Origin of the sequence: Comamonas guangdongensis (assembly GCF_041079535.1) — a bacterium.
GTDB classification, from domain to species: domain Bacteria; phylum Pseudomonadota; class Gammaproteobacteria; order Burkholderiales; family Burkholderiaceae_C; genus Comamonas; species Comamonas guangdongensis.
The window spans coordinates 57672-105934 of record NZ_JBFYGN010000015.1 but is presented as its reverse complement, the minus strand read 5'-3'; the positions used below and the strand labels follow the sequence as shown (position 1 = coordinate 105934).

Annotated in this window: 43 protein-coding genes and 1 tRNA gene (1 of these 44 only partly in view); 11 read left to right on the top strand and 33 right to left on the bottom strand. The window is 63.0% G+C overall.

Translation table 11 applies throughout. The features are described 5' to 3' along the window. Nucleotides 1-258: 258 nt before the first annotated feature. The 5 genes from AB6724_RS13995 to AB6724_RS13975 all read right to left on the bottom strand — a co-directional run bounded on the left by AB6724_RS13995 (nt 259) and on the right by AB6724_RS13975 (nt 7231). Nucleotides 259-1662: an RtcB family protein gene (locus AB6724_RS13995; RefSeq protein ID WP_369339139.1), complete on the bottom strand. Its 1404-nt coding sequence runs from the start codon at nt 1660-1662 to the stop codon at nt 259-261. A gap of 236 nt (nt 1663-1898) precedes the next feature. Beyond that, complete coding sequence (locus AB6724_RS13990) at nt 1899-3236, bottom strand: sigma-54-dependent transcriptional regulator (RefSeq protein ID WP_369339138.1); 1338 nt, start codon at nt 3234-3236, stop codon at nt 1899-1901. Between the two features lie 13 nt (nt 3237-3249). After that, nucleotides 3250-5127 carry a sensor histidine kinase gene (locus AB6724_RS13985; RefSeq protein WP_369339137.1) on the bottom strand — a complete coding sequence of 626 codons (1878 nt, stop codon included), beginning with the start codon at nt 5125-5127 and terminating at the stop codon, nt 3250-3252. Nucleotides 5128-5210: 83 nt separating this feature from the next. Next, nucleotides 5211-6506, bottom strand: a complete 1296-nt coding sequence (locus AB6724_RS13980; RefSeq protein WP_369339136.1) for a dicarboxylate/amino acid:cation symporter — start codon at nt 6504-6506, stop codon at nt 5211-5213. A gap of 302 nt (nt 6507-6808) precedes the next feature. Beyond that, complete coding sequence (locus AB6724_RS13975; protein WP_369339135.1) at nt 6809-7231, bottom strand: acyl-CoA thioesterase; 423 nt, start codon at nt 7229-7231, stop codon at nt 6809-6811. 261 nt (nt 7232-7492) lie between these two features. Between AB6724_RS13975 and AB6724_RS13970 the strand changes: the two genes are divergently transcribed. From AB6724_RS13970 to AB6724_RS13945, 6 genes are all read left to right on the top strand, one after another. Next, nucleotides 7493-9196: an electron transfer flavoprotein-ubiquinone oxidoreductase gene (locus AB6724_RS13970; protein ID WP_369339134.1), complete on the top strand. Its 1704-nt coding sequence runs from the start codon at nt 7493-7495 to the stop codon at nt 9194-9196. A gap of 514 nt (nt 9197-9710) precedes the next feature. Then, a complete protein-coding gene (locus tag AB6724_RS13965; protein ID WP_369339133.1) occupies nt 9711-10679 on the top strand; it encodes an ABC transporter substrate-binding protein in 969 nt (322 codons plus the stop codon). Between the two features lie 117 nt (nt 10680-10796). Then, entirely contained in the window at nt 10797-11681 is an 885-nt protein-coding gene (locus AB6724_RS13960) for an ABC transporter permease (RefSeq protein ID WP_369339132.1), read from the top strand. Nucleotides 11682-11702: 21 nt separating this feature from the next. Further along, nucleotides 11703-12497 carry an ABC transporter ATP-binding protein gene (locus AB6724_RS13955; RefSeq protein ID WP_369339131.1) on the top strand — a complete coding sequence of 265 codons (795 nt, stop codon included), beginning with the start codon at nt 11703-11705 and terminating at the stop codon, nt 12495-12497. 595 nt (nt 12498-13092) lie between these two features. After that, the gene (locus tag AB6724_RS13950) at nt 13093-14505 is read left to right on the top strand and encodes an amino acid permease (RefSeq protein WP_439329872.1); all 1413 of its coding nucleotides are present in this window, start codon (nt 13093-13095) and stop codon (nt 14503-14505) included. 168 nt (nt 14506-14673) lie between these two features. Beyond that, nucleotides 14674-16044, top strand: coding sequence for a DUF1329 domain-containing protein (locus AB6724_RS13945; protein WP_369339129.1), 1371 nt, complete (start codon nt 14674-14676; stop codon nt 16042-16044). A 147-nt stretch (nt 16045-16191) separates the two neighbouring features. Here AB6724_RS13945 and AB6724_RS13940 read toward each other — a convergent pair whose 3' ends face one another. The 10 genes from AB6724_RS13940 to uvrB form a co-directional block, all read right to left on the bottom strand. Then, complete coding sequence (locus AB6724_RS13940) at nt 16192-16647, bottom strand: Lrp/AsnC family transcriptional regulator (protein WP_369339128.1); 456 nt, start codon at nt 16645-16647, stop codon at nt 16192-16194. 333 nt (nt 16648-16980) lie between these two features. After that, complete coding sequence (gene dnaQ, locus AB6724_RS13935; protein ID WP_369339127.1) at nt 16981-17712, bottom strand: DNA polymerase III subunit epsilon; 732 nt, start codon at nt 17710-17712, stop codon at nt 16981-16983. Between the two features lie 156 nt (nt 17713-17868). Then, nucleotides 17869-18207, bottom strand: coding sequence for an ISC system 2Fe-2S type ferredoxin (gene fdx, locus AB6724_RS13930; RefSeq protein ID WP_369339126.1), 339 nt, complete (start codon nt 18205-18207; stop codon nt 17869-17871). Between the two features lie 163 nt (nt 18208-18370). Further along, on the bottom strand, nt 18371-20233 hold the full coding sequence (gene hscA, locus AB6724_RS13925) for a Fe-S protein assembly chaperone HscA (RefSeq protein ID WP_369339125.1): 1863 nt from the start codon (nt 20231-20233) through the stop codon (nt 18371-18373). A 97-nt stretch (nt 20234-20330) separates the two neighbouring features. Continuing rightward, complete coding sequence (gene hscB, locus AB6724_RS13920; protein WP_369339124.1) at nt 20331-20849, bottom strand: Fe-S protein assembly co-chaperone HscB; 519 nt, start codon at nt 20847-20849, stop codon at nt 20331-20333. 147 nt (nt 20850-20996) lie between these two features. Beyond that, nucleotides 20997-21320 carry an iron-sulfur cluster assembly protein IscA gene (gene iscA / locus AB6724_RS13915; RefSeq protein ID WP_369339123.1) on the bottom strand — a complete coding sequence of 108 codons (324 nt, stop codon included), beginning with the start codon at nt 21318-21320 and terminating at the stop codon, nt 20997-20999. A 4-nt stretch (nt 21321-21324) separates the two neighbouring features. After that, the gene (gene iscU / locus AB6724_RS13910; protein ID WP_369339122.1) at nt 21325-21720 is read right to left on the bottom strand and encodes a Fe-S cluster assembly scaffold IscU; all 396 of its coding nucleotides are present in this window, start codon (nt 21718-21720) and stop codon (nt 21325-21327) included. A 33-nt stretch (nt 21721-21753) separates the two neighbouring features. Further along, nucleotides 21754-22974, bottom strand: a complete 1221-nt coding sequence (locus AB6724_RS13905) for an IscS subfamily cysteine desulfurase (protein WP_369339121.1) — start codon at nt 22972-22974, stop codon at nt 21754-21756. Between the two features lie 164 nt (nt 22975-23138). Next, the gene (gene iscR / locus AB6724_RS13900; RefSeq protein ID WP_066481443.1) at nt 23139-23675 is read right to left on the bottom strand and encodes a Fe-S cluster assembly transcriptional regulator IscR; all 537 of its coding nucleotides are present in this window, start codon (nt 23673-23675) and stop codon (nt 23139-23141) included. Between the two features lie 231 nt (nt 23676-23906). Then, entirely contained in the window at nt 23907-25973 is a 2067-nt protein-coding gene (gene uvrB, locus AB6724_RS13895; RefSeq protein ID WP_369339120.1) for an excinuclease ABC subunit UvrB, read from the bottom strand. 126 nt (nt 25974-26099) lie between these two features. On the opposite strand from uvrB, the gene AB6724_RS13890 reads away from it, so the two are divergent. Then, nucleotides 26100-27296: an amino acid aminotransferase gene (locus AB6724_RS13890; protein WP_369339119.1), complete on the top strand. Its 1197-nt coding sequence runs from the start codon at nt 26100-26102 to the stop codon at nt 27294-27296. 188 nt (nt 27297-27484) lie between these two features. On the opposite strand, the gene ygiD is transcribed toward AB6724_RS13890, so the two are convergent. Then, entirely contained in the window at nt 27485-28408 is a 924-nt protein-coding gene (ygiD, locus tag AB6724_RS13885) for a 4,5-DOPA-extradiol-dioxygenase (RefSeq protein WP_369339141.1), read from the bottom strand. Between the two features lie 191 nt (nt 28409-28599). On the opposite strand from ygiD, the gene AB6724_RS13880 reads away from it, so the two are divergent. Then, nucleotides 28600-29487, top strand: coding sequence for a CoA transferase (locus tag AB6724_RS13880; RefSeq protein WP_369339118.1), 888 nt, complete (start codon nt 28600-28602; stop codon nt 29485-29487). 25 nt (nt 29488-29512) lie between these two features. On the opposite strand, the gene AB6724_RS13875 is transcribed toward AB6724_RS13880, so the two are convergent. The 11 genes from AB6724_RS13875 to AB6724_RS13825 all read right to left on the bottom strand — a co-directional run bounded on the left by AB6724_RS13875 (nt 29513) and on the right by AB6724_RS13825 (nt 41079). Further along, nucleotides 29513-30535 carry an aldo/keto reductase gene (locus tag AB6724_RS13875; RefSeq protein ID WP_369339117.1) on the bottom strand — a complete coding sequence of 341 codons (1023 nt, stop codon included), beginning with the start codon at nt 30533-30535 and terminating at the stop codon, nt 29513-29515. Nucleotides 30536-30696: 161 nt separating this feature from the next. Further along, complete coding sequence (locus tag AB6724_RS13870; RefSeq protein ID WP_369339116.1) at nt 30697-31656, bottom strand: Gfo/Idh/MocA family oxidoreductase; 960 nt, start codon at nt 31654-31656, stop codon at nt 30697-30699. A gap of 87 nt (nt 31657-31743) precedes the next feature. After that, nucleotides 31744-32613: a class III extradiol dioxygenase subunit beta gene (locus tag AB6724_RS13865; RefSeq protein WP_369339115.1), complete on the bottom strand. Its 870-nt coding sequence runs from the start codon at nt 32611-32613 to the stop codon at nt 31744-31746. Nucleotides 32614-32616: 3 nt separating this feature from the next. After that, nucleotides 32617-33075, bottom strand: a complete 459-nt coding sequence (gene ligA / locus AB6724_RS13860; RefSeq protein WP_369339114.1) for a protocatechuate 4,5-dioxygenase subunit alpha — start codon at nt 33073-33075, stop codon at nt 32617-32619. Nucleotides 33076-33156: 81 nt separating this feature from the next. After that, nucleotides 33157-34074, bottom strand: coding sequence for an amidohydrolase family protein (locus tag AB6724_RS13855; RefSeq protein ID WP_369339113.1), 918 nt, complete (start codon nt 34072-34074; stop codon nt 33157-33159). Nucleotides 34075-34131: 57 nt separating this feature from the next. Further along, nucleotides 34132-34815 (bottom strand): 4-carboxy-4-hydroxy-2-oxoadipate aldolase/oxaloacetate decarboxylase, encoded by a 684-nt coding sequence (gene ligK, locus AB6724_RS13850; protein WP_369339112.1) that lies wholly within the window; start codon nt 34813-34815, stop codon nt 34132-34134. 140 nt (nt 34816-34955) lie between these two features. Beyond that, nucleotides 34956-35984, bottom strand: a complete 1029-nt coding sequence (locus tag AB6724_RS13845) for an amidohydrolase family protein (RefSeq protein ID WP_369339111.1) — start codon at nt 35982-35984, stop codon at nt 34956-34958. 48 nt (nt 35985-36032) lie between these two features. Next, nucleotides 36033-37433 (bottom strand): MFS transporter, encoded by a 1401-nt coding sequence (locus AB6724_RS13840; protein ID WP_369339110.1) that lies wholly within the window; start codon nt 37431-37433, stop codon nt 36033-36035. Between the two features lie 130 nt (nt 37434-37563). Beyond that, nucleotides 37564-38256 (bottom strand): substrate-binding domain-containing protein, encoded by a 693-nt coding sequence (locus AB6724_RS13835; protein ID WP_369339109.1) that lies wholly within the window; start codon nt 38254-38256, stop codon nt 37564-37566. A 439-nt stretch (nt 38257-38695) separates the two neighbouring features. Then, nucleotides 38696-39217, bottom strand: coding sequence for a hypothetical protein (locus tag AB6724_RS13830; protein WP_369339108.1), 522 nt, complete (start codon nt 39215-39217; stop codon nt 38696-38698). 176 nt (nt 39218-39393) lie between these two features. Then, a complete protein-coding gene (locus tag AB6724_RS13825) occupies nt 39394-41079 on the bottom strand; it encodes a long-chain fatty acid--CoA ligase (RefSeq protein WP_369339107.1) in 1686 nt (561 codons plus the stop codon). A 175-nt stretch (nt 41080-41254) separates the two neighbouring features. Between AB6724_RS13825 and AB6724_RS13820 the strand changes: the two genes are divergently transcribed. Further along, complete coding sequence (locus AB6724_RS13820; protein ID WP_369339106.1) at nt 41255-41761, top strand: pyridoxamine 5'-phosphate oxidase; 507 nt, start codon at nt 41255-41257, stop codon at nt 41759-41761. Between the two features lie 49 nt (nt 41762-41810). Here the strand turns inward: AB6724_RS13820 and AB6724_RS13815 are convergent, their stop codons facing one another. Continuing rightward, on the bottom strand, nt 41811-42731 hold the full coding sequence (locus tag AB6724_RS13815; RefSeq protein WP_369339105.1) for a Dyp-type peroxidase: 921 nt from the start codon (nt 42729-42731) through the stop codon (nt 41811-41813). A 172-nt stretch (nt 42732-42903) separates the two neighbouring features. Here AB6724_RS13815 and AB6724_RS13810 point away from each other — a divergent pair. Next, nucleotides 42904-42980, top strand: a tRNA-Val gene (locus tag AB6724_RS13810). Between the two features lie 293 nt (nt 42981-43273). Here AB6724_RS13810 and AB6724_RS13805 read toward each other — a convergent pair. The 5 genes from AB6724_RS13805 to AB6724_RS13785 form a co-directional block, all read right to left on the bottom strand. Next, a complete protein-coding gene (locus AB6724_RS13805) occupies nt 43274-43486 on the bottom strand; it encodes a benzoate/H(+) symporter BenE family transporter (RefSeq protein ID WP_439329871.1) in 213 nt (70 codons plus the stop codon). 246 nt (nt 43487-43732) lie between these two features. Further along, on the bottom strand, nt 43733-44713 hold the full coding sequence (locus tag AB6724_RS13800) for a Bug family tripartite tricarboxylate transporter substrate binding protein (protein WP_369339104.1): 981 nt from the start codon (nt 44711-44713) through the stop codon (nt 43733-43735). A gap of 11 nt (nt 44714-44724) precedes the next feature. Further along, nucleotides 44725-45003, bottom strand: coding sequence for a muconolactone Delta-isomerase (gene catC / locus AB6724_RS13795; RefSeq protein ID WP_369339103.1), 279 nt, complete (start codon nt 45001-45003; stop codon nt 44725-44727). A gap of 32 nt (nt 45004-45035) precedes the next feature. Then, a complete protein-coding gene (pcaD, locus tag AB6724_RS13790; RefSeq protein ID WP_369339140.1) occupies nt 45036-45848 on the bottom strand; it encodes a 3-oxoadipate enol-lactonase in 813 nt (270 codons plus the stop codon). Nucleotides 45849-45945: 97 nt separating this feature from the next. Then, nucleotides 45946-47142 (bottom strand): muconate/chloromuconate family cycloisomerase, encoded by a 1197-nt coding sequence (locus tag AB6724_RS13785; RefSeq protein WP_369339102.1) that lies wholly within the window; start codon nt 47140-47142, stop codon nt 45946-45948. A gap of 143 nt (nt 47143-47285) precedes the next feature. Between AB6724_RS13785 and AB6724_RS13780 the strand changes: the two genes are divergently transcribed. Next, nucleotides 47286-48263, top strand: partial view of a LysR substrate-binding domain-containing protein gene (locus tag AB6724_RS13780; RefSeq protein WP_369339101.1) — the 5' portion only. Its footprint extends 6 nt past the window's final position; the window shows 978 of its 984 coding nt (coding positions 1-978); the start codon lies at nt 47286-47288; its stop codon lies off the right edge, out of view.

Here is a 48263-nt window from a genome sequence, read left to right as displayed (position 1 = left end):
TGGTAACTGGTAACTGGTAACTGGTAACTGGTAACTGGTAACTGGTAACTGGTAACTGGTAACTGGTAACTGGTAACTGGTAACGCACGATTTTCACGATGGCGCGCGCATTCTGGAGGCCATGGCCGCAGAGGCTCCGGAAATTCCTCTATAGCTTGCGCAGCGGCAGAGACCGGCCCTCATCGCTGGGTTCGGTTGCCAAAACATGGCAGCTGGCGCCTGAGCATCCAGTGCCAGCTGCCTGTTTGACGTCCAAATTCAGGCCTTGAACGTCAGCCAGGGCTTGAGCCGCACGCTGGCGCGGATCAGCCCGGCTTCTTCCTGCGCCTGCAGCACCGGCCCTACGGGCTTGTAAGCGCTGGGGGCCTCTTCGATCAGGCGCTCCTCACGCAGGGTGATGCATTGCCAGACGGATTCGACCAGCGGCTGCCTCATGCGGCGCGTGTCCTGTCTGCGCACCTGGCGGCCCGCGCCGTGGCTGCAGGATTGCAGCCAGTCCTCGTTGCCCAGGCCCTTGACGAGAAACGAGTAGTCGCCCATGGAGCCGGGAATCAGCGCCCACTGGCCGGCATGCGCGGGCGTTGAGCCTTTGCGGTGCACATTGAACTCGCCCTCGCCCATCACCACGTTGTGCGGCACATCCACGATCAGACGGGACGCATCGTGCGGCGCAATATCGGCAAGCTGCTGACGCACCAGTTCGGCCAGGGCCATGCGGTTGAACCAGGCGTAGCGTGCTGCCACGCCCATGGCCTGCAGATAGTCCCGCGCCAACGCACCGCTCAGCCCATACAGGCCATGCTGCGGGTGCTTGAGGCCTTGCGGCCATTGCTGCCTGGCCAGATCCATCCAGCGGCGGCCCACGTAAAAGCCCACATCGCGCGAGCCGGTGTGGATCATCACCGTCACATCGCCTTTCTTGAGGCCTGCGGCATAGGCTGCGTGGCGGTCATAGACCTCGTCGACCACGCAGAACTCCAGAAAGTGATTGCCGCTGCCCAGGTCGGCAGCCGAGGGCGGACGCACGATCTCGCGCTCCTGCAGCAAGGCTTCAGGGGCGTAGCGGCTGCGGCCGCCAAAATCCTGCAGCCCTACGCAGGCAGCCAGTTCCGCCTGCAGGCGATCCCTGTCCACGCCTTGCCACAGTCCCAGATCGGGCAACTGCTCGATAAAAGCCGATGGTCCCTCGTCGAACAGCGCTTTGAAGCCGGCAGTGCGCACGGGCACATCGCGGCCGTTTTTCAAGATAGCCTGGGTCAGCCGCTGCACAATGCGGCTTTTATGGAACTCGGCCTGGGCCAGATTCAGGCCCGTGCTCATCAGGCGTATGCCGCAGTTGATGTCCGTGCCGATGGCTGCGGGAATCACAAAGTCCGGCGAGGTCGCCACCACCGCGCCCACGGGTGCGATGCTGCCGGGGTGAAAGTCCGGCGTGGCGCAGGCCTTGCAGACGGCACCGCGGCCATGGGGATCGGCCACGGAAGCGAAATCCAGCAGCTGGCTCACGGCCTTGTGCTCCAGCGGCAAGCTGGCGGGCAGCAGGATGGTGGCGGCCGCCTGCTCGTTATGGATTTGATAGATGTTGTCCCGAAACGAGACCTGGATGCCCTGACGCGACAGGGCTTTTTGCAGTCGGGAAAGCTTCCCGGAAGAAGGGGACATGATGCTGAGAAATCAGGTACGCAAAAACAGCGCCCCAAACTAGCGGGGGGGCGCGACGCACCTTCGAGCAGCAGCATCAAGAAGGATGAACAGGCTGCGGATTCTATACGGCCGGCACGCAGACGGCCAGAATCGCGTTGCGCATATGCTGCTGCGAATATCCGTCCGGTCCGTTTGCCTTGCACCACGCCGCCGAATGAACCGGCACCCCGCAGCAATGCGCAGAGCCTGCGCCTTCACTGCAATCCGTATTTGCGGATCTTGTCGTGCAGCGTGGTCTTGGGCGTGTTCAGCGCCTGCGCGGTGCGCGTCAGATTGCCCGCGTTCTGGCGCAGCGCATCGGCGATCAGCGCGCGCTCTATGGACTCCATGGTGCCGGACAGCGAGCGCGTCGGCACCGACGACGGGTCCGGCTCGGCGCCAAGCGGCGGCAAGCCCGCCTCTATGCCCAGCAGCATGCGTTCGGCCACATTGCGCAGCTCGCGCACATTGCCGGGCCAGTCATGGGCCATCAGCGTCTGCAGCCTTGCGGGCGTCAGCTCGGGCACGGGCCTCTGGTGGCGCGCCGCGGCCTGCAGCACGAAATGCTCGAACAGCAGAGGAATGTCTTCGCGGCGCTCGCGCAGAGGCGGCAGGCTTACGGTGACCACGTTCAGGCGGTAATACAGATCGGCGCGGAACAGCCCCTGGCGGCTGAGCTCCAGCAGGTCCACCTTGGTGGCCGCAACCACGCGGCAGTCGACGGGGATCAGGGTATTGGAGCCCAGGCGCTCCAGCACCCTCTCCTGCAGCACACGCAGCAGCTTGATCTGCATGGCCATGGGCATGCTCTCGATCTCGTCGAGGAACAGGGTGCCGCCGCTCGCATGTTCGATCTTGCCTATGCGCTTCTTGCCCGCGCCCGTGAACGCGCCGGCCTCGCTGCCGAACATTTCGCTGTCGAACAGGGTCTCGGGCAGACCGCCGCAGTTGACGGCCACAAAATTGCCCTCGCGGCGGCGGCTGGCCTCGTGCAGGCAGCGCGCCACCCTCTCCTTGCCGGTGCCGGTCTCGCCCCAGAGCAGCACATCGGCCTCACTGCTAGCCAGGCTTTGCACCGTGCGCCGCAGCTGCTGCATGGCCTGCGACTGCCCCAGCAGCTGGTGCTGCAGCGTGTCGCGGTTCTGCAGCTGCGCGCGCAGGCTGCGTACCTCCAGCACCAGGCGGCGGCGCTCCAGCGCGCGGCGCACGGCCTCGACCAGACGCTCGGGCGCAAACGGCTTTTCCAGGAAATCCGCGGCCCCGGCCTTCATGGCCTGCACGGCCATGGAAATATCGCCATGGCCGGTGATCAGAATCACGGGAAGCTCGGCGTCCATGGCATGGATGGCGCTCTGCAGCTCCAGCCCGCTCATGCGCGGCAAGCGGATATCGCTGACCACCACGCCCGCAAAATCGTAGGACAGCTGCTTTTGCGCGAGCTCGGCGCTGCTCACGCTCAGGCATGCGATACCTTCGAGCTGCAAAGCCTGTGCGCAGGCCATGGCGACATCGGCGTCGTCTTCGACAATCAGGGCTTGGACGGGGGAATTCATGGACAGCGCTCAATCAGCATAGCGGCTGAGTATCCGCTAACGGCAGACTCAGCGTGAAGATGGCCCCGCCCTGCGGATGGTTGCCGCCTTGCAGGCGGCCGCCGCCGGTGCGCGCGATATCAGCCGACAGCGAAAGGCCCAGACCCAGGCCCTGGCCCTCGGGTTTGGTGGTGAAGAAGGGCTCGAACAGATGGGCCGCGGCCTGCTCGCTCAGCCCGGGACCGTGGTCGCGCACGCTGATCTGCGCCCATGACTCCGATTGCAGGCACTCGATCTCGATGCACGGCCGGCTGCTCTCGCGCATGGAATCCAGAGCATTGCCCAGCAGATTGATCAGCACCTGCTGCACGCGGTTGGCATCGCACCAGGCTTTCAGGTCGGGCTGATGCAGCTTGCAACTGACCAGCGCTGCGCTCTGGGAAATGCGCGGCTCCAGCACGGCCAGCGCGCCCTCGACCACCTGGGCCAGCTCCACCCGCTGAGGCTGCCCCGCGGATTTGCGCGCGAAGTTGCGCAACTGCCCGGTAATATGCCCCATGCGGTCGGCCAGCTCGGCCATGCGCTGCAGATTGCTGTGCGCCATCTCGGGCTGGCCGCGCTCCAGAAAGCGCTGGCTATTGCCCGCCAGGGCCCGCAAGGCCGCAAGCGGCTGGTTGAGCTCGTGCGCGACCTCGGTCGAGAGCTGCCCGATCACGGCCAGCTTGCCGGCCTGCACCAGCTCGTCCTGGGCCGCGCGCAGCGTGGCCTCGGCCTGCACGCGCTCGGCCACCTCCTGCTGCAGGGCCTGGTTGGCGAGCGACAGATCCTCGGTGCGCTGCTCCACCTTGCGCTCCAGCGCGTCGTTCGCGGCCTGCAGCGCGGCCTGCGCGGCCAGCTGCTCGCGCAGATGCTGGCGGCGCTGGTACAGCAGGGCCGCCAGCAGCAGCACCAGGGCCGTCAGCGCCGCAGCCACCCAGGCGCGGCTCAGCGCCAGCTGGTTGACAGGCCGCAGCGATGACAGCACCGTCATGCGCCAGGGCGTGCCCACCAGCGGGCGCGACTGGGCCAGGAACGGGCCGGCCGCAGATGCTGCGCCGGCCTCGGGCTGCAACCGCACCAGGGCCGTGTTGGCGTCGAGTGCGCGCAGCACCTGCCAGCCCAGTGGCTGCAGGACACGCCGGTTGTATTTCTGGGAATTTGCAAGCTGCTGGCGCGTGGCCTCGTCCAGCGGCTGCAAGGTGGTGAACTTCCACTCGGGCCGATTGCTGAGAATCAGCACGCCGTTCTCGTCGCTGACCAGCACCGGAGACTCCACCGCGGCCCAGGACTGCTCCAGCTGCGCCAGCCCCACTTTGACCACGGCCACGCCCTGCACCTGGCCCGGCGTGGGCCCCAGAGTGCTGGTGAGGTAGTAACCGGGCTCGCCACGCGTGGTGCCGATGCCGAAGTAGCGGCCGCCGCCCGCACGCAGGGCCTCGCGGTAATAGGGCCGGAAACTCAGGTCCTCGCCGACGAAGCTGTCGGGGCGCCGCCAGTTGCTGGCGACCTTGACCTTGCCGTGGCTGTCCACCACATAGACACTGAGCGTGCCCGCGCGGTCACTGAGCTGCTCAAGATACCGGTTCACACGCTGCTGCAGCGCTGCATCGTCGGGCCGGCTCAGCAGGGTCTGGACCTCTTGCTCCAGCGCCACGATGGCGGGCAGGAACGCGTATTTGTCCACCTCCCGCTCCAGGCTGGCCGCATACAGATCCATGCGGTGCTCGCCCGAGGCGCGCAGATCCGCAATGCCGGCCTGCTGCGCCAGCCAATGCACGCCCCAGCCGCCCAGCCCGCTCAGCAGCAGCCACAGGCAGGCAAGCGACAGCAGGACGGACAGGCGCGGCGGCCGGGCAAGGGATAGAGCGGACATGGGGTCCGCCATGGTAGCAGTGCCGACCGCCGCGCCCTGGGCGGCCGGTTTTAGACGCAGATCAGGCAATCAGGGTCTGGCCGTCAGGCGGCCAGGCGCTCCGCCTCGGGCAGAGCCACCAAGGCCGCATCGGCCTGCGGCTCGGCCTCGTCGTCGCTGTTGCCTTCCCACTTGGCCACCACGGCCGTGGCGATGGCATTGCCCAGCACATTGGTCAGCGTGCGGCCCATGTCCAGGAAGTGGTCGATGCCCAGGATCAGCAAAATGCCGGCTTCCGGCAAACCGAACATGGGCAGCACGGCGGCCACCACCACCAGCGATGCACGCGGCACGCCGGCGATGCCCTTGCTCGAGACCATGAGCACCAGCAGCATGGTGATCTGCGCCGTCAGCGACATCTCGATGCCATAGGCCTGCGAGATGAAGATGGCCAGGAAGGTGGTGTAGATCATCGAGCCATCCAGATTGAAGGAATAGCCCAGGGGCAGCACAAAGCCCGTGATGCGCGGCTTGATGCCGAACTCTTCCAGCTGCTCCATCAGCTTGGGCAGCGTCGATTCGCTGCTGGCCGTGAAGAAGCCCACCAGCAGCGAGCCGCGGATCAGCCCCAGCAGGCGGAACACGTCGCGGCCCAGCACCAGATAGCCGGCCAGCGTCAGCAGCACCCACAGCGTGGCCAGCGCGATATAGAAGCAGATCATGAACTTGCCGAACACGGACAGCATGCCCAGGCCATGGGTGGCGATGGTGTCGGCCACGGCGCCAAACACGCCCACGGGCGCAAAGCGCATCACATAGCCGGTGACGCGCAGCATCACATGGGAGACCTCATCCATCAGGTCCACCAGCATGTGCTTCTTCTGGTGGTGCAGATAGCCGAGCGCCAGGCCGAAGAACAGCGCGAACACCAGGATCTGCAGCACCTCGTTGGTCGCCATCGCCTCGAAGATATTCTTGGGGAAGACGTGGGTGATGAAGTCCTTGAGGTTCAGCGCCGAGGTCTTCAGGCCCAGGCCGTCGGCGCTGCTGGGCAGATCCACCCTCAGACCGTGGCCGGGCTGCAGCAGATTGGCGTAGAACAGGCCCAGGAACAGCGAGCAAAACGATGCTGCGATGAACCAGCCCAGAGCGCGGCCGCCGACGCGGCCCACGGACTTGGCGTCGCCCATATTGGCTAGGCCCGCCACCAGGGTGGTAAACACCAGGGGCGCAATGATCATCTTGATCATGCGCAGGAACACATCCGTGAGGATGCCGAAATAGCTGGCGATCTCCTTGGCTGCTTCAGGCGTGGCGGCAGAGGTGTGCACCACGTAGCCCACAAGCACCCCCAGTGCCATGGCCAGCAAGACCATTATGGTCAGGCGATTGGATTTCATTGTCGAATTCTTGGTATGCGTTGTCCAAGCCGCCTCCAGGACCTCCGCCATGTCTGGCCGAGGTCCTGGAGGCGGCAACAAAACTGGGGCGCCGCCGGACTGGAGCTAAATCCATTCCGTCGGGCAAGCCCCAGCTTTAGCGGACCGCGCTGGCGCGGCCCTGCACGATCAAAGCACATACCGTGCCAACATAAACCCCGGGCCTAAGCCCATGATTTACTTATAAGCACCATACTTTTTTGCATGAAAGACACCGAATTTCCGAACTCTTCAAGCTGTAGAAATTCGGTTTTCCGAACAACTCAGGTCCTCGCCATGGAGCGTATCCAGCCCGGCAGGTCCGCGGCCTTCTGCCGGGGAAAGTCCACCCAGATCACCGTGCCGCCGCCGGCGGCGCAGATCACGCCGGGCTGGGCCACCCGCTCCATGGTGGCCCAGGTCTCGAAGGTCGTGCGGGCGGGGTCGCTGACGAACATCTTGAGCAGCACCTCGTCGGGATAGCTGAGCTGCTGATAGAAATTGCAGAAGGCATTGACGATGACCGGCCCCTGGCCGCTCGGGTCGGGATTCAGGCCTATGCTGCGCATCCAGTCGATACGGGCCGTTTCCAGATAGCGGAAGTACTGGGCGTTGTTCACATGGCCCATGGCATCCATATCGCCCCAGCGCACGGGGAAACGCGTTTCATAGACCTGCTTCTTTTGCTCGGGCAACTCAATTTTCATAGCACTTTGTCTCCTGTCTGGTTGGACTTTCCCGGCCCTGCATACTCAAGCCGCTCTAGTTGCTTTGAGGGATGGCGCTCCCTGGCACGGGCTCTAGCCTATGGACTTTGCCGCAAGCCGCTGCGAGACGCTGTCGCCAAATCTGCACGGTCGTGCCGAAAGGCCAGCATAGAATCGCCCGCATCGCGGTTTTTTCCAGCAGCTAGCTGCCAGGCCGCGCACGCCGGTTTTCCAATTCATTATTCAAGCGAGACTCTCCCGATGACAAACGAAGAAATCCTGGCCCAATACGGCCCGCGCGAGGCCATGGAATATGACGTGGTGGTGGTGGGTGGGGGCCCCGGTGGCCTGGCCACGGCCATCCGCCTCAAGCAGCTGGCTGCGGAAAAAGGTCAGGATGTCTCCGTCGTCGTGCTGGAGAAAGGCTCGGAGCCCGGCGCCCATACGCTGTCGGGCGCCATCATGGACCCGCGTGCGCTCAATGAGCTGATCCCCGACTGGAAGGAAAAGGGCGCGCCCCTGAACCAGCCCGTGACCGACGACGCCATGGTGTTCCTGGGCGAGAAGAACTCGCTGCGCACTCCCAACTGGCTGCTGCCCAAGTGCTTCCACAACGAGGGCAACTACATCGTGCGCCTGGGCTTCTTCACCAAGTGGTTGGCCGAGCAGGCCGAAGCCCTGGGCGTGGAAATCTTCCCCGGCTTTGCGGCCGCCGAAGTGCTGTACAACGAGGACGGCTCGGTCAAGGGCGTGGCCACGGGCAATATGGGCGTGGGCAAGGATGGCGAGCCCACGGGCGACTTCCAGCTGGGCATGGAGCTGCATGCCAAGTACACCATCTTCTCCGAAGGCGCTCGCGGCCACCTGGGCAAGCAGGTGATCGCCAAGTTCAGCCTGGACGCCAACCGCGACCCGCAAACCTATGGCCTCGGCGTCAAGGAACTCTGGGAAATCGACCCCAAGCGCCACAAGCCCGGCATGGTGCTGCACACCGCCGGCTGGCCCATGAAGAGCGACACCTATGGCGGCGCCTTCCTCTATCACCTCGAAGACAATCTGGTGACGCTGGGCTTCATCACCGGCCTGGACTATTCCAACCCCTATCTGTCTCCGTTCGAGGAGATGCAGCGCTGGAAGACCCATCCCAACATCCGCTACTACCTCGAAGGCGACGAATCCCAGGGCATCAAGCCCGCCAAGCGCATCTCCTACGGCGCGCGCGCCATCACGGCCGGCGGCATCTCCAGCCTGCCGCGCTTTGTCTTCCCGGGCGGCGCTCTGGTGGGCTGCGACGCAGGTTTCCTCAATGTCAGCCGCATCAAGGGCAGCCATGCCGCCATCAAGACCGGCATGCTGGCCGCCGAGGCCGCCTACGACGCCCTCGTCGCCGGTCGCCAGCACGATGAACTCAGCGCCTATACCTACAGCTTCGAGAACAGCTGGCTGTACGACGAACTGTGGAAGGCCCGCAACTTCAAGGCCTGGTTCAAGAAGGGCCTGACCACGGCCACGCTGATGAACGGCCTCGAGCAATTCGTGCTGCGCGGTAACATCCCCTGGACGCTGCACCGCAACAAGCCCGATCACGCCTACCTCAAGCCCGCGGCCGAATGCACACCCATCGAGTACCCCAAGCCCGACGGCAAGCTGACCTTTGACCGCCTCTCCAGCGTCTTCATCAGCAACACCAACCACGCCGAGAACCAGCCCGCGCACCTGACGCTCAAGGACGCCGGCGTTCCCGTCAATGTGAACCTGACCAAGTTCGCGGGCCCCGAGCAGCGCTACTGCCCGGCCGGGGTGTACGAGTTTGTGGAAGACGAGGCCGATGCCGGCAAGCAGCGCCTGCAGATCAACGCGCAGAACTGCGTGCACTGCAAGACCTGCGACATCAAGGACCCGATGCAGAACATCGTCTGGGTCACGCCTGAAGGCGGCGGCGGCCCCAACTATTCGGGCATGTAAGCAAAGCTGCCCTGCCCCACAAAAAGCCTGCGCCGGTCCTGCCCGCGCAGGCTTTTTTTATAGGCCGCGCTGTCATCAAGGACATACCCGCCGAAGACGGCCGGATGGCGCTCGCCGCCCAGGCCTGGGCGGTGCAGAAAAGTGCTCCGAATACCGCTTGCAAACGCTATAGCGCCGGCTTCTGCAGCCGATCAAAAACCAAGCAATTAGCAAAAACTCCCGCAGCAAATCCGGCACAACGCAGGAAAAGTGCAGCCAGAGCCATGAATAAAGACCTGCACGACGCAAAATTGCGGATGATTTCCATACATTAATGCAGGCTTGACCCGGTAAATCTCAGCTTTTTGCAGCTTTCATGCCATTTTTTGGCGATTGCCATATAGGGATAAACAGGGTTATCTGAAGCGACGAGACAAGCAGATCGGTGCAGTAGACTTTGCCGCGAGGCGCTGTGGATTCAAGTGCAGCCGTCTTAAACACCATCTGAAACACACAACAAACGCTGGAGATACACATGAAACAGCTGTCCTGGGCCCGCATGGGCACACTGGCTTTGGCCATTTCCGCCATTTCGGGTGCCTATGCCGCGGAGACCAAGTCCGTGGCCGTGACCGCCATTGTCGAGCACCCTGCTCTGGACGCTGTGCGCGATGGCGTCAAGGATGCCCTGAAGGCCGCCGGCTACGAAGAAGGCAAGAGCCTGAAGTGGCAATACCAGAGCGCCCAGGGCAACACCGGCACCGCAGCCCAGATCGCGCGCAAGTTCGTGGGCGACAAGCCCGATGCCATCGTGGCCATCGCCACGCCCTCGGCCCAGGCCGTGATCGCCGCCACCAAGACGGTGCCCGTGGTGTTCTCCGCCGTGACCGACCCCGTGGCCGCCAAGCTGGTCGCCAGCTGGGAACCCTCCAAGAACAATGTGACCGGCGTGTCCGATCTGCTGGCCCTGGACAAGCAGATGGATCTGGTCAAGCAGGTCGTGCCCAATGCCAAGCGCATCGGCATGGTCTACAACCCCGGCGAAGCCAACTCCGCCGTGGTCGTCAAGGAACTGCAGGCCCTGCTGCCAAAGATGGGCTGGACCCTGGTGACCGCCGCCGCCCCCCGCTCGGTGGACGTGAGCAGCGCCGCGCGCTCCCTGGTGGGCAAGGTGGACGTGATCTACACCAACACCGACAACAACGTGGTGTCGGCCTATGAATCCCTGGTCAAGGTCGGCCAGGACGCCAAGATTCCCCTGGTGGCTTCGGACACCGACTCCGTCAAGCGTGGCGCCGTAGCCGCCTACGGCATCAACTACCGCGACCTGGGCGAACAGACCGGCCGCATGGTGGTGCGCATCCTCAAGGGCGAGAAGCCCGGCGACATCAAGCCCGAAGTCAGCACCAAGATGGAGCTGTTCGTGAACCCCGGCGCCGCCGAAAAGCAAGGCGTGAAGCTGTCCGACACCCTGATCAAGTCTGCTGCTCAGGTCGTGAAGTAAGTCCCGGGCTGCGCTGCGGCCACAAGCCCCGGCAGCGCGGCAACAGCGGCAGGAGCCTTGACAACACACAGGGCCCTGCCTTTTTTAATACGTTTTTCGCGCACAGCCGCTTACCGTATGTCTCTCTTTTCCCTGCTCGGTGCCGTTGAAATCGGCCTGATCTTCAGCCTGGTAGCGCTGGGTGTCTTCATCTCCTTTCGCCTGCTGCGTTTTCCCGACCTCACGGTGGACGGCAGCTTTCCGCTCGGCGGCGCCATCTGCGCCATCCTGATTTCCCACGGCACCAACCCCTGGCTGGCCACGCTGGCCGGTACCGCTGCCGGTGCCGTGGCAGGCTTCATCACCGGCTGGCTCAATGTGCGCCTGAAGATCATGGACCTGCTGGCCTCGATCCTGATGATGATCGGCCTGTACTCGGTCAATCTGCGCATCATGGGCGGCCCCAACGTGCCGCTGATCAACGATCCCACGCTGTTCACCATGCTGCAGCCCGACAGCATCCCCGACTATGTGATGCGTCCCATCATCCTGACGGGCTTCGTGCTCGCGGCCAAGCTGGCGCTGGACTGGTTCTTCGCCACCGAGCGCGGCCTGGCGATTCGCTCCACGGGCTCCAACGCGCGCATGGCCCGCTCCCAGGGCGTGAACACCGGCGCCATGATTCTGCTGGGCATGGCGATTTCCAACGCCCTGGTCGGCCTGGCCGGCGCACTGTTCGTGCAGACCCAGGGCGGCTCCGACATTTCCATGGGCATTGGCACCATCGTCATCGGCCTGGCTGCCGTGATCGTGGGCGAGAGCATCCTGCCCTCGCGCAAGATCATCTGGGCCACGCTGGCCGTGGTCATCGGCGCCATCGTCTACCGCTTCTTCATCGCCGCAGCCCTGAACATCGATGCCATCGGCCTCAAGGCCCAGGATCTGAACCTGGTCACGGCCGTGCTGGTGACCGTGGCCCTGGTGATACCGCAGCTCAAGAAAAAACTCGCCAAGCGCAAATAAGAAGAAAGTGCGGAGAACACCATGCTGAATGCACAAAACCTGGAACTGACCTTCAATCCTGGCACCCCCATCGAGACACGCGCGCTGCGCGGCCTCTCTCTGTCCATCCCCGAGGGCCAGTTCGTCACCGTCATCGGCTCCAACGGCGCGGGCAAGTCCACCTTTCTCAACTGCGTCTCGGGCGACCAGAGCGTGGACAAGGGGACGGTCGAGATCGCCGGCATCGACATGACGCGCATGCCCGTCTGGGCGCGCTCCAAACAGGTGGCGCGCGTGTTCCAGGACCCCATGGCGGGCACCTGCGAAGACCTGTCGATCGAGGAAAACATGGCGCTGGCCCATGAGCGCGGCAACTTCCGCGGCCTGTCCAAGGCCGTGAAGAACGCCAACCGCGATCTGTACCGCGAACGCCTGTCCACGCTGGGCCTGGGCCTGGAAAACCGCTTGACCGACCGCATCGGCCTGCTCTCGGGCGGCCAGCGCCAGGCCGTGAGCCTGCTGATGGCGGCCCTGCAGCCCTCGCGCATCCTGCTGCTCGACGAGCACACCGCGGCCCTCGATCCGCGCACCGCCGACTTCGTGCTGCAGCTGACCGCGCGCATCGTGCAGGAAGCCAAGCTCACCACCATGATGGTGACGCACAGCATGCGCCAGGCGCTGGACGTGGGCACGCGTACCGTGATGCTGCACCAGGGCCAGGTGGTTCTGGATGTGAGCGGCGAAGAGCGCGCCAAGATGGACGTGCCCGACCTGCTGCACATGTTCGAGAAGGTGCGCGGCGAAAAGCTGGCCGACGATGCGCTGCTGCTGAGCTGAGCCAGCTACGGCACTATCAAAACAGAAGCTGCCAGCCCTTTGAAAATATGGGCTTGCAGCTTTTTTTCTTACACACAGCTCCTTATTCGCCCATATATATTGACGATATGACGTCATATTTTGATGAAATGTCATAGAAAATCCGCAAAAACACGATAGTTGAATCCCTTCCCCTCCGTTGGTTTCTCAGGCTTGAATGACGTTTTGACTACGGTTGACTTATATTTCGCACCGACATCAACAGCAGGTTTACGCATAAGAATCAACAAGTTAATACGCACCTTGCTTCAGGCAGCGTGAAACATGCGGCGCTCGGCGCACGGCCGGGCCGCAAATCACTCACAATCTGCACCCTATCGGCAGCCGCTCGGCGCGATGCATGTCATCGCCGATCGCGCCGGCCACGTTGATATCCAGATGCCACCGGCAACTGTCCACAACGGCGCAAGACATGGCTCGGGCCGCATTCATTGGCCCGCCGGCTCAACAGCCCCATGCCTTGCCAGAACCAACATCTTTCATGAGCGATAGCCAAACCTCTAAGGCCGCGGAGCAGGACTCCGGCCACTTGCACCGGTCCCTCAAGGCCCGCCATATGTCGATGATCGCCATCGGCGGCTCCATCGGTACCGGGCTTTTCGTCGCCTCGGGCGCCACCATCTCGCAGGCCGGCCCGGGCGGCGCCCTGCTGGCCTATGTCATCGTGGGTCTGATGGTCTATTTCCTGATGACCAGCCTGGGCGAGATGGCCGCGCACATGCCGGTCTCAGGCTCGTTTGCCACCTACGGCGCCAGGTATGTGGACGAGGGCTTCGGCTTCGCCCTGGGCTGGAACTACTGGTACAACTGGGCCGTGACCATTGCGGTGGACCTGGTGGCCGCGCAGTTGGTGATGGCCTACTGGTTCCCCGGCATCGACGGCGTGCTCTGGAGCGCGCTGTTTCTGGCCCTGATGTTCGGCCTCAACATTCTGTCGGCACGGGGCTTTGGCGAATCGGAGTTCTGGTTCGCCGCCATCAAGGTGACCACGGTGCTGGTGTTCATCGCCATCGGCGTGCTGATGATCTTCGGCATTCTCAAGGGCGGCGCTCCCGAAGGCATCTGGGGCAATATCGCCAATTTCAGCATCGGCGATGCGCCGTTCGCGGGCGGCTTCGCGGCACTGATAGGCGTGGCCATGGTGGTGGGCTTCTCGTTCCAGGGCACGGAGCTGATCGGCATTGCGGCCGGTGAATCGGAAGATCCCGCCAAGAACGTGCCCAAGGCCGTGCGCAAGGTGTTCTGGCGCATTCTGCTGTTCTATGTGTTCGCCATCCTCATCATCGGTCTGCTGATCCCCTATACCGATCCCAAGCTGCTCAAGAACGATCTCGGCGACATCGCCGTGAGTCCGTTCACGCTGGTGTTCGAACGCGCCGGTCTGCTGTCGGCTGCCGCCATCATGAACGCCGTGGTGCTGACCTCGGTGCTGTCCGCGGGCAACTCGGGCATGTATGCCTCCACGCGCATGCTCTACGCATTGGCCAGCCAGGGCATGGCGCCCCGGATCTTCGCGCGCGTCAACGGACGCGGCGTGCCTGTGCTGGCCCTGCTGGCCACCACGGCCATCGCGGCGCTGTGCTTTCTGACCAATATCTTCAGCCCCAAGGTGGTCTACATCTGGCTGCTCAATCTTTCGGGCATGTGCGGCTTCGTGGCCTGGCTGGGCATTGCCGTCAGCCACTATCGCTTCCGCAAGGGCTGCGAAGCGCAGAACTACGATATGAGCCAGCTGCCCTACAAGGCTGCGGCCTTCCCCTTCGGTCCGGTGTTCGCCTTTGTGCTGTGCCTGATCATCACCCTGGGTCAGAACTACGAGAACTTCCTCTCGGACAAGATCGACTGGGTGGGCGCCATCGCCACCTATATCGGCCTGCCGCTGTTCCTGCTGATCTGGTTCAGCTACAAGCTGGCCACGGGCTCCAAGATCGTGAAATACACCGAGATGGACCTGCGCGGCTCGCGCTAGGCACATCCCAGCTCGGTCACAAGGCAGCATCGGCAACATGCTGCCTTTTTTCATGCCCGTCGCGCGCATACATCTATACATACAACCCGTGTAGTCTTATCAGACGATTCCTACACGAGCGATTAACCCAAGAATGGAGCCATCGCAACCCCCACAAAAACAAGAGACATGAATCGAAAGCAACTGAGCACGATACTCGCCCTGGGCCTGATGGCCGCCGGGACCGCCTTTGCCAAGGTGCCCGCGGCCGAAGCCGACAAGCTGGGCAAGGAGCTGACCTGCACCGGAGCCATCAAGGCCGGCAATGCCGATGGCAGCATTCCTGCGTTTACCGGCAAGATCCTGGGCGTGCCGCCCGATGTGAAGTTCACCAAATCGGTGGGGCAGTTCCAGCCCGATATCTATGCCCATGAAAAGCCGCTGTTCGAGATCACGGCGGCCAATCTGGCCCAGTACGCCGACAAGCTCAGCGACGGCCAGAAGGCCTTGCTCAAGAAGTTCCCCAATAGCATGCGCATTCCGGTCTATCCGGGCCACCGCGACTTCCGCTATGACGACGAGATCTGCGCGGTCGTCAAGCACAACGCGCTGGAAGCCGAGGTCATCAACGACGGCAACGGCGTCAAGGGCTTCATGGGCGCCCTGCCCTTCCCCATTCCCAAGACCGGGCTGGAGCTGTTCTGGAACAATATGATCCCCAGCCGCGCCAGCACCGAGGAGGTTGAGCGCGATCTGGCCATCGTCAGCACCAGCGGCGACACGGCCTGGGGCCGCACCAGCTACGTCCAGCTCAGCCGCTACGACTCTCGTGAAAACCTGGGCAAGCCCAATGACGGCAAATACGCCTGGGTGACCAATTTCACCATCCTGCCCGAGCGCGAAAAAGGCGGCGTGATTCTGTCCATCGAGCCCATGAACTTCGGCACGGACAAGCGCCTGGCCTGGAACTACGACCCCGGCACGCGCCGCGTGCGCCAGCTGCCCGAGTTCGGCTACGACCAGCCCGTGCCCGGCTCCAGCGGCAAGGTGACGCTGGATTCCGACCGCCTGTTCAACGGCGCCTCGGACCGCTACGAATGGACTCTGCACGGCAAGCGCGAGATGTTCATTCCCGCCAATGCCTTCCGCATCCACCAGCAGATCAAGTACACGGACCTGCTCAAGCCCGGCCACCCCAATCCCGCCTATACCCGCTACGAGCTGCGCCGCGTCTGGGTGCTGGAGGGCAAGCTCAAGCCCAGCTACCGCCACCTGTACTCCAAGCGCGTGATGTTCATCGACGAAGACACGGGCCACGCCGTGGCCGGAGACTTCTACGATGCGCGCGGCCAGCTGTGGCAATACGGTGAGATCAATTACTACTACGCCTACGACATCAAGAAGTGGCATGCGGGCAGCTCGTTCTACTACGACCTGAACTCGGGTGCCTATGTCGGCATGAACCTGTTCCAGGAACGCGCCAAGGCGCCGATTCTGGGCAAGGACAATCTCAAGCAAAGCCAGTACACGCCCGAAGCCATACGCAATCTGGGCAACTGACAGACAGCCCGCGGCAGCGCCGGCCTGCACCGCCAAAGGAGAGGCCCAGGCCTCTCTTTTTTTGCCTGAGCTATCCCCGGTGGCTGGCGCCCGGGCTTCCGGTTCGCGACGACCTCCCAGCCGAAGAAAAGGGAGCGCCTCGTCCCCTCAGACGCCGAGCGGCAGCTCGGCTTTCTTCAGCGTACGCAGCACAAAGCAGGACTGGCTGTGACGTATGCCCTTGATCTTGTAGAGCTTCTCGCGCAGCAGGCGCTCGTAGTCGCGCGTGTCTTTGACGACGATGCGCAGCAGATAGTCGTACTCGCCCGAGACCAGGTGCGCCTCCACGACCTCGGGAATCGTCGCCAGCACCTCGCCGAACTTCTCCAGCGTGTTGTCGGAATGGCTGCCCAGCGTCACCATGACCAGCACCGTGTCGGCCAGTCCCAGAGCCTGAGGGTTGAGCCTCACCGTGTAGCCCTCGATCACACCCGCCTCTTCCATCTTCTTGATGCGCGCCCAGCACGGCGAAGCGCTGAGCCCGACCGCGGCGCCTATCTCCTGCAGGCTGGCCCGCGCATTGGCCTGCAGGGCCGAAAGAATCTTTTTATCCAAGCTATCCATAAACCTGAATTTATCGCCAATTAGGCAGTTGCAGAAAATTTTTCTGTAGCAACGCTGTTTCTACAGAATTTGAAGCAACCTTTTCTGCACTGCAACATGCACACTGGAGTCCATGGAAGCAGGTCTACCAACACTGCAAACCCATTCAACATGCCCCGCTGTTTACCGTCGGCGTCCGGTTGGTTGATCTGCACAATGCAAACGTGACAGGCCGCACCACTCAAGCACAGTGGTGCGGCCTGTTGCTTTAGGCGAGGCTGGCGCCGGCCTGGCTAGATCTCAGGTATCGGAGCTGAAGACTGCAAGCCCGACCCCGGTGAAGCGGCTCGAGCCTTATGAAGCTTCAACCCCGGCTTCAAACACGCGCCAGGCGGTCTTGCCGCCGCTGGACTTGTCCATCTGGGTCAGTACATTCAGATGAAGCTCCAGCTCCTGGGCATTGGCCTGCAGCACCGGCAGCTTGAAGCTGCTCAGATCCACCGCAGCCACCGCCATGGCGCCCGCGGCCTGTGTCTGCGCGGGCTCCTCGGTCATCAGCAACGCATCCTGGCCGCGCGTGAGATTGATGTAGACGTCCGCCAGCAGTTCGGCGTCGAGCAAAGCGCCGTGCAGCGTGCGGTTGGAGTTGTCCACGCCCAGACGGTCGCACAGCGAATCCAGCGAGTTGCGCTTGCCCGGGTACATCTCCTTGGCCATGACCAGGGTGTCTATGACCCCGCCCACGCATTGCTTGAGCGGCGGGCGCTTGGCGAGCTTGAACTCGTTGTTGAGAAAGCCCAGGTCAAACGGCGCGTTGTGGATGATCAGTTCCGCGCCCTGCAGGTATTCCCAGATCTCCTCGATCTTTTCCTCGAAACGCGGCTTATCGGCCAGGAACTCCGTGGTGATGCCATGCACGCGCAGGGCATCGGGATGGCTGTCGCGGCCCGCATTGAAATACAGGTGCAGATTGTTGCCGGTGAGCTTGCGGTTGACCAGCTCCACGCAGCCCAGCTCGATCAGGCGGTCGCCATCAATGGGCGACAGGCCTGTGGTTTCCGTGTCCAGAACAATTTGGCGCGACATCCTATTTCTCTCTTCGTTAACTGTGGCGCAGACATCGCCCTCATTGTCAAAAACTGGCGCTGCCCAAGCCAGGGTGCCGAGCAAGAGCCGCCTCGCGGCGAGGGCATCGTCCCCCTCCCGAAGAGAGAGGGGGAAGCGGCGCAGCCGCTCAGGGGGTTAGTGGTTCTCTTTCGCGTGGTTGATGGAGTACTTGGGAATCTCCACCGTCAGGTTCTCGCGCGCCAGAATCGCCTGGCAGGACAGGCGCGACTGCGGCTGCAGGCCCCAGGCCTTGTCCAGCAGGTCTTCCTCTTCCTCCTCGGCCTCGTTGAGGGAGTTGAAGCCTTCCCTGACGATGACATGGCAGGTGGTACAGGCACAGCTCATGTCGCAGGCATGCTCGATATTGACACCGTTGTCCAGCAGCGCTTCGCAGATCGAGGTGCCGACGGGCGCTTCGATCTCCTTGCCCTCTGGACAGTACTCGGCATGGGGAAGAATTTTGATGATGGGCATTGCTTGCTACTCTAGTTGTATCTGTGGTCCGTGGCTGCAGCCAAAGCATCGAATCCTTGAAACTGCAGCTTCGATGTACGCGAAGCGACCAGCAAGGACCGCCCCGCAGCAAAGGTCGCTGTCCCCCTGGGGGGAAGACGCAAAGCGTCTCAGGGGGGACATTTCATATCGACTGCACGTTCTTGCCGGCCAGCGCCTGCTGGATGCTGCGGTTCATGCGCTCGGCGGCAAAAGCTTCCGTGCCCTTGGCCAGGGCCTGGGTCGCGGCATCGATGGCGGCGGCATCGTCGCCGGTCGCGGCCGCGCTCAAGGCGGCCATCAAGGCATCGATATGCTCGCGCTCGGCGCTGCCGAGCACATCGCCGTCGGCCTCCAGCGCGCCGTGCGTGGCCAGAATCATGCGATCGGCCTCCACGCGCGCCTCGACCAGGGCGCGGGCCTTCATGTCCTGCTGGGCCGTGGCAAAACCTTCCTGCAGCATCTGCGCGATCTGGTCGTCGGACAGGCCATAGGAGGGCTTGACGTTGATATGCGCTTCCACTCCGCTGAGCTGCTCCTTGGCGCTCACAGCCAGCAAGCCGTCGGCATCGACGGTGAAGGTCACGCGAATACGCGCGGCGCCGGCCGCCATGGGCGGAATGCCGCGCAGCTCGAAACGCGCCAGGCTGCGGCAGTCCTGCACCAGGTCGCGCTCGCCCTGCACCACGTGGATCGCGAGTGCCGTCTGGCCGTCCTTGTAGGTCGTGAAGTCCTGGGCGCGCGCCGTGGGAATGGTCTCGTTGCGCGTGATGATGCGCTCGGCCAGGCCACCCATGGTCTCCACGCCCAGCGACAGCGGAATCACGTCCAGCAGCAGCAGCTCGCCCGCGGAGTTGTTGCCCGCCAGCTGGTTGGCCTGGATCGAAGCGCCCAGAGCCACGACCTCGTCGGGGTTGAGATTGATCAGAGGTTCGCGGCCGAAGAAATCCGCCACGGCCTGGCGGATCTGCGGCATGCGCGTAGAGCCGCCGACCATGACCACGCCCTGCACTTCGTCGCGGTCCAGAGCCGCGTCCTTGAGCGCGCGGCGCACGGCGGACAGGCTCTTGGCGGTCAGGTGAGCGGACAACGCCCAGAACTCCTCACGCTTGACCTCAAAAGACACCGGACCCGAGGAGATGTCGGCGCGAAACGCTGCGATTTCGGCATCCGTGAGAGCCTGCTTGCAGTGGCGTGCCGCAATCCGCCAGGTGGTCTTGTCCGCCGCGTTGTGCAGCTGGACGCCGGTCTTCTCGGCCACCCAGGCGGCCAGTGCGTCGTCGTAGTCGTCGCCGCCCAGGGCCGAGTCACCGCCCGTGGCGATCACCTCGAACACCCCTTGCGACAGGCGCAGCACCGAAATGTCGAAGGTGCCGCCGCCCAGGTCATAGACCGCGTACACGCCTTCGGCAGCGTTGTCGAGGCCGTAGGCAATGGCGGCCGCCGTGGGCTCGTTGATCAGGCGCAGCAGATTGATGCCGGCCAGCTTGGCCGCATCCTTGGTGGCCTGGCGCTGGGCGTCGTCGAAATAGGCGGGCACGGTGATCACCGCACCGTACAGCTCGTCATCGAAAGTGTCTTCGGCACGAAAGCGCAGCGTGGCCAGAATCTCGGCGCTGATTTCCACGGCGGTCTTGGCCCCGTCCACGGTCTCGATGGAAATCACGCTGCCGTCGCCTTCGGTCTTGAAGTGATAAGGCAGTTTTTCCGGGGCTTCGATATCGGCCAGGCTGCGGCCCATGAAGCGCTTGGCCGAGCTGACGGTATTGGCCGCATCGGAAGCCTGGGCGGCCTTGGCATCAAAGCCGATCTGGCGACGGCCCATTTCCATATAGCGCACCACCGATGGCAGGAGCACACGACCCTGATCGTCGGGCAAGCACTCGGCAACGCCGCTGCGTACGGCGGCGACCAGGGAGTGCGTCGTGCCCAGGTCGATACCCACGGCAATGCGCCGCTGGTGGGGATCGGGGGATTGACCGGGCTCGGAAATCTGCAAAAGCGCCATGAATTTCTTCTGTTGGAATGTCTGAGACCAGCATGGCTGGCCTGCTCAAGATCGGATACGTTCCCTTGGACGGTGCGCCGGAACGCGGCTCTGGTTCTTATTGTCCCAGTTGATCGCGGCGGCGCTCCACATCCTGCGCAAATCGCGCAACAAACATGAGGGCTCTCACCTGCTGCACCGCCGCTACAGGGTCCTGCGCTTCGTCGAGCAGGCGGCCGCACTCGGACAGCATCTGCTTTTTGGCGCCCAGCACCTGATCGTCGAGTGCATCCAGTTCCGCTTCGGAGCTGGCGTCTTCCAGCGCCTCGCGCCACTCCATCTGCTGCATCAGGAAGGCAGCCGGCATGGCCGTGTTGTCTTCGGCGCGCACCGGGGCACCGCCGAGCTCGCACAAATAGGCGGCGCGCTTGAGCGGATCCTTGAGGCGCTGATAGGCTTCGTTGATGCGCACCGACCACTGCATGGCCACGCGCTGCGCCGCAGCGCCCTGGGCCGCGAAGCGGTCGGGATGCGCTTCACGCTGGAGTTCCTTCCAGCGGGCGTCGATCTGGCTGCGCTCCTGCGCGAAACGGCGCTGCAGGGCAAACAATTCAAAGTCGTCGGATTGCAGATTCATGGCATTAAAAAAACCGCCTGCAGCATGGCTGAGGCGGTTCTGTACATAAACTTGGCGCAACACACGCCAGGGACACCGAGCAAGAGCCGCCTCGCAGCGAAGGTGTCGTCCCCCTCGGGGGAAGGCGCGAAGCGACTCAAGGGGAAATCAAATCCTAAAGCTCTCGCCACAACCGCAGCGGTCACGCTCGTTCGGGTTGTGGAACTTGAAGCCCTCATTCAGGCCTTCGCGCACAAAGTCCAGCTCGGTGCCGTCGATATAGGCCAGGCTCTTGGGATCGACCAGCACCTTGATGCCGTGGTCTTCGAAGACTACGTCGTCGGGCTGGGCCTCGTCCACATATTCCAGCTTGTAGGCCAGACCGGAGCAGCCCGTGGTCTTCACGCCCAAACGAACGCCAATCCCCTTGCCGCGACGGCTCAGGTAGCGGTTCACATGACGGGCGGCCGCCTCGGTCATCGAGATCGCCATGGCCTCAGGCCTCCGCGGTGGTGCGCTTAGCGCGATAGTCGTTCACTGCGGCCTTGATGGCGTCCTCGGCCAGGATGGAGCAGTGCACCTTCACGGGCGGCAGAGCCAGCTCTTCGGCAATCTGGCTGTTCTTCAGGGCAGCTGCCTCGTCCAGCGTCTTGCCCTTGACCCATTCGGTCACCAGCGAAGACGAGGCGATGGCGGAGCCGCAGCCATAGGTCTTGAAGCGTGCATCCTCGATCACGCCGGTAGCCGGATTGACCTTGATCTGCAGCTTCATCACGTCGCCACAAGCGGGCGCACCCACCATACCCGTGCCCACGGAGTCGTCGTTCTTGTCGAACGAGCCCACGTTGCGGGGGTTTTCATAGTGGTCAACAACTTTGTCGGAGTAAGCCATGGTGTCTACCTCTTCAACTCTTTTAATCTGTACTTAGTGTGCCGCCCATTGAATAGTGCTGAGGTCGATGCCGTCTTTGTACATCTCCCACAGCGGGCTCAGCTCGCGCAGCTTCACCACGTTCTCGCGGATCGACTTGATCGCGTAATCAATCTCTTCCTCGGTCGTGAAACGGCCGAAGGTCATGCGCAGCGAGCTATGAGCCAGCTCGTCGCTGCGGCCCAGGGCGCGCAGCACATAGCTGGGCTCCAGACTGGCCGAGGTGCAGGCCGAGCCCGAGGACACGGCCAGGCCCTTGATACCCATGATCAGGGACTCGCCCTCGACGAAATTGAAACTCATGTTCAGGTAATGGGGCACGCCGTGCTCCATGTCGCCGTTCACAAAGACCTGCTCCAGATCCTTGAGGCCGTTGAGCAGGCGCTCGCGCAGCACGCGCGCATGCTCCATGTCCTTGGCCATTTCCTCCTTGGCGATGCGGAAGGCTTCGCCCATGCCCACGATCTGGTGGGTAGCCAGAGTGCCGGAGCGCATGCCGCGCTCATGGCCACCGCCGTGCATTTGCGCTTCCAGGCGCACGCGGGGTTTGCGGCGCACATAGAGCGCGCCTATGCCCTTGGGGCCGTAGGTCTTGTGCGAAGCCAGGCTCATCAGGTCGATGGGCATGGTCTGCATGTCCAGAGGCATCTTGCCTGTGGCCTGAGCCGCGTCCACGTGGAAGATGATGCCCTTTTCGCGGCAGATGGAGCCGATGGCGTTCAGATCCTGCACCACGCCGATCTCGTTGTTCACGGCCATCACGCTGACCAGGATGGTGTCGGGACGGATCGCGGCCTTGAACACTTCTAGGTCCAGCAGACCGTTTTCCTTCACGTCCAGATAGGTGACTTCAAAGCCCTGGCGCTCCAGTTCGCGCATGGTGTCCAGCACGGCCTTGTGTTCGGTTTTCACCGTGATCAGGTGCTTGCCCTTGCCCTGGTAGAAATGGGCCGCGCCCTTGATGGCCAGGTTGTCGGACTCGGTCGCGCCGCTGGTCCAGACGATTTCACGCGGATCGGCGTTGATCAGTTCGGCCACCTGCTTGCGGGCCTTTTCCACCGCCTCTTCTGCTTCCCAGCCCCAGGCATGGCTGCGCGATGCGGCGTTGCCGAAATGCTCACGCAGCCAGGGGATCATGGCGTCAGCCACACGGGGGTCTACAGGCGTGGTCGCGCCATAGTCGAGATAAATGGGGAAGTGCGGGGTCATGTCCATGACTGGCTCAATCTAGTTCTTGGCTGACAAATCGTGAGGGAATCGATGCGCTCAGGCGACATCCGGACATCGGGCGTATGCCGCACAGCCATGCATACCGCCCCTGCCCTGCTTGAGACTTGGCGGCCCAGACGGCCGCCGGAACAAAGCCTACCTAGGTCCTATCAGGACTTGGCAAATGCATTGCCCAGTGCGAACACCGAATTGGGGGCGTTCACGCGGATGGGCTTGACCACGGGTGCCGTGGAGATGGCACGACGCACCACGGGCTTGTCCTCGATCTGGATGCCCTTGGCCAGTTGCTCGTCCACCAGCTTTTGCAGCGTGACGGAATCCAGGAACTCCACCATGCGCTGGTTCAGCGCGGCCCACAGCTCGTGCGTCATGCAGCGGCCGGCCTCGCCCAGACAGTTTTCCTTACCGCCGCACTGGGTGGCATCGATGGGCTCGTCCACCGAGACGATGATGTCGGCCACGGTGATGTCGGCAGCCTTGCGGGCCAGGGTGTAGCCGCCGCCGGGGCCGCGGGTGGATTCCACCAGTTCATGGCGACGCAGCTTGCCGAACAGCTGCTCCAGGTAGGACAGCGAAATTTGCTGACGCTGGCTGATTGCGGCCAAGGTCACAGGGCCATTGTTCTGGCGCAGAGCCAAGTCGATCATCGCGGTGACCGCAAAGCGGCCTTTGGTCGTAAGACGCATTACGAGCTCCTTCAGTCAGGATTGTTCGTTACAGAAACGCTCGTCCGGTGATGCATTGCCTAGACGAGCCCAGTCTCCGCCCTTACTCCGTCCTGCGTTCAGGTTCAGAGCCCTTTCGAGAGGGAAGTTTTTGTTGAGTGTTTGACAGGAGTATACCACATTCCCCATCAAATTGGTCGGGTAACAACGCACTACCTCGCCCAGCCCTCGGATGGCAGAAGGCAACTATGCCTATGGCGCCGCGCCAAACAGCTGCTGTTTCAGGAGCGAAAGCTGGTCGCGCACGCGCGCCGCCTGCTCGAACTCCAGATTGCGCGCATGCTCCAGCATCTGCTTCTCCAGGCGCTTGATTTCCTTGGCCACATCCTTCTCCGACATATCCTCGACACGGGCTTGCTGCAGGGCCTGGTTCTGCAGGCGCTCGGCCTCCTTGCCGCTTTTTTCGCTGTAGACCCCATCAATCAGGTCTTTCACCCTCTTGACAATCTGTTTGGGCGTGATGCCGTTGGCCTCGTTATAAGCCGTCTGCTTGGCGCGGCGCCTTTCGGTCTCGCCTATGGCTTTCTTCATCGAGTCCGTGATGCGGTCGGCGTACAGAATCGCCTTGCCCCGCACATTGCGCGCCGCCCGGCCTATGGTCTGGATCAGGCTGCGCTCGGCACGCAGAAAGCCCTCCTTGTCGGCATCCAGAATCGCGACCAGGGATACCTCGGGAATATCCAGGCCTTCGCGCAGCAGGTTGATGCCCACCAGCACGTCGAAGGCGCCCAGGCGCAGGTCGCGGATGATCTCCACGCGCTCCACGGTGTCCACATCGGAGTGCAGATAGCGCACCTTGACGCCGTTGTCGCTCAGATACTCGGTCAGCTGCTCGGCCATGCGCTTGGTCAGCGTGGTGATCAGCACGCGCTCCTCGAGCTGCACGCGCTGGCGGATTTCCTGCAGCACATCGTCGACCTGGTGCGTGGCGGGCCGCACTTCGATCTCGGGATCCACCAGGCCCGTGGGCCGCACCACCTGCTCCACCACCTGACCGGTATGAGTCTTCTCGTAATCGGCGGGCGTGGCCGACACAAATACCACCTGGCGCATGCGTTGTTCGAATTCCTCGAACTTCAGCGGGCGGTTGTCCAGCGCCGAGGGCAGGCGAAAGCCATATTCGACCAAAGTGGTCTTGCGCGCCCGGTCGCCGTTGTACATGGCGTTGAGCTGGCCGATCATCTGATGGCTCTCGTCGAGGAACATGATGGCGTCGCGCGGCAGATAGTCGGTCAGCGTGCTCGGCGGGTCTCCGGGGTTGGATCCGGACAGGTGACGCGTGTAGTTCTCGATGCCCTTGCAGTGCCCGACTTCGCTGAGCATCTCCAGATCGAAGCGCGTGCGCTGCTCCAGGCGCTGGGCCTCGACCAGCTTGCCCATGCCCACCAGCTGCTTGAGGCGCTCGGCCAGTTCCTCCTTGATCGTCTCCACGGCCGCCAGCACCTTGTCGCGCGGCGTCACGTAATGACTGCTGGGGTAGACCGTGAAGCGAGGAATGCTCTGGCGCACGCGGCCCGTGAGCGGATCGAACAGCTGCAGGCTCTCGACCTCGTCGTCGAAGAGCTCGATGCGCACGGCCAGCTCAGAATGCTCGGCCGGAAACACGTCGATGGTGTCGCCGCGCACGCGGAAAGTGCCGCGCCCGAAGTCCGTGTCATTGCGCTGGTACTGCATGCGGATCAGCTGCGCGATCGCGTCGCGCTGGTTCAGCGTGTCGCCGGTGCGCAGCGTCATGATCATGCGGTGGTAGCTCTCGGGCTCGCCGATGCCGTAGATGGCCGAGACCGTGGCAACGATCACCACATCGCGCCGTTCCATGATGCTCTTGGTGCACGACAGCCGCATCTGCTCGATATGCTCGTTGATGGCGCTGTCCTTTTCGATGAACAGGTCGCGCTGGGGCACATAGGCCTCGGGCTGGTAGTAGTCGTAGTAGCTGACGAAGTACTCGACCGCGTTTTTTGGGAAAAACTCCCTGAACTCCGAGTACAGCTGTGCGGCCAGCGTCTTGTTGGGCGCAAACACGATGGCCGGCCGCCCCAGGCGCGCGATCACATTGGCCATGGTGAAGGTCTTGCCCGAGCCCGTCACGCCCAGCAGGGTCTGAAAGGACTCGCCATCGTTGACGCCCTCCACCAGTTGCTCTATGGCCGTGGGCTGGTCTCCGGCGGGCGGATAGGGCTGGAACAGCTCGAAGGGCGAATCGGGGTAATGCACAAAGCGGCCTTGCGGCGCGGCAGTCATATCTTGTTCTTGCATGATGTCATGTCCATGACGCATAGGGTGGCACGGAGTAGAATGGCAGACCAACCCTCAAGCCTAACCTAGTCGTTGAGGCATTAGCTGGGGGCGACCTGACTTATTTCCATCCTTCAAGGATTTTTCATGTCTCTGTTTACCGCCGTCGAAATGGCCCCCCGCGACCCCATCCTGGGTCTGAACGAGCAATTCAACGCTGACGCCAACCCCAACAAAGTGAACCTGGGCGTGGGTGTGTACTTCGACGACAACGGCAAGCTGCCCCTGCTGGAATGCGTGCAGGCCGCCGAAAAAGCCATGATGGAAAAGCCCACGGCCCGTGGCTATCTGCCCATCGACGGTATCGCCGCCTATGACAACGGCGTCAAGGCCCTGGTCTTCGGTGCCGACTCCGACGTGGTCAAGTCCGGCCGCGTCTCCACAGTGCAGGCCATCGGCGGCACGGGCGGCCTGAAGATCGGCGCCGACTTCCTCAAGAAGATCAACCCCAAGGCCAAGGTGCTGATCTCCAACCCCAGCTGGGAAAATCACAAGGCCATCTTCACCAACGCGGGCTTTGAAGTCGGCACCTACGCTTACTACGATGCAGCCACCCGCTCCATCGACTTCGCCGGCATGCTGGCCGACCTGAACGCCGCCGAAGCCGGCACCGTGGTCGTGCTGCACGCCTGCTGCCACAACCCCACCGGCTACGACATCACGGCCGCCCAGTGGGACCAGGTGATCGAAGTCGTCAAGGCCAAGGGCCTGGTCGCCTTCCTGGACATGGCCTACCAGGGCTTCGGCCACGGCATCGCCGAAGACGGCGCCGTGATCGGCAAGTTCGTGGCCGCCGGCCTGAACATCTTTGTCTCCACCTCCTTCTCCAAGAGCTTCAGCCTGTACGGCGAACGCGTGGGCGCCCTGTCCGTGGTCGCCAACGACAAGGAAGAAGCCGCTCGCGTGCTGTCGCAGCTGAAGATCGTCATCCGCACCAACTACTCCAACCCTCCCACCCATGGTGGTGCCGTGGTGGCAGCGGTGCTGAACAACCCCGAGCTGCGCGCCCTGTGGGAAAAGGAACTGGGCGAGATGCGCGTGCGCATCAAGGCCATGCGCCAGAAGCTGGTTGACGGCCTGAAGGCCGCCGGCGTGCAGCAGGACATGTCCTTCATCACTACCCAGATCGGCATGTTCTCGTACTCCGGCCTGTCCAAGGACCAGATGGTGCGTCTGCGCTCCGAGTTCGGTGTGTACGGCACCGACACCGGCCGTATGTGCGTGGCTGCGCTGAACAGCAAGAACATCGACTATGTCTGCAAGGCCATCGCTGCCGTGATCTAAGGTCACCTCTAGGGGCCGTGCCAGCGGCCCTGAAGCAAAAAGAGCAACGGACTTTTAATCCGTTGCTCTTTTTTTGCCTGCTGCTTTGGTTTCGATAGCTGCCAGCGCCTGGCCCATCATCATTTAAACGCCATATCGGCTTGAAATCGTGAAGGGACGCGCGCCTTCAGCTCGCAAAAGCGGTTCGGTCAGGCACTCATCCCCCAGATGGCCGAGCGCATGGACAGCGCCGCGTACTGGAAAGCGTCGTTGAAGACGCGCGGCGCCTCGCCGTCCTGCACCGCACCCGCCGCATAAAGCAGGGGCAGATAGTGGTCGTGCGTGGGATGGGCCAGGCGCGCCTGCGGACCCCAGTCGAGGAAGTTGCTCAGATCGGCCAGATCGCCGCTGGACCAGCGCTGCTGCACCTCGGCGTCAAACTGAATCGTCCAGTCAAAAGCCTGGTTGTCGGCCGCATCGCGGCGCATGGCGCGCAGGTTGTGCACGATATTGCCGCTGCCCACGATCAGCACGCCGCGGTCGCGCAGCGCGCGCAGCTGGCGGCCCATCTCGAAATGCTTTTCGGGCGCCAGGCCATAGGGCATGCTCAGCTGCACGACGGGAATCCGGGCCTCGGGGAACATGGGCAGCAGCACCGACCAGGTGCCGTGGTCAAGCCCCCATTTCTGGTCGAGCAGCAAGGCCGATCCGTCCTGCGGCGAGCGCAGCTCGGCCGCCAGCTGCCTGGCCACCTCGGGTGCGCCCGGCGCCGGGTATTGCTGGTCGAACAGCTCCTGCGGAAAGCCGCCGAAGTCGTGGATGGTGCGCGGCTGGGCCATGCCGGTCAGCGCCCATTCGGACTCGCTCAGCCAGTGCGCGGAAATGCACAGAATCAGCTGCGGCGCTATGCCCTTGTCCGCCAGCTCGCGGCCCAGAGCCTGCCAGCTCTGGCGCCAGTGCGTGTCCTCGATCACGTTCATGGGACTGCCATGGCCGAGGAACATCACCGGCATGCGCGGCGAGGGCCTGAGTTGCTGCAGCAGCTGCTGGGGCAGCACGGTGTTGGAAACAGAAGTCATGGAATAAGCCATCCAGCCCCCGGATGCTGCCACGGCAGCCCCACCCAGAGACAAAAGCGTACGTCTACGCATCACAATCAAATTCAGCCGCACCCGGGCCGGGTGCTTTCTTGCAGATGGAGCAAGCTTGCCACAGTGCAATAGCCCCCGACACCATCACTGGCGCAACTGACTGTCCTGAAAGTGCCAGCTTTCGCCCGGCCCATGGACTACAAGAGCAGCACCAGCACGGAGACCAGCCACCTATGACAACTGCCGCAGATGCCCTGCCCCTGCAAGGAGTGCACATACTCAGCCTCGCCCTCAATCTGCCCGGCCCCGCGGCGCTGTGGCGCTGCGCGGCCATGGGGGCGGATTGCCACAAGCTCGAGCCCATGGCGGCCGGCGCGGCCGACCCCATGGGACTGTACTGCCCCGGCGCCTATGCGCAGATGCATGAAGGCGTGCAGCTCATGCGCGCCGACCTCAAGACCGACACCGGCCAGCAGCTGCTGCACGAGCAGCTGGCCCGCAGCGATGTGCTGCTGACCTCCTTCCGGCCCGCGGCCCTGGCCAAGCTGGGCCTGGGCTGGGATGCCCTGCAGCAGCGCTACCCCAGGCTGTCGCTGGTGCGCGTGGTCGGCAGCGCGGGCGAACTGGCAGACGTACCTGGCCATGACCTCACCTATCAGGCCGAGGCCGGACTGGTGCGCGGTGCGGCTCTGCCGCCCAGCCTGTTTGCCGACATGGCGGGGGCGCTGATGACCAGCGAAGCCGTGCTGCAGACCGTGCTGGTCAGCGGCCGCAGCGGGCGCGGCATTCTGCGCGAGGTGGGACTGGCCCAGGCCGCTCAGTGGCTGGCCCTGCCCTGGCACTGGGGCCTGACCCAGCCCACGGGCGATGTGGGCGGTGCCCATGCTGGCTATCGCATCTACCCCTGCGCCGACGGCATGGTCGCCGTGGCCGCGCTGGAACCCCATTTTGCGGCCCGGCTCTGCGAGGCCGCAGGCCTCGCCCATGGCCGCCCCGCGGACATGCGCAGCCCCGAGGTGCATGCGGGCGTTGCGCAGTTTCTGGCCGCGCTCAGCTGCGCGCAGCTCATGCAGCTGGCTCAGGACAGGGACATTCCCCTGCACGTGCTGCCGCGCCCATAGTCTTGAGCGCGGCGGAGCGAACGGCTCAGGCCGGGCGTTTCTCGAACATGTATTTTTCGGTGTCCACCTCGCCCTGGCCCTGCAAGGCATAGCGGTCGCCTGCAATGGCTTCCGGATTGAAGATGTCATCGAGCTCGGCCAGCAGTTCGGCACCGAGCTTGACGCTGCCGCCGCGCAGGTCTTCGTGCAGATGGGCCACGCTGGTCGTGCCCGGCAAGGCGACCACATGCTCGCCCTGGTGCAGCACCCAGGCGATGGCCAGCTCGGCCAGCGTGCAGCCGGCCTTCTCGGCCACGGCCTGCATGGGAGCCAGCAGGCGCAGGTTCTGCGCGTAGCTCTCGGGCGCAAAGCGCGGCATGCTGGCGCGGATGTCGCCCTTGACGAAGCTGCCCACCTCCTGCAGCTTGCCGCTCAGGAAGGCACGGCCCATGGGGCTGAATGCCACATAGGCGATGCCCAGTTCCTTGCAGGCGGCCAGCGTGCCCAGCTCGGCATTGCGCGACCACAGCGAATATTCGCTCTGCAGCGCGGCGATCGGGTGTTCCTTGTGGGCGCGGCGCAGCGCATCCGCGCCGACTTCGGACAGGCCCAGGGCGCGGATCTTGCCCTCTTCCTTCAGGCGTGCCATCTCGCCCACCGATTCCTCGATGGGCACGTTCTTGTCCCAGCGGTGCAGATAGTAGAGATCGATCACATCCGTGCCCAGGCGCTGCAGGCTGTCTTCGCAGTTCTGGCGCAGGGTCCTGGGGTGGCCGTCTATCACTCGACGCATCACGCCGTCCTCGCCGCGCACGCCGGCCATGCCGCCCTTGCTGGCCAGGGTGATGTGCTGGCGATGGGGCTTGAGCACGGGGCCGACCAGCGACTCGCTGGCGCCAAAGCCATAGAGAGCGGCCGTATCGAACAGGGTCACGCCAGCATCCAGTGCCGCATGCAACACGGCATGGGACTGTTCGGTGGAGACGGGGCTGCCATAGGCATGGCAGAAATTCATGCAGCCCAGGGCCACATTGGCAACGGTGAACGGGCCTAGTTGACGATTTTGCACAGATGCTCCTCGGGAGTGGTCGGTCGCGCGAATGCGAAATTTGGGTATTTATAGCCTATAGCCCATACACCATGAGGGCTGGCAGCTATCAATCCGGCAGCAGAAACAGCAAAGGCCGGAGCAAGCCCCAGCCTTTGCCTGCCTCAATCAATCACAAGGACTTATTCGGCGTTGAGTTGCTGCTCCAGATCGTGCAGAACCTGGTAGCAGTTGAACACCTGCTGCACGCTGGAATTGGGCTCGCGGCCTTCGCGGATGGCGGCGAAGAACTCGCGGTCCTGCAGCTCGATGCCGTTCATGGACACGTCGACCTTGGAAACATCGATCTTCTCTTCCTTGCCGTTGAACAGATCGTCGTAGCGGGCGATGTAGGTGCCGGTGTCGCCGATGTAGCGGAAGAAGGTGCCCAGCGGGCCGTCGTTGTTGAACGACAGGCTCAGGGTGCAGATCGCGCCATTGGCGGCCTTGAGCTGGATGCTCATGTCCATGGCGATGCCCAGGTCCTTGTGGATAGGGCCTTGCACGGCATTGGCCTTGACGATGGGGCTGCCGGCCTGGTAGGCGAACAGGTCCACGGTGTGGGCGGCATGGTGCCACAGCAGGTGGTCGGTCCAGCTGCGGGCCTGGCCCAGCGCATTCATATTGGTGCGGCGGAAGAAATAGGTCTGCACATCCATTTGCTGGATGTTGAACTCGCCGGCCGCTATCTTCTTGTGCACCCACTGATGGCTGGGGTTGAAACGGCGCGTATGACCCACCATGGCCACCAAGCCGGTCTGCTTCTGCAGCTCGGCCACTTGCTGCGCGTCCTTCAGGGCATCGGCCAGAGGAATCTCGACCTGCACATGCTTGCCGGCCTTCATGCAGGCGATGGCCTGCTCGGCGTGCATCTGCGTGGGCGTGCACAGAATCACGGCATCGACCTCGGGCAGCGCCAGGCTTTCGGCCAGATCGGTGGCCACATGCGGGATGCCGTATTTGTCGGCCACTTCCTTGGTCTGGTCAAAGCGGCGACCGACCAGGGAAACGACTTCCACGCCGTCGATATTCTTGATGCCGTCCAGATGCTTGATGCCGAAGGCACCCGCGCCAGCCAGCGCTACTTTGATGGTTTTAGACATGAATGAGTCTCCGTAGAGCCGCCTCAAGGAGGCGAAGGCCCCCTCGGGGGGCAGTGAATACGCGAAGCGATGAGCGTGGGGGCACGTTCACTGATTCTCCAGAATGAGGTGGCCAACGGCCGTGTTGGATGCGGGCACATGGTAGAAGCGGTGCGCCACCTTGGGCAGGGGCGCGGGGCTGTCGACGTCGTACATGGCGCCGCGCGCGATCAGCCACATGACCAGCTCGATGCCTTCGGAGCCGGCTTCGCGCACATAGTCGATATGGGGCATCCGGGCCAGGCCCGAGGGATTCTCGATCAGCAGGTCGAGAAACTGGTTGTCCCACTCCTTGTTGATCAGGCCCGCGCGTGCGCCCTGCAGCTGGTGGCTCATGCCGCCCGTGCCCCAGATATGGACGTTGATGTCCTCGTCATAGCTCTCGATGGCCTTGCGGATCGCGCGGCCCAGGTTGAAGCAGCGCTGGCCCGAGGGCACGGGGTATTGCACCACGTTGACGGCGAAGGGAATCACCGGGCAGGGCCAGGAGCCGCTCTTGGGATCCTGCTCGCCGCACATCAGCGACAGCGGCACGGTCAGGCCATGGTCCACATCCATCTTGTTGACGATGGTGAGGTCGAAGTCCTGCTGGATCACGGATTGCGCGATATGCGAGGCCAGCTCGGGATGGCCGACCACCTTGGGCACGGGGCGCGGGCCCCAGCCTTCGTCGGCGGGCTGGTATTCGGCCGCCGTGCCGATGGCAAAAGTGGGAATGCAGTCCAGGCTGAAGGCCGTCGCGTGGTCGTTATAGACTAGGAAGATCACGTCGGGCTTGTTGTCCTTCATCCACTGGCGCGAGAAGTCATAGCCCTGGAACAGCGGCTGCCAGTAAGGCTCCTGGGTCTTGCCCAGGTCCATGGCGGCGCCGATGGCCGGCACGTGCGAGGTGTAGACGGATGCGGTGATGCGTGCCATGACTTAATTGCCTTCCTTGTTGCTCTTGCCTGCGCCACCGGCACTGCCTTGAGGCTGGTGGTGCGCCTGGGCGTCGCCGTCCTCGCCCACGAAACGGTTGCCTTCGGCCGAGCGGCCGCCGGCCATCATCATGGCGCGGTACTCGTCCTCGGTCATGCCGGTCATGGAGCCCGCCATCTGCTGGAAGCTCTTGCCGTCCGTGGCGCCGATCTTGGCCAGGAAATAGATATTGCCGCCGGTGCGCATGCACCAGTTCAGGTCACGCGCCAGCACGGCCTGCTTCTGCTCCTCGCTCATGGCCCACTCGTCGAGATAGGCGCGCTCGTCGGCCTTGAAGCGCTCGCGATTCTCGGCCTTCATCAGCGACATGCAGAACTGGTTGAGCCAGTAGCCTCTGCGGGACTGCTCGGCATCAAAGATGATGGTGCCGGGCACGTCGAGGTAAGGTTTTTCCAATGCCATAAATTCTCCTCGTTTACGGAAGCCGGCGCCTCTGCGCAAGGCTCCGGCCGATTTCCGGGTGTATGTGTTGCCGGAACTCCGTCAGACCTCTTCGGGCCAGTACAGACGCATGGGGTTGTCCACCAGCAGCTTGCGCTGCAGCTCTGCTGTCGGAGCGATATGGGGAATGAAGTCCACCAGCAGGCCGTCGTCGGGCATGTGGTCCTTCAGATTGGGATGCGGCCAGTCCGTGCCCCAGAGCACGCGCTCGGGGAATTCCTCGACCACGCGGCGCGCAAACGGCACCACGTCCCGGTAGGCGCTCTGCTCACCATGAAGCGCCTTGGGGCCGGTCACGGACAGGCGCTCGGGGCAGGACACCTTGCTCCAGACGTTCTGGTGCTCGCGCATGAACTTCAGGAACAGCGCGAACTCCTCGCTGTCCACGCCCTTAGCTATATCGGGGCGGCCCATATGGTCGACCACCACCGTGGTGGGCAGGGCCGTGAAGAAGTCCCACAGCTCGGGCAGGTCCACGGCCTCGAAATAGATCACCACATGCCAGCCCAGCTTGGCGATGCGGCCCGCGATCTCCATCAGCTCGTCCTTGGGCGTGAAGTCCACCAGACGCTTGACGAAGTTGAAACGCACGCCGCGCACGCCGGCATCGTGCAGCTGCTGCAGCTCGGCATCCGAGATGCTGCGCTTCACGGTCGCCACGCCGCGGGCCTTGCCGCCCGAGGACTGACAGGCATCGACCATGGCGCGGTTGTCGGCGCCGTGGCAGGTGGCCTGCACCACCACATTGCGCGCAAAGCCCAGGTGGTCGCGCAGGGCGAACAGCTGGGCCTTGCTGGCATCGCAAGGCGTGTACTTGCGCTCGGGCGCGAACGGGAACTCGTTGCCGGGGCCGAACACATGGCAGTGGGCATCCACGGCGCCCGCAGGCAGCTGGAACTTGGGTTTGCTGGGGCCTTGATACCAGTCCAGCCAGCCGGGGGTTTTTTCAAATTGGCTCATGTTGGAATCCTTTTGGCTGGATACCCGCTTGTAGCATAGGCACCCTGCTCTCAATTTTTAGTCGATGTAACGCAAACCGGCTTTTTCCAGCGGCTCGCGCATCTTGTACATGTCTAGGCCCAGGATGCCCGAGGCCAGCTTGGCGCGCTTTTCGCCTTCGAAGCTCTCGCGCTTCTGGGCCGCGGCCAGGGTTTCCACGGCACGGGCCGCGGGCACGCAGACCACGCCGTCGTCGTCGGCCACGATCACGTCGCCGGGCGTGACCCACATGCCGGCGCAGACCACGGGAATGTTGACCGAGCCCAGGGTGGCCTTGATCGTGCCCTTGGACGAGATGGCGCGGCTCCAGACTGGGAAGTCCATTTCCTGCAGCGTCTTCACGTCGCGCACGCCGGCGTCGATGATCAGGGCACGCGCGCCGCGGGCCTGGAAGCTGGTGGCCAGCAGATCGCCGAAATAGCCATCCGTGCATTCGCTGGTGACGGCGGCCACCACGATGTCGCCGGGCTGGATCTGCTCGGCGGCCACATGCATCATCCAGTTGTCGCCGGGCTGCAGCAGCACGGTGACGGCCGTGCCCGAGACCTGCTTGCCCGGATAGATGGGACGCATATAGGGCTTGAGCAGGCCCACGCGGCCCATGGCCTCGTGCACCGTGGCCGAGCCGAGAGCGGCCAGGCCGTCAGCGGCAGCACGGTCGGCGCGCTGGATATTGCGGTAAACGACTCCGAGTTCGTACATCTCGATCTCCTGTTCAAGCCCGCTCCGCGGGCCCGAAGAATGCAAAAACATGAGCTGGCAGCGCTTGATACACCATAAATTCCAAAGATTTCAACCTGAAATCCTTGCCCATCAAGCGCCTGCCGCTCTCTTTTCTATGTTTACAGGCCCTTGGCCTTGAGCGCGGCATCCAGGCGCGTGAACACGCGGCGGGCATTGCCTTCGTAGACCTGGTGCTTTTCCTCGGCCGTCAGGTTCTGCGTGGCCTCGATATAGCGCTTGGTGTCGTCGTAGTAGTGGCCGGTCTGCGGGTCGATGCCGCGCACGGCGCCGATCATTTCGCTGGCAAACAGAATGTTCTTGGTGGGAATCACTTCCGTCAGCAGATTGATGCCGGGCTGGTGATAGACGCAGGTGTCGAAGAAGATGTTGTTGAGCAGATGCTCTTCAAGCAGCGGCTTCTTCATCTCCTGCGCCAGACCGCGGAAACGGCCCCAGTGGTAGGGCACGGCGCCGCCGCCATGGGGAATCAGGAACTTCAGCGTCGGGAAGTCCTTGAACAGATCCGAAGTCAGGCACTGCATGAAGGCCGTGGTGTCGGCATTCAGATAGTGGCTGCCCGTAGTGTGGAAGCAAGAGTTGCAGCTGGTGGAGACGTGGATCATCGCGGGGATGTCGTACTCCACCATCTTTTCGTAGATGGGATACCAGCTCTTGTCGGACAGCGGGGGCGAAGTCCAGTGGCCGCCCGAGGGATCGGGATTGAGGTTGAGGCCCACGTTGCCGTACTGCTCCACGCACTTGACCAGTTCGGGGATGCAGGTCTTGGGATCCACGCCCGGCGACTGGGGCAGCATGGCGGCGGGGATGAAGTGCTCGGGGAACAGCTGGCTCACGCGGTAGCAGAGCTCGTTGCAGATCGCGGCCCAGGTGCTCGAGGTCTGGAAGTCACCGATGTGGTGGGCCATGAACGAGGCCCGCGGGCTGAAGATGGTCAGATCCGAGCCGCGCTCCTTCATCAGGCGCAGCTGGTTGGTTTCTATGGTCTCGCGGATTTCATCGTCGCTGATCTTCAGATCGGCAGCCGATGGCGTCTGGCTCGGGTCCTTGAGGCCGGCGATCTGCAGATCGCGCCAGGCGCCCAAAGCGGCGGGCGCCGTGGTGTAGTGTCCGTGTACGTCAATGATCATCTCAGCAACTCCTTCAAATATCTCGGTTCAATGGCCTGGGGCTGCAGCTCAGTGGCCGCCGCCAATGCGGGACAGATGGGCGCGCGGTGCGCCGCCCGCGTAGCGGTTCTTGACCAGCAGCGCCAGCGCAGCGATCACGCCGGGCACGGCAACCACCATGAACACATGGGACAGCTCCAGATGACGGCGCGAGAGTTCGGCCACCAGGAACGAGCCCGCAATGCCGCCGAAACGGCCTATGCCCAGCATCCAGGCCACGCCGCTGGCACGGCCGGCCGTGGGGTAATACTCGGCCGCCAGGGCCTGCATGGAGGACTGCGCGGCATTCATCAGCAAGCCGGCAATGAAGACCGCCGCCACCAGCACGCCCACGCCACCGCCCAGCACCTGGCCGATGATGGCCACGGCAATGCTGGTCAGGAAATAGCCCGTGGCGATGATGAGGTTGGCGTTCCAGCGGTCCATCAGCAGGCCGAAGAAGATGGCGCCGATGCCGCCAAGCTGGAACAGTGCCGCGATCACCGCGGCCTGACCCGGAGGAACGCCAGCGTCCTTGAACAGCACGGGCATCCAGTTCACCAGGCCATAGACGATCACCAGGCCCATGAAATAGGTCACCCACAAGGCCAGGGTGCCGACGATGAAGGGACGCGAGAACACCAGACGCAGGCCCTGGGGACCGGCATTGACATTGCTGCTCTCGGCGGCCGCGGCCTCCTGCAGCACAAAGCGCTGGGCATGCTGTGCGCTGGCCGCGATGCGGGCCAGCACCTTGCGGATGCGATCCGCCGGGTACTGCTTGAGCACCATGAAGCGCACGGATTCGGGCAGCACGAAGAACATCAGCACGGCCAGCAGCAGCGGCACCACGCCGCCGAGCACCAGCAGGCTGCGCCAGCCGAAATGGGGAATCATCCAGGCTGCGAAGAAGCCGCCGAAGGCCGAGCCTATGGGAAAGCCGCAGAACATGCAGTTGGTGATGAAGGAGCGCTTGCTGTCAGGGCAGTACTCGTTCATCAGCGTGACCGCATTGGGCATGGCCGCTCCCAGGCCCAGGCCGGTGATGAAGCGCCAGATGGTCAGGCTCTCGAGATGGTTGGCGGTTGCCGAAAAAATCGAGGCCCCGCCCATCACCACCACGGCCACCGTCAGCACCGATTTGCGGCCGAAGCGGTCGGCCAGAGGCCCTGCGCTCAAGGCGCCAAACGCCAGACCGAACAGGGCCGCGCTCAGCACCGGTCCCAGATGGGATTTTTCCAGCCCCCATTCGCTGAGCAGCGAGGGAGCGATGAAGCCTATGGCCGCCGTATCGAAGCCGTCCAGCAGCACTATCAAAAAGCAGAGCACGAAAATCATCCACTGGAAGCCAGAGAATGGACTTTCATTCAGCAAGGTCTGCACATTGGCAACCTTGCCTGCATCAGAAATCGTCTCGGAATATGTTGTCATGTTTGAATGCTCTGTTGCCTCTCTTTGCCGCCGCAGGCTCTTCCATCGGGTCAGTCATCGCTGACCCGCCTGAAGGCCCGAGGCGCCTAGCTCGTGAGGGCTATGCTGCCCTTTGGGTCTGTTTTCGAAATCAGGCCGGCTCCATGCCCTGGCGGCGCTTGGCCTGTGCCGCCTCGGGCGAGGCCATGAAAGCCAGCAGGCGCTGCACGGTGTCCGCATGGGGCGAGCCCGCGACCACGGCGCCGGAGAACACGGTATCTATGGCCACGGCCGCGGGCATGGGTCCGACGATGGCGATGCCCGGCACGTGAATCAGTTCGCTCAGCTGCTGAAAGCCTAGCGTCACCTCCCCCGAGGCGATCAGAGAGCCCACGGGCACACCGGGCCGGGCCTGGACCAGACGGGGTGCGAGCTCCTGCGCCACGCCCCAACGCTCAAACAGCTTTTGCAGGGCCACGCCACTGGGGCCCGTCGAATAACCGATGCTGCGGGCTGCCAGCACGCTGGCGCGCAGCGCCTCTTCCGAGCCTATGTCGGGCAAAGCCGCGCCCTGGGGCACGGCCACGGCCGTGCTGGAGAGCACCAGGTCCACCTTGCTGCCGGCCACCGCGCGGCCGCTGGCGATCAGCTTGTCCACCGCATTGGAAGCCAGAAAGAACACGTCCAGGGCCTCTTCGCCCGACTGCACGCGCTGGGCCGCATCCACCCCGCCCACCGACTCGATGGCCACGGGCTCGCCACCACGCGCCTGCCAGTCGGCCGCCAGTTCTGCCAGAACCTGACGTGTCGCCATGGACGAAATGCCTTTGAGAGCCCCACTCATGCCCGATGCCTCCGGAAATTTTGGTGAATATGGCCGCCCTCGCTCATCAGCCGATCGCTGCACGCCCTGGCCCGATAGGGGCTGGAGAAAACGCTTTCGATGCACAGCCCTGTGGGACTATCGCGTTCAACATGCAGACCAGCAGGGAATACACGTGGGCAACCATCTAGTCAAATTGGATAAGGCTATTGTCAGCAACAACTAACCCCGTCACCAGACTCCGGACTCGCTAGCAGCTATGCTCAGACAGCATAGAGACAGTCAGCCATATTCATTGAAAAGATATCCGTAAAAAATTCTCCATACCTACACATAAAAAAGGCTTGATGCTATTTTTTTAATAGCATCAAGCCTTGCAAGATGTAATTTAACAACGAATTAATTAGTGGTTAACCCTAGCCAAACCTAGATACCCTCGCCCCGCAGCAGGGGCAAGGCTTCAGTCACCATGGCGGCCGTGGCCATGACCGCGGCCATTGCCCTCGCCTTGCCAGCGTCCGTTGCCTTCGCCATGCCCGCGGCCATGTCCGCGATCATGGTCATGCCGCTCCCAGCCACGGTGCTCGCCGTGGTCGAAATGGCGGGGGCCGCGATCCCAGTCGCGCTCATAGCGCGGCGGCCCGGCACGCCAGTGAGGGGGCGGGTTGCGCAGGAAGTACACCGGCTGACCGCAAGCGTGGTAGCGGCCGCAATAGCGGCGCCAGTTGCGCGAGTGGTCCGGCGGCACCCACATATAGATGGGCTGGACCTGGGGCATCACGGGCCCGCCCCACATGGGCTGGGCATACAGCAGCGCTGGCGGCGGCGTATTGCCGATATTGACCTGGCCATAGACCCCGGGCGCCAGCTGCCCCGAGATGGAGCCACTGATATAGGCCTGAGCCTGGGCGAGCCCTGCAGAGCAGGTCAGCGCCAGGGCCAGGGCCAGAGCCGCCTGACAAGTAGTGCGTGAAGAAAACATAGGTCGTGGATGTTGAGGTTCTTTACCGCTTGCGCCAAGCAGCCGCAAGCCCAGATCAAAAGCATACCGGCGGAACAATACTTCCACTTCCAATAACGCGTAACCCCATGTTTCGGCTGACAGCGCCGGAGCCTGCCCCTCTGCCGGCCCGTCCGAGGCCGGCACAGTGAGGCCGGTCAGGCGCTTTCCTGCTCCTGCAGCAAGCGCCACATGACCTTGCCGCTGCCGCTCTTGGGCAGGGCCGGCACGAACTGCACAATACGCGGCGCCTTGTAGACGGCCATGTTGTCATGGCACCACTTGACGATGTCCTCGGCCGTCGTGGCTTCATGCCCGGCGCGCAACACCACCACGGCCTTGACGGTCTCGCCCCTGTACGCATCCTTGGCGGAGATCACGCAGGCCTCCTGGATCGCCGGATGGCGGAACATCAGCGATTCCACTTCGGCGGGCCAGACCTTGAAGCCGCTGGCATTGATCATGCGCTTGAGGCGGTCGGTGATGAAGAAATAGCCCTCTTCGTCCACGCGGCCCAGATCGCCGGTGCGGAAGAAGCGCTTGCCGTCCAGTTCCATGAAGACCTGCTCCGTGGCTTGCGGCTGCCGCCAATAGCCTTCGAAAACCTCGGGGCCGTTGACCACGATCTCGCCCTGCTCTCCCTGAGCCACCTCCTGCAGCGTGTCCGGGTCGACGACGCGCGCATCCGTGCTCATGAAGGGAATGCCCAGGCATTGCTGCTTGGGATGGTCGGGCGGATTGCTGTGCGAGGGCGCGGAGGTTTCGGTCAGTCCATAGCCTTCGCAGAAACGCAGGCCGTACTGCTCCAGCAGGCGCTGGGCCACGGCCTGGGGCATGGCCGCACCGCCACCGCCTATGTACTTGAGGCTGGACAGGTCAAACGAGGCAAAGTTGGGGCTGGCCAGCAGGTCTATCACCATGGTCGGGATATTCGTCCAGGCCGTGACCTGGTATTGCGAAATCAGCCGGCCCGCGAGCTCGCGGTCCCAGCGCGGCATGATGATCAGCGTCGCGCCCAGGTAGATGGCGCTGTGCAGCACCGACACCATGCCGGTGATATGGAACATGGGCACCACACCCAGCACCACGTTTTCGCTGGTGCCGGAGCCCCAGACCGCGCTGGCGATCGCATTGTGGTTGATGCTGCGGTGCAGGTGCATGCAGCCCTTGGGCTGGCCCGTGGTGCCGCTGGTATAGGGCAGTATGGCCAGGTCATCGCGGCCCACCACATGCGCGGGCGGCGCATAGCTGCAGGCAAGGGCCTGCTCCCAGGCATGGACCTCGCCATGGGCCAGCCGCGCCGGCTCCCGCTCGCCGAGCAGCCAGTTGCGCCAGGCCTCGGGAGGCGCGTCCGGACCTTGGACCGCGGCATCGAAGCCGTCGCTGAATTGGGTCACCACCATGTGCTCGAGCCCATCCGCGCGCTCCAGCGCATTGCTGGCCTTGGCCAGCTCCAGTGCCAGATCGGCCGAGGTGATGGCGACCCTGGCTCCCGAGTCCGTGATGTAGTGCTTGAGCTCCTCGGCCGTGTTCATGGGGTTGACCGGAACCACCACGGCATTGGCACGGAAGATTGCGTAATGCGCGAGCACCAGCTGCGAGGTGTTCTGCATCAGCAAGATCACCCTGTCGCCCTTTTTCACACCCAGGCCGTGCAGATAGGCCGCCAGGCGCTCCGTACCCTCGCACAGCTGCTTGTAGGTCGTGGCGCGGCCGAGAAACCGCAGCGCCACTTTGTCCGGGTAGCGGCGCGCATTGATGGCCAGGTTTTCCCAGACGCTGGTGGCCGGGACGGTGATGGAATGCGGCAGCCGCTTGGGCCAGAAGTCGTAGTGAGCGGGCATGGATCTGCAATCGTGAAGAAACGGGTCTCAGACACATAGTCCGGGCGGACTAATCAGCCGACAAGACTAGGTGCCCGTCCGCCAGCCAGCATCCGGAATGCCCCCAAGGCCCGGTCGCGAAGGTGACCCGGAGCCCGCTCGCCATCACCGAGCGCCCGGGCTTAATATTGCGCCCATGCCATACGAATCCCGCCTGCAGCAATCCCTGCGCGCCCTGCTCGCGACCCGGCGCACCGCGGCCCTGGCCGTTCAGCCCGCGGCCGACTTTTCAGTGCTCGAAGCGCTGCCGGCGCCAAGCCTGTCCTTTGTGCCCTGGGCCTGGAGCCGCGAGTTCTGCTGCCTGATCATTCATGTGAGCGCACTGGCCCAGCACACGCGGGCCATGGAACAGCACCCTGCCGTCAGCCTGATGGTGGTGGCGGCCGAGCCGGCCGAGGCGGGCGTCCATGCGCTGGAGCGGGTCAGCATCCAGGGCGTGGCCTCTAGCCCGGCCCCCGAGAGCCTGCTGGGGCAGGCGGCCAGGAGCAGCTATCTGGCGCGCTTTCCCGAGGCCGAGGCCATGACCGAGCTCGGCGACTTCCGCTTTGTCTGCATCACGCCGAGCAGCGGCCGGCATATTGCGGGCTTTGGCGCGGCCCGCGATGTATCGGACCAGGATTTGATTGCGGCCCTGAATCCCTGAGCGCCCTCTGCGCCCAAGCCTGGCCGCCCCTCACTTGCCGGCGCCGGCCTTATTCGATGCCAATCAGGCGCAGATCGAGTTTGCCGTCGCGCATGGGCGGGCACCAGAAATAGCTGCCCGTCAAAGGCCTGGAGAAATCAAACAGTCCATCGGTGATGCCGTCCTCCAGACCCAGCATGCGGCGCATCTGCGCTTCGAAGGCATAGAAGCTGCAGCTGAATGCGGAGAACATCAGCCCGGTCTGGTCCTCGCCCTCCGGGCTGACGCACCACCAGGGCATGGAGCGGCGCAGCAGAAAAGCCTCGGGATCGAAGCTCTCCTGGGCCGTGCGCTTCACGTGAGCGGACTCGGGCGCGTCCTCCAGCTCTTCGTTATCGCTGCGGCGGCGCCCTATCGCATGGTCTTGCGCCTGGGACGCCATGCGCTCGAACACCGAGAAATCATGCTGCCACTGCTGGAGCGCCCAGAAGCTGCTGCCATCGAAGGCCGGGCCCTGGCCCTGTACCAGAGCCGCATGGACAGCGTCCTGGCCCTCGGGGTTCTCGGTACCGTCTTCATAGCCGGTCAGATCGCGGCCATGGCCGCTGTCTCCGCGTTGATGCACAAAGCCGTCGACGACACGATCCAGCTTGAAGGCCGGAGCCAGCAGCCGACTCAGCCGGCGCGTGCCTTCGATCAGCTCGCCGCGCTCCGTTCCGCGCAGCCACAGGCACAGCGCTTGCGGAGTGCTGGGAGCCTCGAATCTCGGGCCTTGCAGGTGCGGAAACTCGTGAAGCGAGGAAATCCTGCGGTCCAGCTGCTGCACCAGTTGAGGGCCCAGGCCTGCGACGATCCGCACCCCGTCCACCGTGGCCTGCAGTCGTCCAAGCGCCTCTTGCAGATCACTCGTCACCCCGGAGGCCAGGGAGAAAAAGACATAGCGCCCCTGAGCGGGAAGAGAGGCCAGGATGCCGGCTTGTGCTTGAGTCATATTGTTATGGAGTCGATGAAGATGGTTGTCAAAGTTTAGTTTGGATTGGGCGGCCAGGGCTTGTCGACGCACAAGCCTGGTCATGCGCCATGAGATTGCATGCGACGAGTGCAAAAAGTGACTTTTTTCCAAAACCCGGCTCCAGGCCTGCTATACTTGCGGCTTCAACGACAGGCGCGTAGCTCAGCTGGTTAGAGCACCACCTTGACATGGTGGGGGTCGTTGGTTCGAGTCCAATCGCGCCTACCAAATACCGCAAGTAAAACCAGAGCTTGCAAAGAAAATGCCCGCTGACAAGCGGGCATTTTTGTTTGTGCGGCATGAAAAAACATGGGTGTGAATTGACGCTCAGGAGCGCACATCCGTGGATGAATATGCACTGTTTGCGCAACGCAAATGCAGCTTAGCGATTTCGTCAACCCGATATTGGATACGATGATTGCATTGCTGGATGGCAGCGGAGCCCGACCAGTCGTCTACTCCGACCGCAGTGCCCACTACCGTTAGCCAGGACGGCTGTCTTGAATCACGCATCGGAACATTCACGGTCCAGAGCCTGAACGGCAGCAGTCGCTAGCACCAGTCGTTGAACGCCACCTACTCAACAGCAAACCACTGACACCCGCGCCCATGGAAATGGCCCAAATCCACGAACTCAGTTCGGCATTCGCGACATGGCCCGCATGCACCGCCTGGCTGAAGATGGCCAGCGGCCCCGCACACGAAGTCAGAACCGCCAGGAAACCGGCTACCAGACGGTAGTGGCTTAATTCTTGAGCAGGGTGCCCTCCCCTCGATGCCGTACCGATGCTGGATCAGCCCATTAGCGACAGCAGACAGGCCGTGCTGGGAATGCAACGGCCTGACTGTCAAAGCTGCCAAATAGCTCTATCACAAAGCATGGGTCTCTCCTTCATTGGAAAAGGCTCCTGCCCGCTGTCGATCTACGTCGGCGTCTCCATTTCATCCGACAGCCGCCGTTCACCGGCCTCCCGGCGCCATCAATCCAGACGGATGTTGCGCTCCTTGATGAGCTTGCCCCAGCGGTCTATTTCCTTGCTCAAGTGCGCAGCAAGCTCCTGCGGTGTGGAGCCGATTGGCTCGGCGCCTACGCTCTCGAGCTTCTTTGAAATCTCTGGCTGCTTCATGGCCTCGTTGAGGACCTTGTTGAGTCTGGCCAGTACATCGGGGGGAGTACCTGCCGGCGCAAAGACAGCAAACCAGGGAGAAACTTCATAGCCAGGCACTCCTGCCTCGGCAATCGTGGGGACCTCAGGCAGTGCCGAGGAGCGCTTGGCCGTGGTAACGGCCAGGGCGCGCAACTTACCCGACTGGATATGAGGCCGCGCCGAGGTGATGCTGTCGAACATCAGGTCTACCTGACCACCCAACAGGTCGGTGATCGCCGGACCGCTGCCCTTATAGGGAACATGCATGATGTTCAACCCGGCCATGGAGACAAAAACCTCCCCTGCCAGATGGATCGATGTGCCGTTGCCCGCCGATGCGTAGGTAAGCTTGCCGGGGTCGCGCTTGGCGTGAGCCAAGACATCCTTGACCGATTTGTCACCGCTCTTGGCCGCATTGACTACCAGCACATTGGGCACCACGGCCAGCAGGCTGATAGGAGCGAAATCTTTCTGCGGGTCATAGCTCAACTTCGTGTACAGCGCCTTGTTTGTCGCCATACCGATGGAGGTGATCATGATGGTGTAACCATCCGCGGGTTGCTTGGCCACATAGTCCGCGCCGATGTTGCCTCCCGCGCCAGGACGGTTCTCGATCACGAAGGGCTGACCCAGTTCACGTGCCGCTTTGTCGCCCAATGTACGCGCGATCACGTCCATGGCGCCGCCTGGTGGGAAAGGTACGACCCACTTGATGGGTTTGCTGGGCCAACGGGCATCGGGCTGTGCCATGGCTGCGCCGGGAAGTGCCAGAGCAGCACAGACAAGGGCTAGGGTTCGACGGGTCAAAGTCATCTTGTGCTCACTTATTTGATAGCAGACGGGTGCTTGGCCAGCGGCGTCACCGTGATCTTCATGAACGGGAACAAGGGCAGACGGCTCAAGGTGTCGTGCAGTTCATCGTTGCTTTCCACATCAAAGACGCTGTAGTTGGCATACTCGCCCACCACGCGCCACAGATGCGGCCATTTGCCGGAGTGCTGCAGCGCTTGTGAGTAGGCTTTCTCTTCGGCCTTGATACGTGCGGCCTCTTCTGCAGAAACGGTGGACGGAATATCAACAATCATGTGAACCAGATACAGCATGAGATGCCCTTTCGGTATAAAAATGCGCGGACTCAGGCCGCTGCAGCGCCGGCCAGGAAGTCCAGCACGGCTTTGTCGAAGGCTTGAGGAGCCTCCAGATTCGAGATATGGGATGCAGGCACCACCGCCAGACGCGATCCTGCGATGTCAGCCTGCATGGCCTGGGCGTCCGCCACCGTGCAAACCGGATCAAACTCGCCCGCCAGCAGCAGCGTGGGCACGGCGATACGCTCCAGATCGTTGCGCAGATCGGAAGCCGCCAGCGCATCGCAGCAGGACGCATAGCCTTCTGGATTGAGTCCGGAAAGCCCGTCCTGCATGCGCCTCACCATTGCGGGCTGCGCCTGGACACAGGCTTCAGTGAACCAGCGGCTCGGCGCGGACTCAGCCAGCGCCCTCATGCCGTCTGCGCCCTTGGCTCGCACCATCGCCGCGCGCTCGCGCCAGGCCTGCTCCGAACCAATCTTCGCGGCGCTGTTGCAAATCGCGATGGCACTGAAGCGCGGGCCTGCATGAATGCCCAGCCACAGTCCGGTATGACCGCCCATCGAGATGCCGCAGAACGCGGCCTGCTCGACCTGCAGCGCATCAAGCACCGCCAGCACATCCTGGCCCAGATCGCCAAAGTCGTAGGGGCCGGAGGTGACCGGACTGCCGCCATGGCCGCGCGTGTCGTAGCGGATCAGTCGATGTCTCTTGGACAACGCTGCCACTTGCGGATCCCACATCTCCAACGTCGTGCCCAGGGAATTGCTCAGAATAAAGGCCGGAGCGGCAGGATCCCCTTCGACGGCGACCCTGAATTCACCGCGCCGGGTATTCAATTGGAAAACAGAATGGTTCATGGCGCCTCCGCTCAATTCAGGGGCGTCGAAAATCTTGGTTGTCATGAAGATCGTGGGAGAAATTGAGCAGGTGGCTGCTCGGAACGCCGTAGCAGTGCTACTGGGTGACCGGCGCAGGCATGCTTATCCCGCCAACGCTCACCTGCGTTTTGTCGCGGCGGAAGTAGCGGATGCGGTCTTCATCCAGTGCCATCCCCAAACCTGGCGCCGTTGGCACCATGAGCTGGAAATCCGTGTACTGGAGAGGCTCGGCCAGAATTTCTTCCGTCAGTAGCAATGGGCCGAACAATTCGGTCCCCCATTGCAGATTGCGGAACGTGGCAAAGGCATGTGCCGACGCGATCGTGCCGACAGCGCCTTCCAGCATGGTGCCGCCATAGAGGCCTATACCTGCTGCATCGGCAATGGCGGCCACCTGCTGCGCAGCCTGCAGTCCGCCAGATTGTTCGATCTTCACGGCAAACACATCGGCCCCCGCCACGCGGGCCAGGGCAAAGGCCGAAGCCGGCCCGGTCAGCGACTCATCGGCCATCACGGCAATCGGGAAGCGTCCCTTCAAGCGCGCCAGCGCCTCAGCCGACGCAACCGGCTGCTCCACCAGTTCACAGCCAGCGTCTACCAGCCCAGCCAGGCCGCGCTGCGCATCCAGTTCGCTCCAAGCCATGTTCACATCCACCCGGACGGTACCGCGCTCGCCCAGCGCCTTCTTGATGGCAGCGACATGGGCCACATCATCGGCAACCGCACGGCGGCCGATCTTGAGCTTGAAAATCTGGTGACGGCGTTGCGCCAGCATGCGCTCCGCCTCATCGATATCCTTGGCCGTATCGCCCGAGGCCAGCGTCCATGCCACCGGCAGGCTGTCACGCACTCGGCCACCCAGCAGCTGAGACACCGGTAAGCCGGTGCGCTGGCCCAGGGCATCGAACAGTGCGGTTTCCACCGCACACTTGGCAAAACGATTGTCATGAATGGCCTTGCTCAACTTGGCCATGATCGCGGGCACCTGGCTGGCGTCGGATCCGAGCAGCAGCGGCGCGAAATAAGTGTCAATCGCCAGCTTCATGCCTTCCGGCGACTCGGCTCCATAGGCCAGGCCACCTATCGTCGTGCCTTCACCCACGCCCACCGTCCCATCCGAGCAGTACAGTCGGACCAGCATCAACGTCTGGCCGTTCATCGTCGCCATGGACAGCTGATGAGGACGAATCGTCGGCAAGTCCAGCAAAAAGGTTTCCACCCTCTCGATGACGGCTGAGGCTGCGGAAGATTGAAAGCGTTGCGTGTGTTGCATGGACTGAATTGAACAATGCGCCCCTTCGTCGATCCAACACCAAATTTGTCTAGTTCAATACCTAAAAGGTATAGTTTGTGATTTAATTCATAAAAATCAATGAATTAAGATCAGACGATCCCACGGAGATATGGTTTTCCCTTATGGATATCAGACAGCTTAAGTACTTCGTGGCCGTCGCCAACACCCGCAACTTCACGCGTGCGTCCGAGCAGCTTCATATTGCCCAGCCCCCGCTCAGCCGTCAGATTCAACTGCTGGAGGAGGAGCTCGGCGTCGAGCTTCTCCTGCGCAATAGCCGCCCCTTGCGGTTGACCGAGGCCGGGCGTGTTTTCTACGAGCAGGCACTGCAAATCATCAATCGTGTCGATCAGTTGAAGACAGCCACTCGGCAAATCGGCCTGCAGCAAAAGCAAACGCTGTCCATCGGCTTCGTCGCTTCCACGCTTTATGGAGGCCTGCCCGTACTCGTGCGCCAACTGCGCCATCACTATCCAGAGGTAGACATCCAGCTGGTGGAGCTGACGTCCATACAGCAGCTCGCGGCGCTGAAGTCGGGCCGGATCGATATCGGGTTCGGGCGCATCCGCAGCAATGAACCGTCCGTAGTCCGGACAGTGCTTAGGGAAGAACGCTTGGTTCTCGCCATTCCACCTGGGTCGCCACTCGCCGCCGATACAGGCCGAATCAGCTTAAAGGAGCTCAATGGTCAAAAGCTGATCGTCTATCCCAAAGAGCCGCGCCCAAGTTTTGCGGACCATGTGCTCAGTCTCTTGAACGACCAGGCCATCCACCCGTCCGAAGTGCATGAAGTGCGAGAAATCCAGACTGCATTGGGACTTGTCGCGGCAGAGTCCGGCCTGTGCCTGATCCCGGCATCTGCGCGCTTGCGCAACGACTTGCATTACCGCTTGGTTGATGATCCTGGAGCCACGTCGCCAATCATCCTGACGCACCGACTGAACGATAACGCTTGGTATATCGATGCCTTCAAGCAGTTGGTCGCCGACATGTATTCGGAAAAGCCTGCGTGGCTGGACGTTGACAACAGCTTCTTCCCTGCCACGGACTTCGCCACAGCAAAACCAAGCGCACCGGCATCACGCAAGAAAAAGAGCACC

Bases quoted from the DNA above. Each gene is read 5' to 3' on its own strand.
- AB6724_RS13865 (WP_369339115.1), bottom strand. From the start codon at position 32,613: ATGGCACGCATCACCGCATCCGTCTACACCTCGCACGTGCCGGCCATC.
- AB6724_RS13985 (WP_369339137.1), bottom strand. From the start codon at position 5,127: ATGTCCGCTCTATCCCTTGCCCGGCCGCCGCGCCTGTCCGTCCTGCTG.
- iscA (WP_369339123.1), bottom strand. From the start codon at position 21,320: ATGGCGATCTCGATGACCGAGGCGGCCGCCCGTCATGTGAACCGCTAC.
- catC (WP_369339103.1), bottom strand. From the start codon at position 45,003: ATGCTGTATCTGGTTCACATGATTGTTGATATTCCGTCCACCGTTTCT.
- AB6724_RS13785 (WP_369339102.1), bottom strand. From the start codon at position 47,142: ATGCAACACACGCAACGCTTTCAATCTTCCGCAGCCTCAGCCGTCATC.
- AB6724_RS13955 (WP_369339131.1), top strand. From the start codon at position 11,703: ATGCTGAATGCACAAAACCTGGAACTGACCTTCAATCCTGGCACCCCC.
- ligA (WP_369339114.1), bottom strand. From the start codon at position 33,075: ATGGCATTGGAAAAACCTTACCTCGACGTGCCCGGCACCATCATCTTT.
- AB6724_RS13940 (WP_369339128.1), bottom strand. From the start codon at position 16,647: ATGGATAGCTTGGATAAAAAGATTCTTTCGGCCCTGCAGGCCAATGCG.
- pcaD (WP_369339140.1), bottom strand. From the start codon at position 45,848: ATGAACCATTCTGTTTTCCAATTGAATACCCGGCGCGGTGAATTCAGG.
- hscB (WP_369339124.1), bottom strand. From the start codon at position 20,849: ATGAATCTGCAATCCGACGACTTTGAATTGTTTGCCCTGCAGCGCCGT.
- fdx (WP_369339126.1), bottom strand. From the start codon at position 18,207: ATGCCCATCATCAAAATTCTTCCCCATGCCGAGTACTGTCCAGAGGGC.
- iscU (WP_369339122.1), bottom strand. From the start codon at position 21,720: ATGGCTTACTCCGACAAAGTTGTTGACCACTATGAAAACCCCCGCAAC.
- AB6724_RS13945 (WP_369339129.1), top strand. From the start codon at position 14,674: ATGAATCGAAAGCAACTGAGCACGATACTCGCCCTGGGCCTGATGGCC.
- AB6724_RS13825 (WP_369339107.1), bottom strand. From the start codon at position 41,079: ATGCCCGCTCACTACGACTTCTGGCCCAAGCGGCTGCCGCATTCCATC.
- AB6724_RS13815 (WP_369339105.1), bottom strand. From the start codon at position 42,731: ATGACTCAAGCACAAGCCGGCATCCTGGCCTCTCTTCCCGCTCAGGGG.
- dnaQ (WP_369339127.1), bottom strand. From the start codon at position 17,712: ATGTCGCGCCAAATTGTTCTGGACACGGAAACCACAGGCCTGTCGCCC.
- AB6724_RS13845 (WP_369339111.1), bottom strand. From the start codon at position 35,984: ATGATCATTGACGTACACGGACACTACACCACGGCGCCCGCCGCTTTG.
- AB6724_RS13970 (WP_369339134.1), top strand. From the start codon at position 7,493: ATGACAAACGAAGAAATCCTGGCCCAATACGGCCCGCGCGAGGCCATG.
- ligK (WP_369339112.1), bottom strand. From the start codon at position 34,815: ATGTACGAACTCGGAGTCGTTTACCGCAATATCCAGCGCGCCGACCGT.
- uvrB (WP_369339120.1), bottom strand. From the start codon at position 25,973: ATGCAAGAACAAGATATGACTGCCGCGCCGCAAGGCCGCTTTGTGCAT.
- AB6724_RS13990 (WP_369339138.1), bottom strand. From the start codon at position 3,236: ATGAATTCCCCCGTCCAAGCCCTGATTGTCGAAGACGACGCCGATGTC.
- AB6724_RS13905 (WP_369339121.1), bottom strand. From the start codon at position 22,974: ATGGACATGACCCCGCACTTCCCCATTTATCTCGACTATGGCGCGACC.
- AB6724_RS13800 (WP_369339104.1), bottom strand. From the start codon at position 44,713: ATGACTTTGACCCGTCGAACCCTAGCCCTTGTCTGTGCTGCTCTGGCA.
- AB6724_RS13965 (WP_369339133.1), top strand. From the start codon at position 9,711: ATGAAACAGCTGTCCTGGGCCCGCATGGGCACACTGGCTTTGGCCATT.
- AB6724_RS13950 (WP_439329872.1), top strand. From the start codon at position 13,093: ATGTCGATGATCGCCATCGGCGGCTCCATCGGTACCGGGCTTTTCGTC.
- AB6724_RS13975 (WP_369339135.1), bottom strand. From the start codon at position 7,231: ATGAAAATTGAGTTGCCCGAGCAAAAGAAGCAGGTCTATGAAACGCGT.
- hscA (WP_369339125.1), bottom strand. From the start codon at position 20,233: ATGGCGCTTTTGCAGATTTCCGAGCCCGGTCAATCCCCCGATCCCCAC.
- iscR (WP_066481443.1), bottom strand. From the start codon at position 23,675: ATGCGTCTTACGACCAAAGGCCGCTTTGCGGTCACCGCGATGATCGAC.
- AB6724_RS13855 (WP_369339113.1), bottom strand. From the start codon at position 34,074: ATGAGCCAATTTGAAAAAACCCCCGGCTGGCTGGACTGGTATCAAGGC.
- AB6724_RS13840 (WP_369339110.1), bottom strand. From the start codon at position 37,433: ATGACAACATATTCCGAGACGATTTCTGATGCAGGCAAGGTTGCCAAT.
- AB6724_RS13960 (WP_369339132.1), top strand. From the start codon at position 10,797: ATGTCTCTCTTTTCCCTGCTCGGTGCCGTTGAAATCGGCCTGATCTTC.
- AB6724_RS13830 (WP_369339108.1), bottom strand. From the start codon at position 39,217: ATGTTTTCTTCACGCACTACTTGTCAGGCGGCTCTGGCCCTGGCCCTG.
- AB6724_RS13820 (WP_369339106.1), top strand. From the start codon at position 41,255: ATGCCATACGAATCCCGCCTGCAGCAATCCCTGCGCGCCCTGCTCGCG.
- AB6724_RS13835 (WP_369339109.1), bottom strand. From the start codon at position 38,256: ATGAGTGGGGCTCTCAAAGGCATTTCGTCCATGGCGACACGTCAGGTT.
- AB6724_RS13870 (WP_369339116.1), bottom strand. From the start codon at position 31,656: ATGTCTAAAACCATCAAAGTAGCGCTGGCTGGCGCGGGTGCCTTCGGC.
- AB6724_RS13880 (WP_369339118.1), top strand. From the start codon at position 28,600: ATGACAACTGCCGCAGATGCCCTGCCCCTGCAAGGAGTGCACATACTC.
- AB6724_RS13890 (WP_369339119.1), top strand. From the start codon at position 26,100: ATGTCTCTGTTTACCGCCGTCGAAATGGCCCCCCGCGACCCCATCCTG.
- AB6724_RS13995 (WP_369339139.1), bottom strand. From the start codon at position 1,662: ATGTCCCCTTCTTCCGGGAAGCTTTCCCGACTGCAAAAAGCCCTGTCG.
- AB6724_RS13980 (WP_369339136.1), bottom strand. From the start codon at position 6,506: ATGAAATCCAATCGCCTGACCATAATGGTCTTGCTGGCCATGGCACTG.